The organism is Hymenobacter tenuis (assembly GCF_054780495.1).
Genome location: NZ_BAAGWF010000001.1, coordinates 1,604,739 through 1,660,318 on the forward strand (window position 1 = coordinate 1,604,739; position 55,580 = coordinate 1,660,318).

At 56.8% G+C, this 55,580-nt stretch carries 61 protein-coding genes (2 of these 61 cut by a window edge); 14 read left to right on the forward strand and 47 right to left on the reverse strand.

What is annotated here, in order from left to right; translation table 11 throughout:
* Positions 1-86, forward strand: partial view of a translocation and assembly module lipoprotein TamL gene (gene tamL, locus ACYVGU_RS06910; RefSeq protein WP_460621426.1) — the final stretch only. The gene continues 2,530 nt to the left of window position 1, outside the view; 86 of the gene's 2,616 nt are visible here — the last part of the coding sequence; its start codon lies off the left edge, out of view; the stop codon is at positions 84-86.
* A 99-nt stretch (positions 87-185) separates the two neighbouring features.
* Here the strand turns inward: tamL and ACYVGU_RS06915 are convergent, their stop codons facing one another.
* On the reverse strand, positions 186-2,321 hold the full coding sequence (locus ACYVGU_RS06915; RefSeq protein WP_460621427.1) for an alpha-ketoacid dehydrogenase subunit alpha/beta: 2,136 nt from the start codon (positions 2,319-2,321) through the stop codon (positions 186-188).
* A gap of 116 nt (positions 2,322-2,437) precedes the next feature.
* Between ACYVGU_RS06915 and ACYVGU_RS06920 the strand changes: the two genes are divergently transcribed.
* From ACYVGU_RS06920 to ACYVGU_RS06935, 4 genes are all read left to right on the forward strand, one after another.
* Positions 2,438-2,983 carry a GNAT family N-acetyltransferase gene (locus ACYVGU_RS06920; protein WP_460621429.1) on the forward strand — a complete coding sequence of 182 codons (546 nt, stop codon included), beginning with the start codon at positions 2,438-2,440 and terminating at the stop codon, positions 2,981-2,983.
* Between the two features lie 27 nt (positions 2,984-3,010).
* The gene (locus tag ACYVGU_RS06925; protein ID WP_460621430.1) at positions 3,011-3,532 is read left to right on the forward strand and encodes a hypothetical protein; all 522 of its coding nucleotides are present in this window, start codon (positions 3,011-3,013) and stop codon (positions 3,530-3,532) included.
* A gap of 208 nt (positions 3,533-3,740) precedes the next feature.
* On the forward strand, positions 3,741-4,700 hold the full coding sequence (gene hemF / locus ACYVGU_RS06930; protein WP_460621431.1) for an oxygen-dependent coproporphyrinogen oxidase: 960 nt from the start codon (positions 3,741-3,743) through the stop codon (positions 4,698-4,700).
* Positions 4,697-5,293: a phosphatase PAP2 family protein gene (locus ACYVGU_RS06935; protein ID WP_460621432.1), complete on the forward strand. Its 597-nt coding sequence runs from the start codon at positions 4,697-4,699 to the stop codon at positions 5,291-5,293. The genes hemF and ACYVGU_RS06935 overlap by 4 nt, the downstream gene beginning before the upstream one ends.
* Positions 5,294-5,359: 66 nt before the next feature.
* Here ACYVGU_RS06935 and ACYVGU_RS06940 read toward each other — a convergent pair whose 3' ends face one another.
* The 3 genes from ACYVGU_RS06940 to ACYVGU_RS06950 form a co-directional block, all read right to left on the reverse strand.
* Complete coding sequence (locus tag ACYVGU_RS06940; protein WP_460621433.1) at positions 5,360-5,560, reverse strand: hypothetical protein; 201 nt, start codon at positions 5,558-5,560, stop codon at positions 5,360-5,362.
* Between the two features lie 56 nt (positions 5,561-5,616).
* The gene (locus tag ACYVGU_RS06945; RefSeq protein WP_460621434.1) at positions 5,617-6,207 is read right to left on the reverse strand and encodes a riboflavin synthase; all 591 of its coding nucleotides are present in this window, start codon (positions 6,205-6,207) and stop codon (positions 5,617-5,619) included.
* 125 nt (positions 6,208-6,332) lie between these two features.
* On the reverse strand, positions 6,333-7,748 hold the full coding sequence (locus ACYVGU_RS06950; protein ID WP_460611770.1) for a sugar transferase: 1,416 nt from the start codon (positions 7,746-7,748) through the stop codon (positions 6,333-6,335).
* Positions 7,749-7,956: 208 nt separating this feature from the next.
* Between ACYVGU_RS06950 and ACYVGU_RS06955 the strand changes: the two genes are divergently transcribed.
* From ACYVGU_RS06955 to ACYVGU_RS06965, 3 genes are all read left to right on the forward strand, one after another.
* Positions 7,957-8,610 (forward strand): protein-L-isoaspartate(D-aspartate) O-methyltransferase, encoded by a 654-nt coding sequence (locus ACYVGU_RS06955; RefSeq protein WP_460621435.1) that lies wholly within the window; start codon positions 7,957-7,959, stop codon positions 8,608-8,610.
* A 94-nt stretch (positions 8,611-8,704) separates the two neighbouring features.
* Positions 8,705-9,226: an acyl-CoA thioesterase gene (locus tag ACYVGU_RS06960; protein WP_460611768.1), complete on the forward strand. Its 522-nt coding sequence runs from the start codon at positions 8,705-8,707 to the stop codon at positions 9,224-9,226.
* A gap of 72 nt (positions 9,227-9,298) precedes the next feature.
* Positions 9,299-10,165, forward strand: coding sequence for a hypothetical protein (locus ACYVGU_RS06965; RefSeq protein WP_460621436.1), 867 nt, complete (start codon positions 9,299-9,301; stop codon positions 10,163-10,165).
* A gap of 109 nt (positions 10,166-10,274) precedes the next feature.
* Here ACYVGU_RS06965 and ACYVGU_RS06970 read toward each other — a convergent pair whose 3' ends face one another.
* Positions 10,275-11,417: a redoxin domain-containing protein gene (locus ACYVGU_RS06970; RefSeq protein WP_460621437.1), complete on the reverse strand. Its 1,143-nt coding sequence runs from the start codon at positions 11,415-11,417 to the stop codon at positions 10,275-10,277.
* 358 nt (positions 11,418-11,775) lie between these two features.
* Between ACYVGU_RS06970 and ACYVGU_RS06975 the strand changes: the two genes are divergently transcribed.
* Entirely contained in the window at positions 11,776-12,384 is a 609-nt protein-coding gene (locus tag ACYVGU_RS06975) for a helix-turn-helix domain-containing protein (protein ID WP_460621438.1), read from the forward strand.
* Positions 12,385-12,517: 133 nt separating this feature from the next.
* A complete protein-coding gene (locus ACYVGU_RS06980) occupies positions 12,518-13,495 on the forward strand; it encodes a hypothetical protein (RefSeq protein WP_460621439.1) in 978 nt (325 codons plus the stop codon).
* Between the two features lie 161 nt (positions 13,496-13,656).
* On the opposite strand, the gene gatB is transcribed toward ACYVGU_RS06980, so the two are convergent.
* From gatB to alaS, 8 genes are all read right to left on the reverse strand, one after another.
* Complete coding sequence (gene gatB / locus ACYVGU_RS06985) at positions 13,657-15,114, reverse strand: Asp-tRNA(Asn)/Glu-tRNA(Gln) amidotransferase subunit GatB (protein ID WP_460621440.1); 1,458 nt, start codon at positions 15,112-15,114, stop codon at positions 13,657-13,659.
* A gap of 115 nt (positions 15,115-15,229) precedes the next feature.
* Positions 15,230-15,955, reverse strand: a complete 726-nt coding sequence (locus ACYVGU_RS06990) for a hypothetical protein (RefSeq protein WP_460611762.1) — start codon at positions 15,953-15,955, stop codon at positions 15,230-15,232.
* Between the two features lie 415 nt (positions 15,956-16,370).
* Positions 16,371-16,703 (reverse strand): hypothetical protein, encoded by a 333-nt coding sequence (locus ACYVGU_RS06995; RefSeq protein ID WP_460611761.1) that lies wholly within the window; start codon positions 16,701-16,703, stop codon positions 16,371-16,373.
* Between the two features lie 295 nt (positions 16,704-16,998).
* Complete coding sequence (locus tag ACYVGU_RS07000) at positions 16,999-17,820, reverse strand: universal stress protein (protein WP_460621441.1); 822 nt, start codon at positions 17,818-17,820, stop codon at positions 16,999-17,001.
* Between the two features lie 487 nt (positions 17,821-18,307).
* Positions 18,308-18,559 carry a hypothetical protein gene (locus tag ACYVGU_RS07005; protein ID WP_460611759.1) on the reverse strand — a complete coding sequence of 84 codons (252 nt, stop codon included), beginning with the start codon at positions 18,557-18,559 and terminating at the stop codon, positions 18,308-18,310.
* Between the two features lie 42 nt (positions 18,560-18,601).
* Positions 18,602-19,570: an LIC11966 family surface protein gene (locus ACYVGU_RS07010; protein ID WP_460621442.1), complete on the reverse strand. Its 969-nt coding sequence runs from the start codon at positions 19,568-19,570 to the stop codon at positions 18,602-18,604.
* Positions 19,571-19,597: 27 nt separating this feature from the next.
* The gene (locus tag ACYVGU_RS07015) at positions 19,598-20,347 is read right to left on the reverse strand and encodes an energy transducer TonB (RefSeq protein WP_460621443.1); all 750 of its coding nucleotides are present in this window, start codon (positions 20,345-20,347) and stop codon (positions 19,598-19,600) included.
* A 135-nt stretch (positions 20,348-20,482) separates the two neighbouring features.
* Positions 20,483-23,167 carry an alanine--tRNA ligase gene (gene alaS, locus ACYVGU_RS07020; protein WP_460621444.1) on the reverse strand — a complete coding sequence of 895 codons (2,685 nt, stop codon included), beginning with the start codon at positions 23,165-23,167 and terminating at the stop codon, positions 20,483-20,485.
* A gap of 269 nt (positions 23,168-23,436) precedes the next feature.
* On the opposite strand from alaS, the gene ACYVGU_RS07025 reads away from it, so the two are divergent.
* From ACYVGU_RS07025 to ACYVGU_RS07035, 3 genes are all read left to right on the forward strand, one after another.
* Complete coding sequence (locus ACYVGU_RS07025) at positions 23,437-23,796, forward strand: MerR family transcriptional regulator (RefSeq protein WP_460621445.1); 360 nt, start codon at positions 23,437-23,439, stop codon at positions 23,794-23,796.
* Positions 23,797-24,131: 335 nt separating this feature from the next.
* The gene (locus tag ACYVGU_RS07030) at positions 24,132-24,812 is read left to right on the forward strand and encodes a DNA-processing protein DprA (protein WP_460621446.1); all 681 of its coding nucleotides are present in this window, start codon (positions 24,132-24,134) and stop codon (positions 24,810-24,812) included.
* Positions 24,813-25,042: 230 nt separating this feature from the next.
* Positions 25,043-25,645: an RNA polymerase sigma factor gene (locus ACYVGU_RS07035; protein ID WP_460621447.1), complete on the forward strand. Its 603-nt coding sequence runs from the start codon at positions 25,043-25,045 to the stop codon at positions 25,643-25,645.
* 288 nt (positions 25,646-25,933) lie between these two features.
* Here ACYVGU_RS07035 and ACYVGU_RS07040 read toward each other — a convergent pair whose 3' ends face one another.
* The 12 genes from ACYVGU_RS07040 to ACYVGU_RS07095 all read right to left on the reverse strand — a co-directional run bounded on the left by ACYVGU_RS07040 (position 25,934) and on the right by ACYVGU_RS07095 (position 33,467).
* Positions 25,934-26,179, reverse strand: a complete 246-nt coding sequence (locus ACYVGU_RS07040; protein WP_460621448.1) for a hypothetical protein — start codon at positions 26,177-26,179, stop codon at positions 25,934-25,936.
* Positions 26,180-26,286: 107 nt separating this feature from the next.
* On the reverse strand, positions 26,287-26,808 hold the full coding sequence (locus ACYVGU_RS07045; RefSeq protein ID WP_460621449.1) for a CHAP domain-containing protein: 522 nt from the start codon (positions 26,806-26,808) through the stop codon (positions 26,287-26,289).
* Positions 26,754-27,164, reverse strand: a complete 411-nt coding sequence (locus tag ACYVGU_RS07050) for a hypothetical protein (RefSeq protein WP_460621450.1) — start codon at positions 27,162-27,164, stop codon at positions 26,754-26,756. Before ACYVGU_RS07050 ends, ACYVGU_RS07045 begins: the two co-directional genes overlap by 55 nt.
* 9 nt (positions 27,165-27,173) lie before the next feature.
* Complete coding sequence (locus ACYVGU_RS07055; protein ID WP_460621451.1) at positions 27,174-27,533, reverse strand: hypothetical protein; 360 nt, start codon at positions 27,531-27,533, stop codon at positions 27,174-27,176.
* A gap of 2 nt (positions 27,534-27,535) precedes the next feature.
* Positions 27,536-28,027 (reverse strand): DUF6712 family protein, encoded by a 492-nt coding sequence (locus ACYVGU_RS07060; RefSeq protein ID WP_460621452.1) that lies wholly within the window; start codon positions 28,025-28,027, stop codon positions 27,536-27,538.
* Positions 28,017-28,385, reverse strand: coding sequence for an SH3 beta-barrel fold-containing protein (locus ACYVGU_RS07065; RefSeq protein WP_460621453.1), 369 nt, complete (start codon positions 28,383-28,385; stop codon positions 28,017-28,019). The genes ACYVGU_RS07060 and ACYVGU_RS07065 overlap by 11 nt, the downstream gene beginning before the upstream one ends.
* The gene (locus ACYVGU_RS07070) at positions 28,378-29,685 is read right to left on the reverse strand and encodes a phage portal family protein (protein ID WP_460621454.1); all 1,308 of its coding nucleotides are present in this window, start codon (positions 29,683-29,685) and stop codon (positions 28,378-28,380) included. The genes ACYVGU_RS07065 and ACYVGU_RS07070 overlap by 8 nt, the downstream gene beginning before the upstream one ends.
* A 12-nt stretch (positions 29,686-29,697) precedes the next feature.
* Complete coding sequence (locus tag ACYVGU_RS07075; protein ID WP_460621455.1) at positions 29,698-30,174, reverse strand: hypothetical protein; 477 nt, start codon at positions 30,172-30,174, stop codon at positions 29,698-29,700.
* A 3-nt stretch (positions 30,175-30,177) separates the two neighbouring features.
* Complete coding sequence (locus tag ACYVGU_RS07080) at positions 30,178-30,714, reverse strand: hypothetical protein (protein WP_460621456.1); 537 nt, start codon at positions 30,712-30,714, stop codon at positions 30,178-30,180.
* Positions 30,715-30,717: 3 nt separating this feature from the next.
* Positions 30,718-30,984: a hypothetical protein gene (locus ACYVGU_RS07085; RefSeq protein ID WP_460621457.1), complete on the reverse strand. Its 267-nt coding sequence runs from the start codon at positions 30,982-30,984 to the stop codon at positions 30,718-30,720.
* Between the two features lie 73 nt (positions 30,985-31,057).
* Positions 31,058-32,065 carry a hypothetical protein gene (locus tag ACYVGU_RS07090; protein ID WP_460621458.1) on the reverse strand — a complete coding sequence of 336 codons (1,008 nt, stop codon included), beginning with the start codon at positions 32,063-32,065 and terminating at the stop codon, positions 31,058-31,060.
* Between the two features lie 40 nt (positions 32,066-32,105).
* Entirely contained in the window at positions 32,106-33,467 is a 1,362-nt protein-coding gene (locus ACYVGU_RS07095; protein WP_460621459.1) for an XkdF-like putative serine protease domain-containing protein, read from the reverse strand.
* A gap of 56 nt (positions 33,468-33,523) precedes the next feature.
* On the opposite strand from ACYVGU_RS07095, the gene ACYVGU_RS07100 reads away from it, so the two are divergent.
* Entirely contained in the window at positions 33,524-36,298 is a 2,775-nt protein-coding gene (locus ACYVGU_RS07100; protein ID WP_460621460.1) for a hypothetical protein, read from the forward strand.
* An 80-nt stretch (positions 36,299-36,378) separates the two neighbouring features.
* Here ACYVGU_RS07100 and ACYVGU_RS07105 read toward each other — a convergent pair whose 3' ends face one another.
* From ACYVGU_RS07105 to ACYVGU_RS07210, 22 genes are all read right to left on the reverse strand, one after another.
* Complete coding sequence (locus ACYVGU_RS07105) at positions 36,379-36,912, reverse strand: DUF4468 domain-containing protein (RefSeq protein ID WP_460621461.1); 534 nt, start codon at positions 36,910-36,912, stop codon at positions 36,379-36,381.
* Complete coding sequence (locus tag ACYVGU_RS07110; protein WP_460621462.1) at positions 36,909-38,027, reverse strand: DUF2806 domain-containing protein; 1,119 nt, start codon at positions 38,025-38,027, stop codon at positions 36,909-36,911. Before ACYVGU_RS07110 ends, ACYVGU_RS07105 begins: the two co-directional genes overlap by 4 nt.
* 68 nt (positions 38,028-38,095) lie before the next feature.
* A complete protein-coding gene (locus tag ACYVGU_RS07115; RefSeq protein ID WP_460621463.1) occupies positions 38,096-40,303 on the reverse strand; it encodes a hypothetical protein in 2,208 nt (735 codons plus the stop codon).
* A complete protein-coding gene (locus tag ACYVGU_RS07120) occupies positions 40,303-42,261 on the reverse strand; it encodes a hypothetical protein (RefSeq protein ID WP_460621464.1) in 1,959 nt (652 codons plus the stop codon). Before ACYVGU_RS07120 ends, ACYVGU_RS07115 begins: the two co-directional genes overlap by 1 nt.
* Entirely contained in the window at positions 42,261-42,818 is a 558-nt protein-coding gene (locus ACYVGU_RS07125; protein WP_460621465.1) for a hypothetical protein, read from the reverse strand. Before ACYVGU_RS07125 ends, ACYVGU_RS07120 begins: the two co-directional genes overlap by 1 nt.
* A 183-nt stretch (positions 42,819-43,001) precedes the next feature.
* Entirely contained in the window at positions 43,002-43,469 is a 468-nt protein-coding gene (locus tag ACYVGU_RS07130; RefSeq protein WP_460621466.1) for a hypothetical protein, read from the reverse strand.
* Positions 43,470-43,480: 11 nt separating this feature from the next.
* Positions 43,481-44,206 (reverse strand): hypothetical protein, encoded by a 726-nt coding sequence (locus ACYVGU_RS07135; RefSeq protein ID WP_460621467.1) that lies wholly within the window; start codon positions 44,204-44,206, stop codon positions 43,481-43,483.
* Positions 44,203-45,717 carry a hypothetical protein gene (locus tag ACYVGU_RS07140; RefSeq protein ID WP_460621468.1) on the reverse strand — a complete coding sequence of 505 codons (1,515 nt, stop codon included), beginning with the start codon at positions 45,715-45,717 and terminating at the stop codon, positions 44,203-44,205. The genes ACYVGU_RS07135 and ACYVGU_RS07140 overlap by 4 nt, the downstream gene beginning before the upstream one ends.
* Positions 45,718-45,720: 3 nt before the next feature.
* Positions 45,721-46,737 carry a hypothetical protein gene (locus ACYVGU_RS07145; RefSeq protein WP_460621469.1) on the reverse strand — a complete coding sequence of 339 codons (1,017 nt, stop codon included), beginning with the start codon at positions 46,735-46,737 and terminating at the stop codon, positions 45,721-45,723.
* Entirely contained in the window at positions 46,737-47,225 is a 489-nt protein-coding gene (locus ACYVGU_RS07150; RefSeq protein ID WP_460621470.1) for a hypothetical protein, read from the reverse strand. The genes ACYVGU_RS07145 and ACYVGU_RS07150 overlap by 1 nt, the downstream gene beginning before the upstream one ends.
* A 57-nt stretch (positions 47,226-47,282) precedes the next feature.
* Complete coding sequence (locus ACYVGU_RS07155) at positions 47,283-48,005, reverse strand: hypothetical protein (RefSeq protein ID WP_460621471.1); 723 nt, start codon at positions 48,003-48,005, stop codon at positions 47,283-47,285.
* Positions 48,005-49,456 carry a phage terminase large subunit gene (gene terL, locus ACYVGU_RS07160; RefSeq protein WP_460621472.1) on the reverse strand — a complete coding sequence of 484 codons (1,452 nt, stop codon included), beginning with the start codon at positions 49,454-49,456 and terminating at the stop codon, positions 48,005-48,007. Before terL ends, ACYVGU_RS07155 begins: the two co-directional genes overlap by 1 nt.
* A gap of 3 nt (positions 49,457-49,459) precedes the next feature.
* Positions 49,460-49,759 (reverse strand): hypothetical protein, encoded by a 300-nt coding sequence (locus ACYVGU_RS07165; protein WP_460621473.1) that lies wholly within the window; start codon positions 49,757-49,759, stop codon positions 49,460-49,462.
* Positions 49,752-50,573 carry a terminase small subunit gene (locus tag ACYVGU_RS07170; protein WP_460621474.1) on the reverse strand — a complete coding sequence of 274 codons (822 nt, stop codon included), beginning with the start codon at positions 50,571-50,573 and terminating at the stop codon, positions 49,752-49,754. The genes ACYVGU_RS07165 and ACYVGU_RS07170 overlap by 8 nt, the downstream gene beginning before the upstream one ends.
* A 2-nt stretch (positions 50,574-50,575) precedes the next feature.
* Complete coding sequence (locus ACYVGU_RS07175; RefSeq protein ID WP_460621475.1) at positions 50,576-50,812, reverse strand: hypothetical protein; 237 nt, start codon at positions 50,810-50,812, stop codon at positions 50,576-50,578.
* A gap of 64 nt (positions 50,813-50,876) precedes the next feature.
* Complete coding sequence (locus ACYVGU_RS07180; protein ID WP_460621476.1) at positions 50,877-51,050, reverse strand: hypothetical protein; 174 nt, start codon at positions 51,048-51,050, stop codon at positions 50,877-50,879.
* Positions 51,051-51,387: 337 nt separating this feature from the next.
* On the reverse strand, positions 51,388-52,101 hold the full coding sequence (locus ACYVGU_RS07185) for a hypothetical protein (RefSeq protein ID WP_460621477.1): 714 nt from the start codon (positions 52,099-52,101) through the stop codon (positions 51,388-51,390).
* Positions 52,102-52,111: 10 nt separating this feature from the next.
* A complete protein-coding gene (locus ACYVGU_RS07190) occupies positions 52,112-52,429 on the reverse strand; it encodes a hypothetical protein (RefSeq protein ID WP_460621478.1) in 318 nt (105 codons plus the stop codon).
* Positions 52,430-52,470: 41 nt separating this feature from the next.
* Positions 52,471-53,286 (reverse strand): sulfotransferase family protein, encoded by an 816-nt coding sequence (locus ACYVGU_RS07195; RefSeq protein ID WP_460621479.1) that lies wholly within the window; start codon positions 53,284-53,286, stop codon positions 52,471-52,473.
* A complete protein-coding gene (locus tag ACYVGU_RS07200) occupies positions 53,255-54,208 on the reverse strand; it encodes a hypothetical protein (RefSeq protein WP_460621480.1) in 954 nt (317 codons plus the stop codon). Before ACYVGU_RS07200 ends, ACYVGU_RS07195 begins: the two co-directional genes overlap by 32 nt.
* Positions 54,209-54,307: 99 nt before the next feature.
* Positions 54,308-55,093: a hypothetical protein gene (locus tag ACYVGU_RS07205; protein ID WP_460621481.1), complete on the reverse strand. Its 786-nt coding sequence runs from the start codon at positions 55,091-55,093 to the stop codon at positions 54,308-54,310.
* A gap of 4 nt (positions 55,094-55,097) precedes the next feature.
* Positions 55,098-55,580 carry the 3' portion of a hypothetical protein gene (locus ACYVGU_RS07210; protein WP_460621482.1) on the reverse strand. 351 nt of this gene lie beyond the right edge of the window, so only the last 483 of its 834 coding nucleotides appear in the window; its start codon lies off the right edge, out of view — the gene reads right to left on this strand; its stop codon occupies positions 55,098-55,100.

Genomic DNA, 55,580 nt, shown 5'->3' on the forward strand with positions numbered 1-55,580 from the left:
CCCCAGGCAGCAAGTGGGCCATCCGCAACATCAGTTTCGGCGAAAACCAGACGGCCCTGAACCTGGGTATCGGGTATCCTTTCTAAGCATTACTTCGATACACCAGAAGAGGAGGCCGGTTGGCCGTTCGCTAGGGCCTAGCGAACGGCCAACCGGCCTCCTCTTCTGGTATTGGTTTAGCTGTTTTACCAACCTAGCAACTCACTCAGGGCCGTAGCAACTTTCTCGGGGTTAGGCAGCATTTGCTTTTCCAGCTCCACGTTGAGGGCAATGGCGGGCAGGTTGGCGGCTCCCAGCGTAAACACCGGCGCATCCAGCTGCTGAAAGCAATGCCGCTGAATCCGGCCGGCCAGGCTTTCGGCAAAGGAGTTCAGCAAGGGCTCTTCGGTCAGGATCAGGGCCTTGCCGTGGCGGCGCACCGCCGTTTGCACGGCGTCCCAATCCAGCGGATTGAGCGTGCGCAAATCCAGCACCTCCACCTGACCAGGGAACTGCTTGCTGGCCGTTTTGGCCCAGTGCACGCCCATTCCGTAGGTAATTACTACGCAGGTTTCTCCGTTCCGCAGCTTGGTGGCGTCGGCTTCTTGGGCAATGGCTGCTTTCCCCAGCGGAATAACATAGCCCGCCGCGGGCTCCGTGGTTTTGGCATCTTCGGTGCCGGGCACTTTACTCCAGTACAGGCCTTTGTGCTCCAGTAATACCACAGGGTTGGGATCGAGGAATGCCGCCCGGAGCAAGCCTTTCATATCGGCCGCATTGCTGGGGTACACCACCTTAATGCCCCGGATAGTAAGCAGCGTGCTTTCAATGGAGCCGGAATGATACGGGCCGCCGCCGCCATACGCGCCCACCGGCACCCGAATCAGGCTTTGCACCGGAAACTTGCCATTGGAGAGGTAGCAAGATTTGCTCAGTTCCTCGACCAGTTGGTTGAGGCCGGGCCAGATGTAGTCGGCAAACTGAATTTCAACAATAGCCTTGGCTCCTACGGCACTCATACCGGCGGTGCTGCCCACAATGTACGCTTCCTGAATGGGGGTATTGAAAACGCGGGCATCACCGTACTTTTTGGCCAGCAATGCCGCCTCCCGGAACACACCACCTAGCTCGCCGCCCACATCCTGACCGTAGAACAACGCCTCCGGAAACTCGCGCAGAATGTCATCCACGGTGTGCAGGGCAGCATCCACCATCAGGGCTTTGTCGGCGCCGGCGGGGCTTCGCTCGCCTTGCTCTTCCGTTACCGCTGCTGGCGCGAACTCGTGGTCCTGGAACGTAGTTGGGTCGGGGTTTGGGGCTTGCAGGGCACGCTCGTAGTCCGCTTGCACGGTTGCGCGGGCCTCGGTGCCTAGTGCGGCTAGCTCCTCCTCGGTAACGCCCAGCTCCAAGAGTTGCTGATGGTAGCGGGGCAGCGGGTCGTTGAGGGTGTGCTGCGCGAGGTTGTCGCCGCGGTACCACTCGCGGCGCACGCCGCTGGTGTGGTGGCCTAGCAACGGGCACTTAGCATGCACCAGCACCGGGCCGCGCCGCTGGCGCACGTACTCAGTGGCTTCTTGCATGCCGGCGTAGCTGGCCAGGAAGTCGGCACCATCAAACTGCAGGCGGTGCAGCCCCTTAAAACCAGCGGCAAACTCGTAGGCATCCATGGCGCGCATTTCGCGGCTAGTAGCCGAAATACCCCAATCGTTGTCCTGCACCAAGTAAATAATGGGCAGCTGGTGCAGCACAGCCATTTGTAGGGCCTCGGCCACCTCGCCTTCCGTCATGGCACCATCCCCGATAGAGCAGAGCACTACCGGCGGCAGAGAGCCAGCCGGTTCGGGTGCGGTTGCGGTTGCGGAGCCCCGGGGGGCTAGTCCCTGGCTTTCCAGATACTTGATGCCGTGGGCAATACCAGTGGCTGGAATGGCCTGCATGCCGGTAGCCGAGCTTTGGTGCGGAATGGTAGGCACGCCCGGCCGCCGCAACGACGGATGGCTGTAGTACGTGCGCCCCCCGGAAAACGGGTCGTCGCGCTTGGCCATAAGCTGAAGCATCAGCTCATACGGCGCCAGCCCCATGCCCAGCAGCATGGCATCGTCGCGGTAATACGGGGCGGCATAATCGGCGCCGGTGAGGTGGAAGGCAGCGGCTAGCTGAATGGCCTCGTGGCCGCGGGCGGTGGCGTGTACGTAGCGGGCCGTCACGGCCTTATTTTCTTCGTAGAGGCGGGCCAGCTCATCGGCCGTGCGCATCAGGCGGTAGGCCCGCAGCAGCGTGGCGCGGTCGGGCCGGGTGGTAGTAACTTCGGTTTCCAGGGACGGGGCGGCTTGCGTGAACATGGATGGGTGGTGGGTTCGATGGCGAAATTACAGCATCCGACGCACAATGTTTGGGTTAACCCAGAAGTGCACCCTAGTACGCGTACTGGCCCAATCATTTTTACCTTCGTGTTACTATGTCTGCTGATCTGCATCTTTCCCCGGCCACCGAATCCGACATTCCAGACCTGGTGGCCCTCGTAAACCGCGCCTACCGCGGCGAGGCCTCCCGCCAGGGCTGGACCACCGAAGCTCACCTGCTGGACGGCCAGCGCACCGATACCGACGACCTACTTGAGGCCCTGAACACGCCGGGCGCCACTATTTTACAGGCCCGCACCTCCTCGGGCCAGCTGTTAGCCAGCGTGTTCCTGAAAAATCAACACCCTGATCTGTACCTCGGTATGCTTTCCGTTGACCCCGGCCAGCAGGCCCGCGGGCTGGGCAAACAGCTACTAGGTGCCGCCGAGCAGCAAGCCCGCCAGCTTGGCTGTTCAGCCATCCTGATTTCGGTGATATCTGTGCGCACTGAGCTGCTGGCCTGGTATGAGCGCCTAGGCTTCCGGCGCACCGGCGAAACCATGGCTTTCCCCCGCGATACACGTTTCGGCATTCCGCGGCAGCCGCTGGCACTGGTACTACTTCGTAAGCCGCTAGGCGAAGATCAAAGCAGCAAATTTTAATTACCTGACCGCTACCGCTTTCTGTGCATGAATCCTAACCAATATGATGGCCTGCTGCAGAGGCCTTTTTTGGCTGAGCATTGGCATAAAGGAGTAGCTGCTGCTCTGGCGATTTGGCTGCCTGCATTTATGTGCGCTTACTACTTTCTGCACGACTTTGTGGCCGGTGCAGTTGGATTTGCCACCACAGTTAGCCTAGCCATTATACTCGTTGTAGTAACCCAGTACGAAGGCTTCACACTTAACCTGACATCACTCCGCTACCGCCGCTATACCTGGGTGGCTGGCTTGCGGTTTGGCCGCTGGTTGCCCCTACCCCCCATTGTACAGGTAACGGTTCGTTATGTTCAAAAAAATCATCATCTGCCGCTAGACAATCACCCGGCAGCAGTAGGCTTTACAGCTACTGAAAGAGTGTGGCAGGTTTTGCTGCGGGTAGAGCAGTCCCCGATAGGTATCGTTGTTGCAAATACACAGCAGGAAAAGGCGCTCCACATCGCAAGAACGCTGGCTACATTACTCCATAGAGAAGTGGTTGTGCACTCATAGACCAGTGCCACACATACCAGTAGGTTGAATAGCAATGAACGCAGCGCTCTGGACTGCTTTTTGAAGCAAGCATTAGTTGCATTTTGTACGCGGTATAACCCCTACCTTTGCAGGATTCCTACTAGCGCCGGCCCTACGTTTGGTCAGTTGTTAGCTGATTTCCGGCAGGGCATTGGCTAACAAGCACCCCTCGGCTGTTCTGATTTCCATGCTGTCACCTGCTCTTTCTCCCTTTCCTACGCCCACTAGCTTCCCCCGCTTCCGCGACTCGGTGGAGCACTGGATGCGTCAGTTTCAGGACTGGCTCTGCCAGCAGCTTGAACACGCCGATGGCTCAGGCACTTTCCAGGAAGATGCCTGGCAACACCACAGTGGCGGCGGTGGGCGCTCGCGCGTGCTGCTGGAAGGGAGCATCATTGAGAAAGGCGGCGTCAACTTTTCAGCTGTAGAGGGCACCATGAGCGAGCACGCTGCCCGCGTGCTACTCATGCCCGACCCGAATTACTTTGCCACCGGCGTATCGGTGGTTCAGCACCCACGCAGCCCTAGGGCGCCCATCTCGCACATGAACGTGCGCTACTTTGAGGCCGGCAACGGCGACGCTTGGTTTGGCGGCGGCCTGGATCTGACCCCGATTTACGTGGATCTGGAGCAGGCCCGCTGGTTTCATGCGCAGATTGCCGAAGTATGCGCCCGCCACAACCCAACCTACTACCAGCGTTTTAAGGAGTGGGCCGATGAGTACTTTTTCGTTACGCACCGCCAGGAAACCCGCGGCGTGGGCGGCATTTTCTTTGACCGCCTCACGGTGGGCAAGGATGGCGACCAGGACGCGCTGTTTGCCTTCGTGCGGGAAGTAGGTGAAGTGTATGGGCGCACCTACACGGAGCTGCTGCGCCGAACTGCCGCGCTACCCTTTACGGAGCGTGAAAAGCAGTGGCAGCTGGTGCGCCGCGGCCGTTACGCCGAGTTCAACTTGGCTATCGACCGTGGCACGCGCTTTGGCCTGGAAACTGGCGGTCGCACCGAAAGCATTCTAATGAGCCTGCCGCCCCTGGCCGCCTGGCACTATAATCTGCAACCCGAGCCCGGCTCGCCCGAAGCAACTACCCAACAGTGGCTGCGCAAAGGCGTGAACTGGCTAACCGACCCGCCCACTGCTGCTTGATCGAGCGACTTCAACACCTTGACCGTTGGCTTCTGGTAGCTGCCAACTCCTACCACGCTCCTCGCCTCGATGCCTGGATGGTATTCCTGTCGGAACGCTTTGTGTGGTTTCCGGCCTACTTTGTTATTATAGTGGCGCTCTGCTACCTGTATGGCCGCCGGGCCTTGCTCCTGCTCCCGATGATTGGACTGAGTGTAGCCCTGTCCGATGGCATATCCAGCCGCTTGTTTAAGCCCTACTTCGCCCGCCTGCGTCCCTGCCACGACTCCGACCTTTCCACTACTTTGAACCTAGTAAATGGTTGCGGCGGGCAGTTCGGGTTTCTGTCGTCGCATGCGGCCAATGCCTTTTCGCTGGCCGTGTTTCTGTACCTAGTGCTCCCTAGCCGCTACCGCGTGGCCAAGGTGCTGCTGCTGGTATGGGCGGCGCTGGTGAGCTATAGCCGTATGTATCTGGCCGCGCACTACCCATCTGATGTGCTGGCCGGCGCATTACTAGGGTCGTTGGTGGCCTGGGCCTGCGCCACCGCTTACCACCGGCTGGCAGCACGTTGGTGGCCTCAACCCATGGCCAAAGAATCGACAGTAATCTGATAACCAAGCCAAAAGCCCCTGGCACCACATGGTGCCAGGGGCTTTTGGCTTGTTGATAAGCTAGTATTACTTGGCAGGTTTGCGCTTACCAGTGTGGCCGTCGCCTTGGTCGCCTTGGCCAGGCTTGCTGGTTACTTTGGAGTTATGGCGGTCATCTTGGGAAAGAGAGCGGTTCAGGTCCACAGAGCTCGTGAACTCGCCTTTTTCATTGCGGCGCACGTAGCGCTTATCACCCGGAGTAGGCTCAACTAATTCGCGTTTCGACATGGCGTTGGGTTGGAAGGTGGATAAAAATCATACGCAACCCAATCCTGCTGGTTTGCCTATTTACCCAGCAATTTTGCCACGTACTTACCCACGATATCAAACTCCAGATTCACGCGGTGACCGGGCTGCAGGTCCTGAAACGTGGTGTGTTCATAGGTATACGGGATGATAGCCACGCTAAAGCCGTCGTCGGTGCTATTAAAGCAGGTGAGACTGGTGCCGTTGATGCAGATAGAGCCCTTTTCTACGGTTACGCGCCCGGGGCCGGGCTCATGCCGGAACCGGTACAGCCAGGAGCCGTTCTGGTCCTCTACTGCTTCGCACTCGGCCGTCAGGTCTACGTGGCCCTGCACAATGTGGCCATCAAAGCGGCCGTTGGCGGCCAGGCACCGCTCCAGATTTACGCGCTTGCCGGGCGCCCATTGGCTGAGGTTGGTTTTCTGCAGGGTCTCGTCGATGGCCGTTACCACGTGCGTACCGGCCATACCGTCTACGCCTACTACGGTCAGGCACACGCCATCGTGGGCCACGCTTTGGTCAATCTTGAGCTCTGAGGCAAAGCTGGAAGCTACCGTAAAATGAATGTTGGTGCCTTCGCGCTGCACGTCCCGGATGGTGCCCAGGGTTTCTATGATGCCAGTAAACACGTACTAAATCAACTGAATGTGAAAGATATGCTGAGTACAGAACAAGCAAACAGGCAGGACGAAGAAATTGATTTGAGCGGCGGTCAACAGCAGTTGCTATTGCCCCCATTTCAATGTAAAAGCCGCTATTTTCCTCGCCCTTCGATAATGATTTTGAGCGTATACAGCACCACCCGGAAGTCCATGGCCAGGCTCATGTTCTCGATGTAGAGGATGTCGTACTTCAGCCGATCCACCATTTGCGGAACAGTTTCGGCGTAGCCGTATTTCACCTGGCCCAGGCTTGTGAGGCCAGGGCGGACGCGGTGCAGATGGCGGTAATGCGGCGCTACCTGCATAATCTGGTTGATGAAATACTGCCGCTCGGGTCGGGGGCCCACAATGCTCATATCCCCCTTAATCACGTTCCAGAACTGGGGCAGCTCATCTAGCCTTACCCGGCGCATAAACCGCCCCCAGGGTGTAATGCGGGGGTCGAAGTCAGAAGACAACGCTGGCCCGGCTTTTTCCGCATCCTGATACATGGAGCGGAATTTATAGATGAAAAATGGCTTGCCGAAGCGGCCGATTCGCTCTTGAGAATAAAACACCGGCCCCGGCGACGAAAGCCGGACCATAACGGCCACAAAGGCATACACCGGCCAGGCCAGCAGCAGGAACAGCACGGAAACACTCACATCCAGCCCACGCTTCACGGCCCGTTGCCAGGGCGGCAGCAAATCCTGCTTGATTTCAATCAGAGGCGTGCCGAATACATGGCTGACCTTCACGGAGCCCAGCAACAGCTGGTAGAGGTCGGGCAGGATGCTGACCCGTGCGGGCGTGCCTTCCAGTAACGTCAGAATTTCTTCCGTAATACGATGCTCCGAGGGCTCAATGGCAATGATAACCTGCTCTACCTGCAGCTCCTGAATTAGGCCAGGCAAGTATTGATACGTGCTGCAGGTGGGCAGCTCGGCCGCCAGCTGCTCATCCACCGCATCGCCTAGGGGTGAAAACCCAATCAACCGCAGGCCGAGGTGCTTTCCGGTACTGCGTAGCTCCAGGCAAGTGGTGCGGGCCAAGGACCCGGAGCCCACCAACAGCGTGTTGAACGTGATAATGCCACCCCGCACCAAACGCTGGATACTGCTCACGGCCCACACCCGGACAATTGCCGCAATGCTGAAATGCAGAAAGAAATATGCCGTGATAGTTTTGTAGTAGCTGTGGTAGTTCTGCACGCCCTGGTCATCGAGCAGCAGCACAAAGAAGATGATGATGGCGCCCAGCAACGACACGCGCCCCAGGCGAATAATCTCGCCCAACCGGGATTTACGGAAGATGTCGGTGTACTCCCCAATCAGGGCATACAGCCCCGTCCAGAACACAGCAATCATCAGGGCGGAGCCCGAGAGAAACACGGCATCAGCCGAAAAGCGGTAGTCCGGGTTTATTTCGCTCAGTAGGTACTTGCGCAGCAGAAAAAAACATACCCACGCGAACAAGGCTGCACCGAAGTCGGCGGCTATCAGCTTCAGTTTTTGGAGAGTACGAATCAAGGGAGTTAAAACAAACCAGTAAAGCCGGCGCCGGGAATACTTTTGTGGCCCGGAAGCCGTAATTTTGCAATTCATCGGGGCTTTGGTAGCCCGCGGAGCTGATAGGGGGTAGTGGCGCAAAGGTAGAAATTACCCGCAATCTGTGAAGCTGCCGGTTTCCCTCATTTTCAGCTTGCTCCCCCTAGCAACGCCCTAACTTACCTGAACCATGCACGCTGACACGTACCGCCACAGAGGAATGCGCCGCACCCTGGTGGAGGAACTGCAGCGCAAAGGCATCCGCGACGAACGGGTACTGGCAGCTATTGGTACGGTGCCGCGCCACTTGTTTTTTGAAACCGCCTTTCAGCCCCACGCCTACCAGGACAAAGCCTTCCCGATTGGCGAAGGCCAGACGATTTCACAGCCCTACACGGTAGCCTATCAGACGGAACTGCTGCAGGTACAACCCGGCGAGCGGGTATTAGAAATTGGAACGGGCTCGGGCTACCAATGCTGTGTGCTGCTGGAACTTACCCCGAACGTATTCAGCATTGAGTATAATCCGGTGTTGTTTGAGCGAACCGCCCGCCGGCTAGCGGCCATGCACCGGCCAGCGCACCTGTTTTGCGGCGATGGCTCGTTGGGCCTGCCTGCACATGCGCCTTTTGATAAGATTCTGGTAACGGCCGGCTCGCCGACCCTGCCCCGCCCGCTTTTGCGCCAGTTGCGGATTGGCGGAGCCCTAGTAATTCCGGTGGGCGACGAGCACTCCCAGCGCATGATGCGGGTAGTGCGCGAAAGTGAGGAGGAATTCTCGCGCCAAGTGCTCGAGGAATTCCGGTTTGTGCCGCTACTGGGCCAGGCCGGCTGGGGAAAATAACTGCAAAAGGTTGCCGGTAGCGTAGCCTCGCTTTCGCTCAATCCCGGGCGACTGCCCTACCTTTGCGGCTCTACTCTCTGACTATACCTAGCACATGCTGCGCAAACAAAAGCCCGTTAAAGACTCGTTCGTCCGGATGACTGAGCTAGTCCTGCCCAACGACACGAACACGCTGAACAACCTGATGGGCGGCCGAATGATGCACCTGATGGACGTAGCAGCCGCTATTTCGGCCCAGCGTCACTCCAACCGCATTGTTGTAACGGCTTCCGTTGATAACGTATCGTTTCGGGAGGGAATCAAGCTGGGCAGCGTAGTGACGCTGGAAGCCCAGGTAACCCGCTCCTTCAGCTCTTCCATGGAAGTACACATCAACGTGTGGGCCGAAGACATTCCGAGCGGCACCAAAATCAAGTCCAACGAAGCGTTCTTCACCTTTGTGGCCGTAGACCAGTCGGGCCGGCCGATTGATGTGCCGGAAGCCGTGCCAGAGACGGAAGAAGAAATCAGCCTCTACGACGGCGCCCTGCGGCGGCGGCAGCTGCGCCTGGTGCTGGGCGGCCGCATGCACCCACACGAGGCCACTGAGCTAAAGGCCCTCTTTGAACTGGAATAAGCAAAACCGGTAGAGAAAGCAGCGGATTGTTGTATTTTCAGCAACTGATTTTCTGCTCCTTCGCAACGCACTATGGATACTGCCGCCAACCTCGCCTTCTTCCAGAATTTCTATACCGACACGTCGTTATATGTGGTAGCGGAACCGAGTGCAGCTCCGGTGCCCGTGCCGGCCGTAGCAGCCGCGCCAATTGGCGCAGCTGCTGTACCGCAACCCTTTGTGGCTACTACCCCTGCTCCTGCCGCAAACCCCACGCCGGTTGCCGCGGCTCCGGTAGCTAGTGCCGCGGTGGGCGCACCACTTCCGCCGGAACGCAGGCCTAGTGCGCCCGCCGTGCCGCCCGTGGCCGCCGCGCCTCTTCCGGCGCCGGTCGTGGTACCTGCTGCATCTGTGCCTACGCCGCCTCCTGCTCCTACGCCTCCGGTCGTGACGCCGGAGGCGGCACGGCTGCCTACTACCCTCACGCTGGCCGCATTGCCTGCTGCCGCACAGGCTCCGGCAGGCCGGGTGCAGCCTACGCCCACGCAGTCGCCGGTGGCGCACATTCCGTTCTCCACGCTGGGCAGCAACGCCAACGGCCTTATTATTCTGGTACGTTTGCCGGCCGAGCAGTTCCGCAAGCTGCCGCGCAATGTATTCTTGAACAACCTGCTAAAAGCGCTGCGCCTGATTGTGGAAGACGTGGTGCTGGTAAATGTGGAGCATGCCACCTTCCCCGCAGCGTTGTGTAGCCTACGCCAGCACCTGGCGGCCCGTCAGTTTCTGGCCTTTGGCAAAAACCTGCTCGATGTAGCCGTGTACACCACCCAGCCCTATGAGCCGGTGCTATTGTATGGGGATACGGCTTTTCTGGGGGCTAGCGAAATCAGTATGCTGGAATACGATGCCGGCCGCAAAAAGCAGCTGTGGCAAGCCGTACAGCGCATGTTCATGAGTTAAGCCAGCCTAGCGCCTGGTTGCCACACCGCACCAGGCTCGCAGCCGGTACTAAGTAAAAAGGCCCTCCATCTCTTGATGGCGGGCCTTTATGTTACTAAAACCAAGCAGCTTACTTCAGCACGGAAGCCAGGGTGCTTTGCAGCTCTTCGCCGCGCAGGTTTTTGGCGATAATGCGACCTTGCGGATCAAGCAAATAGGATTGCGGAATGGACTTGATGCCGTAGGTCTGGCCAGCGGCGCTTTCCCAACCTTTCAGATCAGAAACGTGCGTCCAGCTCAGGCCGTCGTTCTGGATGGCTTTCAGCCATTTGCCCCGGTCCTGGTCAAACGATACGCTGTAGATTTCAAAGCCTTTACCTTTAAACTTGTTGTAGGCCTTCACCACATTGGGGTTCTCCTGGCGGCACGGGCCGCACCATGAGGCCCAGAAGTCGATGAGCACGTACTTGCCCCGCAGGCTGCTCAGGGCCACAGCTTTGCCATCGGGGCTGGCCAGGCTAATTTCAGGGGCTTGTACGCCAATGGCCGTGGTCCGAAGTGGCTCGAGGCGGGCTACCAAATTCTTGGTGTAGCGCGACTCGGGACGAGTTTTCTTAACGGCGTTGGCTACGGAATCGGCCAGCGCGAAATGGTCATCGGGGTTTACCACGCTGCTCATCACGAACGCCGATACCACCGAGCCTGGGTTTTGGCGCACTAGGCGGGCAATGGAGGCAGAGCCGGCCTTCTGCATGGACATAGCCTTGGCTTGCAGGATGGCTATTGAGTCGGTGCGGTTTTGCTGGGCGGCTTGGTTAAAGCGCTGCTCCAGGCGCTGCATCTGCTCGCGCGAGGCTTGCAGGTTGAGGCTGAGCTTTTGCAGCATTTCGGAATCAGAGGATCCTTTCACAGTGTAGCTCTGGCCCAGCTTCTGGGCGTCGCCGGACAGTTCTACTTTAGTGCCGTTTTCCAGGGCCAGCAGCACCTGGTTCTGGTCGTTGAGCTTTACCTGATAGATACCCGCCTCGGGCAAGGTGCCCGAAAACCGGAATTGGCCTTTCTCATCTACCGTAGCCGTGTCGCGCGAGACAAACTGCGTTTCACCCAACTCAGCTAAATATACTTTGGTGCCAGCCGTAGCATTCTGCAGTTGGCCGTTCACTTGGTAGGAAGCCGCATCGGCGCCCGAGGCAGCGCTGGTAGTGGGGGTTGTATTCTTGTTGCAGGCGTTGGCCATACCTAGCAGGGCGCCCATGTAGAGAAGGCTCTTCATTTTGTGCATCATTCAGGAAGCAAGCCGGCGAAGGGCCGGCATATGTTGGCAAAGGACGAGGAAACAGACCGCAAGTTGTCAATTTCAACCGGAATTGCGGACGAGGCAGCGACGTATTGTTACAGGTGAGGTGGCGCTTTGGTTCCGGTAAATCTTTTACTACCCCTCGTGCCAGCCCAAACCGATGAACAGGCGACTAGCTGAACGGGTACTCCACCTATCACATGTAAGAAGGTTTCAGGCCGCAGCCACCCTAGCAAAGGTCAGCTACACCAGCAGGAATGCCGCTTTTTACGCATCTTGGCAGCTGAATTGCCGGAATCGGCTTCTTCACTTATACCTATTAGTATAGCTTATTATGGTTTCTGCCGCGCGCATTGTGGCCTTGCGAAAAAACAAAGGAATGTCGCAGGAGGTGCTGGCCGAAGAGTCGGGCGTAAGTTTGCGCACTATTCAGCGGGTAGAGCAAGGCGAAACCGTACCGCGGGGCCACACGGTGCAGGCGCTGGCGGCAGCCTTGGGAGTCCCCATCGAGGCCTTGCTACCCGAACCCGAGCCCAAGCCCATACCTGTTGCGCTTCCAGCCGCTGCTGCGCCAGCTCTTCGCCCCGACCGCTCGTATCTGGAGCTGCTTAACCTGAGCGCGCTCAGCTTTCTGGTTTTCCCGCTGCTTAATTTGGTGGTGCCGTTTCTGCTGTGGCGTAAGCGCCGCCACGATACAGAACTCGTAGCCGAAGTGGGGCGCCGCGTGCTGGGGTTTCAGGTGCTATGGCAGGTAGCGTGCTTCTTTCTGTACCTGCTGGCGGCCGGAGTTCAGGTGGTAGTGTTTCGCTATTTTCAAGTGTCGTTGCGCGGCCTGTTTCTGCTGGTTTTTCTCTTCACGTATACCCTTAATCTGCTTGTGGTGCTCTATAATGCCCGGCAGCTGAAGCAAGGAAACCTTAACCTATATCCTATCCGACTCTAGATGGCCTAAGCATAAAATACTGAATGGCAAATAGTTAAATACAACGGCGGCAAAATGGCGGCAAAATGACGCAGGGCTGGAAGGAGAAAGGCCGGTAGTTTAGCATCGTCATATCACTCTACCTCCCTGCTATATGAAAACCGCATCCAAAGTTATCCTAACCGTACTGGGCCTGCTCCTCGTAAGCGGCGTATTCGGCTACGCGTACATTAAAAAGCGCTTCGAGCCCGCCCCCAACCAACTCGTTTTATCGGGCCAGCCAATCACTAGTTCCTTTGTATGGCTAGCCGACAGCAGCGCCCGGCCCGTTATGCCTCACGCGGCGTTGCTGGTACCAGTTGCCGTGCCCGGCTGCTCCCGTACGTGCTACCTGCAGTTTGACACGGGTGCTCCTTCCTCTCTGCTCTACGCCAAGTCACTGGCTGCTCTTCGCACCAGCTTCCCTGCTACGGGCACCACGCTCCTGCCGCAAGCCGATACGCTGCGCAACTTCCAGTTTGGGCTAGGCAATGGGCAGGTACAAGCCCGCTGGATGCGGGTATTGAACTATGGCACGAGCCAGGTTCCCGCTGATAGCACCACTCCTTTTATCATTGGAACGCTGGGTGCCGACGTGCTGGATGGCCATGTGCTGGTACTCGACTACGCCCGCCAGCAGTTTCGCATTGCCGCGAGCCTCGCGGACAGCCTGCGTAACCAAGCTGTTTTTGTGCCGCTCAAGTTTGAGAGCCGCCGCGTAATGCTGGAGGCCGGGGTTCAAAACCAAACTAAGCCGCTATTATTCGACTCCGGTAGCAGCGCCTTTTCCCTGCTTACCAGTGAAACCAACTGGAAGGAACTGGCCCAACCGGCAGCCAAGGTGCGGATTGCCAGCGTGAACAACCTCGGCAAAAAACTCACGTCCTACACCGTGCCTACTACTGTAGCCTTGCAGTTCGGCGCTACGGCTTTGCCCCTGGGCACGGTCACCTACATCGAAGGCACCAGCCTGATGGAATCTACCCTGATGCGCTTCTCCGGTATGGGCGGCATGCTCGGTAACGAAGTCTTCCGTAACCACACCATTATCCTCGACGCACCGGGCGGGCGGTTCGGCGTAGTGCAACGCTAGGTTCACTTATGCCTCAAACCGGCTAGCATACTACATAGCTTCACTAGTAAAGTGCGCCTAGCAATACCACGCCATAACTCGCTTGTATACAATATCATATAATACAAAACCCATCAGCTGTAAAGCTGATGGGTTTTGTATTAGCGACAGGGTAGTAACCGTTACGCGTCCAGCTTCTGGCGCAGGAGTTGGTTGGCCAGTTTGGGGTCGGCTTTGCCGCCGGTCAGCTTCATGAGTTCTCCCATGAACATGCCAGTCAGGGACTTTTTACCGGCGCGGTACTCCGCTACTTTGGCGGGGTTGGCGTCCAGCACCTGCTGAATTTTGGCTTCCAGTTCCTCGGCATCCGACTGCTGCAACAAGCCCTGCGCTTCGGCCGCAGCGGCCGCTGTTTGCGTGGGATTTTCGAGCAGGTACGGGAACAGCTGCTTGCTGGCAACCGAGTGGCCTACCTTGTTTTCGTCAATCAACTTAATGATGTCGGCCAGATGCTGGGGCGTAAGCGGGAACTGGTCCAGTGTGAGGGCACGCTCATTCAGGTAGGCCTTTACGGGGCCGGTTACCCAGTTGGCGGCCGCTTTGGCGTTGGCAGTCAGGCGCGTAAGCTCATCAAAGTACAGCGCTACCTCCTTTTCCGCCGTCAGCACATTGGCATCATAATCGGACAGGCCTAGCTCGCCGGTAAAGCGGGCGTACAACTGCTGGGGCAGCGCTGGTAGCTCGGCCTGCACGCGGTGCAGCCACTCATCATCGATGATAACCGGGGGCAGATCTGGCTCCGGGAAGTACCGGTAGTCGTTCATGGTCTCCTTGGAGCGCTGCCCGTTGGTAGTACCGGTCGTAGCGTCAAATCCGCGGGTTTCGCTGTCGATAACCTCGCCCGCTTCGGCCATCTGAATCTGCCGCTCAATTTCGTACTCAATGGCCCGCTGCACATTGCGGAAGGAGTTCATGTTCTTGACCTCCACCTTGGTACCGAACTGATCAGCACCCTTCAGCATCACCGAAATGTTGGCGTCGCAGCGTAAGGAGCCTTCCTCCATGTTGCCGTCGCAGATGCCCAGGTACTCTACCAGCTTCTTGATTTCGGCCAGGTAGGCGTAGGCCTCTTCCGCCGTCCGGATGTCCGGCTCCGACACAATTTCAATCAGGGGCACGCCGGCGCGGTTCAGGTCTACCAGAGTTTCTACCTCACCCGCCAAGTGCATGCTCTTACCCGCATCCTCTTCCATGTGGATGCGGGTAATGCCGATTTTCTTCGTTGAGCCATCTGACAGACGAATATCAACGTGGCCACCCGTGCAAATAGGAGTTTTGTCCTGGGTAATCTGGTAACCTTTGGGAAGGTCGGGATAGAAGTAGTTTTTACGCGCAAATAGGTTGTCGCGCCGGATCTGGCAGTTGGTAGCTAGGCCCATTTTCATGGCAAACTCCACCGCCGAGTAGTTCACGCGCGGCAGCGTGCCAGGGTGGCCTAGCGTGATAACGCTCAGATTATTATTGGGAAGCGCGCCATATTCATTCTCATCGGAAGAATACATCTTACTGCGCGTGAGCAGCTGGGCGTGTACTTCAAGGCCAATGACGGGCTGGTATTTTGATTTGATGCTTTCGTCCATAGAAAAATTAGGCGGGTATGCCGCCGGGGCTGCAAGATAAACACTATCCGGCCGCCGCTACCAGACATCGAATATCCGAATGGTAAAAAGGCTTTATAACAGCGCTGGCCGCATGTTAGTGCTGCCCTAAACGCTCGTCAATCTGCCGGATGAGCCCCCGGCTATGCTGCATTACGCCGTGGTACTTCTTAATGATGAATGGGATATAATTACCGCGCAACAGGTAGTTCTGCATAGGCACCGTACTGAGCACGGCCACCAGATTGTGCTGATCCGGTGCTAAATGCTCATCGAGGTAGGCCCCTACATGTTGCTCCTTATAGGAGGCGTAGCTGCCAGATTCCAGTAACAAACCAGGAATCAGCTCCTGATAATGGTCCAGAATACCAGCCTGCAGCTCTTCATTTTCTACTATATCTATTCCGCCAACCGATTTCAACCCTTCAAAGCGTGAGTTATTGGGAATCAGCACGGTAGTATTGCGAAGCGTCCAGTTATAGTAGCCTACGCTATCGGCCTGTTGCTTGCCGGCCGCGAAAGCCAGGTAATAACGCATGCCCCGCATCTGGGTCACATACGATGTCGAGTCTTCGCTCATCTCTTTCAAATCCTGCCGCAAATCCTGCCGCAGGCCTAGCAGAAACTTGCGCTCCTTTTCGCGCTCCAACGAATGCTCGTGCCAGCTGTGAAGCTGGATGGAGAGTGTAATGGCAAATACGATGATGCCGATTTCCAGCAAAATATCGGGTAAGCGCTGCCGCCACGTTTGCGTTGAGTGGCCGTGCTCCTCCATCCCCATGGCTTTTTTACCGTGCTTTTTAATCAGGTCGACTTCAATCATAACAAGATTTTGCCCACAAGGTAAGGTGTCGCCCAGATATGAAACAACTGGCTGCACGATGCCTAAGCCGCGTGTGGATTGCTGGTCTGATTACATGTGCGCCTGCTCAAGCAGTTCGATTGCATTATTGAGTAGTAATAGCGGGATGCACGGGGCCTAAAAGTCAGGCTTCGGCCATTTCCTGGAGCTTAAAGTACTGCTCCATGTTCTCGACCGTAGCCGTGCGGGTGGCCGCCAGCAGGTCCACGGCTTTGTAATCCTCGGAGTACACCTTCAGCAACTGATACAGCGCCTCCGTGGTCTGCTCCTTGAAGCCTTTGTCATCCTGGAAAGCAGGCAGCTTGGCGACTTTCTGCAGCGAGGCTTCTCTAGCATTTCGCCGGTTCAGGCACTGAGGCTACCCTGCCTTTTCTGGTTACGCGGGCGCTACCAACTTACTAAGTAATAGCTCAGCTACTACGTCGCCTTCGGGCAGGCCGCGCTGGCGCCAGAGCTCCACCCCGCGCTGCACCAGTACAAAACTAGGCAGCTCCACGGCCTGAAAGCTTTGAACTACGGTTGGATGGCTGGCTTCATCAATTCGTAGCACCCGCACAGCCGTACCCAGCCGTTGTTGCAGCGATGCCAGCAATAAGGCAATACCAGCCGGCGAATGGCCTTCCGCCCGGACCGCGGGAGGCAGCAGCACCAGCAACACAGCGGTTTCCGGCGACAGCGAGGTAGGAAGGGAAGACTGGATGGCAGGCATGACAGCAGGATAAGCAAGTAGCTGTAAAATTACTCCTCAGTGGCAGCGGCAGGTATGAGCATCGTCAGCAGGCCCAATGATAAAAGTCATCTACCCGTTTATCTTGCTAAAACTCAATGCTTACCCCTTCGGCACACCCCCACGGAGCATGCTGGCAGAAGCAACCACAACCGTTGCCGTCGGCCCGCATCAGCTGGCCACTAGGTTCACTGGTACATGCAAGGCACCCAACTACTCAAACGTTTTCCCTGACAAGGTGCAGCACCCTGGCGGGTACTGTGTTACTAGGTCTCCTTTACTCCTGAGCCGGCAACACCATAATGGGTATTTCGCTGTGCAACAGCACTTTTGCCGTAACACTACGATGAAACAATTGCCCTAGGAAACTGCGACGCCTGGCTATCATTACTACTAAGTCAAACGCCTCGGCCCGGGCTTCCTGCAAAATACCCGTGGTGGGGTCCACAGCCTCCAGGGTGCGCACCCGAATTGGCTCCAGATCAATACCCAGGCCGGTTTGCACCACGGAGTCCAGCGCCTGATCTGCCTGCTGCTGGGTAGCCGGTCCTGGCGTTACGCGCAGCACCGTTACCTGGGCATGCAAAGCCGTGAGCAGCTGCCGGATGGCTCCCGCATGCTGCCCCAGCGTAAATTCATCCCCATCTACGGCCATCAGAATGCGGCGCGGCAGCGCGGGGTTGTGCACCATGTGCGGCACCACCAGCATGGGGTACGGCGCCACCCGCAAAATATCCAACGAGGTTGTCGATATGAGCTCATCTGGAGTGCCCTCCGTGTCGGGCCGGCCTAGCACAACTAGGGTTGGCGTATGCCGGCTTACGGCATCGGCTACGGCAAACGCCACGCGCCCGTGCCCCACTTCTGCTACCACCGGCACCGATACGTCGCGGCTGATGCTGCTCAGCGCCATGTCAACGGCCTGTTTGCTCAGGCGGGAAAGCAGCCCCGTAAACATTTCCGCATCCAGCAGCGAGTCGCGGCGCACATGCAGCAGCACCAGCCGGGCGCCAAGCGGAGTGGCCAGGTTGGTGGCGTAGTCGAGGGCCCGGTTAGCAGCCTGAAAAAAGTCGGTGAGAATGAGTAATGAAGGGACCATGAGAGCAAGAGCGACGGTAAAACCACAACAAAGAACTGCATCCCACCGGCTACTGCCCATGGGCAAGGTCAGGTAAAGTAACTGATCAATATCATATTCCGGCACGCAGCCTCTCCCAGCATTCTAGTTCGGCAGATGTATACGCAACGCCGTAGCCTTCCAAAGCACCCAGGCACAGCAACAGGCCGGATATCTACCAAAAGGTAAACATCCGGCCTGTTGCTGTGCCTGGTATTTCTGTTTGCTGTTTGCGGCTTCAGGCAGGCTAGGGCAATACACTAGCTCAGGGTACGGCACGAACTTGCTACGCCCGAACCGGCCTGCTCTCCGGCTTTGCCGCTTGCCGGCACCTAGTACGGCCCCATATAGGCAGGCCCGTACTAGGTGCTGGCAAGCGGCAAACCGGTTTTAGTTAGGTAGTAACACCCAGATTGCCAGTAGGCTGGAAGGCAGCGCCCGCCTGCTAGTAGGCTAGCACAAACTTTAGCTACCCAAGGCGGGTTCCATGTGGCTGCGTCCACTGCCGATGGTAGACCCACATAAGCTTGGCCAGTCCTATAAAGGCTACCCAACGCATCAACATGCCCAGGGTGTGCCCCAGGTTATAGGCCGTAAAATGCCCCTTGAAGAGGGAGGTTGGACCCGTCAGGGCCTCCAGAACAGTTGGTGTGTAAGCCAAGAATTTCAGCAGAACAGTAGCAGCCAAAAACGGCAACAAGTATCGAGTCAGCTTTTTCATAGATATTCCGGTAAGGATCCGTTGGATGTAGAAATATAGAGGTTAGTCGTTAAATACCGGAATGTATGTAGACTGGAAGTTATTGCCGGCTTGGTTATAAGCCACTACTAACTTCTGGTTTTGTGAGTTGTACATGGTGATAAACCCGTTGAATTTGTCGGCTTCAACTTTAGTGAGGCGGTCCTTGCGCTCCATCAGGTCCTTCATCTGGGCCGCTTGGTTGGCGGAAAAGGCGGCGTAGAACTTCACCAGATTGCGGGCCGCGTCGCGGTACTGGGCATCTTTACCTCGAAAGGGTTTTATAGCTGTCAGCTCCGTCGTGGCGGTTTGGGCATCCTGCACCAGTTGCAGACGCGCTACCTCAAAGGCTGCCGCATCTTGTGCGTTGAGGGCATCGGTGAGGCGGGCGTTGGCTTTCTCGATGCGGAACTGCGCCAAATAAACCTTGTGCTGGTACGTATTCACCTCCGATACCTGCCGCATATAAACGGCCAGGCGTTTGCCCTCCGGGTCTTCTGAAATGGTCATCTTGTGGCGCTGAGCAAACCGCTTTTGCGCTGCATCCACAGAGTCATTCACGACCTGCATCTTGGCTTCGGCCATTTCCTGGAGCTTAAAGTACTGCTCCATGTTCTCGACCGTAGCCGTGCGAGTGGCCGCCAGCAGGTCCACCGCTTTGTAATCCTCGGAGTACACCTTCAGCAACTGATACAGCGCCTCCGTGGTCTGCTCTTTGAAGCCTTTGTCATCCTGGAAAGCAGGCAGCTTGGCGACTTTCTGCAGCGAGGCTTCTGTCTGCTTAATTAGGTCCTGGCGCTTGGCATCAATCTTCTTCGCGTTATCCGAGTGAGCCGATTTGCTGATGTAGCGCAGGTTTTTCTTGAGCATGGCCCGCTGCTCACTCACGATAAAGTTGTTGTAGGCGCTGGGGTCCGTGAAGGTTTGGGCCGAAGCCGAAGTGGCTACGCCAGTCAGCAAGCCGACGGTAATCAGGAAAGTAGAAATGCGCATAGAATATGGGTAAGGGTGAAGAAAATACTAGCGTAAAGCAAACGTGACAGGAACTGAGTAGAAAACGGGCACGGCTTCCCCGTTCTGGCGGCCGGGCTCAAACCGGGGCAGGCTCTCAATGGCCCGCACGGCTTCCGCATCCAGCTCGGGCGAAACACCCTGTTGCACCCGCACGTAGCGCGCCTTACCCGTTTCGTCTACTACAAAAGTGGTAAATACTCGCCCCTGACGATTGTGCTTACGGGCTTCACGAGGGTAGCGAATGGTAGTGGCAATGTGCCGAAACAGAGCCGGCGCTCCACCGGGAAACTCAGGCATCTGCTCGGTATATTGGTACTGCGGACAGGCCGCCAACTCGCCGCTTTCGGCATAGCACTCGGCGCTGATTTCCTTGCCTTGTTCTCGCACCGATTTCTGCCGCATTCGGCCCTCGGCATCGAAGGTCAGATGCTCTTGGTGCTTTTTGGCTCCGGTACTGGTATTCAGTGCCGACATTTTGCCGTTGGCACGCCAATAGGTTGTCGTACTTAACGTATCGTTTGCGGTTGGCCAGGTAGTGGTGCAGGTGCGCACCAAACGCTTGGTAGTTACATAAAACACGCTATCCAGCCGGGACTGCCCTGGTAGTTCAGTTCGCCTCACCTGATATACTGCCTCCTCCTGTACAATGGCAGAATCAGGAAAGACGGTGTAGAACGTGGTTTTAATGGGCAACACTTGCGCGTAACCAGAGGCTGCGCCTAGGCAAAGGCCTAGTGCAATAAGGGAGTACTTCACGAAAAATTAGGCGAACGAATAGTAACTGACAAATAAACGGGCGTTGTGCAGTAGTGGAGTCACTACCGCACAACGCCCGTTGGTCATTGGTCGGATGAACGGTCAAAAATACCGTCTTCCGCTTAAAATACAACTCTAGGCTAGGGCCTTGCTGATCAATTCTTCGGCTTTACCAATAGCGGCACCTAGCCCGGCTACGTTTTTGCCGCCAGCCGTGGCAAAGAACGGCTGCCCGCCGCCACCACCCTGGATTTCCTTAGCCAGTTCACGCACCAAAGTGCTGGCATTGAGCTTGCCGCCTTTGGCTAGTTCATCGTCCAACATCACGGCCAACTGTGGCTTGCCATCTATTTCGGCACCTAGTACCGCTACCAGGTTGGGCACGGTTTGGCGCAGGTTGAAGGCTAGCGTTTTAAGGCCATCAGCCGACGAGGCTTGTACCTGAGCCGCCAGGAAGTTCACACCGTTCAGCGCTTTTACCTGGCCGGCCAGCTGGTCTTTCTGCTGGTTGATGCTTTGCTGCGCGAACTGCTCGATCTGCTTCCGCAGGCCAGCAATTTCCTCGGTTTGCTTCTCAATGCTCGGGATGAGGTGCTGGGGGTTGCCCAACGCCTCCCGCACCTGACCCAGCAAATCCAGCTGCTGGTTCACGAAGGCTTCGGCTGTCTCGGCGGTTACGGCCTCAATGCGGCGTACGCCGGCACCTACGGCACTTTCCGAGGTGATTTTGAAGAAGCCAATGTCGCCGGTGGTGCGCACGTGAGTACCGCCGCAGAGCTCCACCGAGAACTCCCGGTCGAAGGTGATGACGCGCACGAACTCGCCGTACTTCTCACCGAACAGGGCCGTAGCCCCCAGGTTTTTGGCCTCATCAATGGGTACGTTGCGGCGCTCATCCAGCGGAATCTGCTGGCGGATGCGGGCATTTACTAGGGTCTCCACCTGGCGCAACTGGTCGTCGGTCACCTTGGTGAAGTGGCTGAAGTCGAAGCGCAAGAGCTTCTCGTTCACTAACGAGCCTTTTTGGGCCACGTGCGAGCCGACTACCTCGCGCAGGGCGGCCTGCAGCAAGTGAGTAGCGGTGTGGTTGCGCTGAATCTGGGCACGGCGGGCGTGGTCGTAGCGGGCCAGGAACTCGCCATTCACATCCTCGGGCAGTTCCAGCACGGTGTGCACGATGAGGTCGTTTTCCTTTTTGGTATCCAGCACACGCACCTTGCTCAGCGGCGACTCCAGGTAGCCGGTGTCGCCGATCTGTCCGCCCGATTCGGCGTAGAACGGCGTCTGGTCGAGTACTACTTGGTATTCCGTTTTGCCTTTGCGGTCGGTGCGGCGGTAGCGCAGAATGCGGGCCGGGGCCTCCTCCTGGTCGTAGCCCACAAACGCCGGCTGCTCTTCTGATTCTCGCACAATGGTCCAGTCGCTCTGCTCAGCCTCCTGGGCGTTGCGCGAGCGGTTTTTCTGGGCGTCCAGCTCTTTCTTGAAGCCTTCTTCATCTACCGTCAAACCCTTTTCGCGGGCAATGAGGGCGGTCAGGTCAAGCGGAAAACCGAAGGTATCCGACAGCTCAAAAGCGGTTTTACCATCGATGCGGTTGCTGTTCTGGCGGAAGCCTTCTTCTAGGGTCTCCAGGCGGCGCAGGCCGTTTTCCAGGGTTTTCAGGAAGGCAATTTCTTCCTCCTCAATCACGCGCTGCACAAACTGCTGCTGGGCCTTGAGCTCGGGGAAGATGTTGCGCATCTGGTCGGCCAGCACGGGCACCAACTTGTACAGGAAAGGCTGCTTCTGGTTCAGCGATGAGAAGGCGTAGCGCACCGCGCGGCGCAGAATCCGGCGAATCACGTAGCCAGCCTTCACGTTGCTAGGCAGCTGGCCATCGGCAATGGTGAAGGAAATCGTCCGGATGTGGTCGGCAATAACGCGGATGGCAATATCCGTTTTCTCGTTTTCCGTGGCCGGCTGGTCGTTCACGGTGGCTGGGGCGGTGCCGTGGTACTCTAGGCCTACCTCCTTGGCAATAAACTGGATAAGCGGCTGGAATACGTCGGTATCGTAGTTCGACTTCACGCCCGACACGGCCATCATCAGGCGCTCGAAGCCCATGCCGGTATCTACGTGCTGAGCGGGCAGCTTTACCAGGCTCTTATCGGCCAGGCGCTGGAACTCCATAAATACGTTGTTCCACACTTCCACCACCTGCGGATGGTCGGCGTTTACCAGCTCGCGGCCCGATTTCTGGGCTACCTCGGCCTCATCGCGCAAGTCTATGTGGATTTCGGTGCAGGGGCCGCAGGGACCGGTGTCACCCATTTCCCAGAAGTTATCCTTTTTGTTGCCGGGCAGAATCCGGTCGTCGGTGGTGTACTGGCGCCACAGGTCCTGGGTCTCGGTATCAGCCGCCAGCTTGTCACCGGCATCCCCCTCGAAGTACGTAACATAGAGGCGGTCTTTGGGCAGCTTGTATACTTCGGTGAGCAGCTCCCAGGCCCAGGCAATGGCGTCCTTCTTAAAATAATCACCAAACGACCAGTTGCCGAGCATTTCGAACATGGTGTGGTGATAGGTGTCGTAGCCTACCTCTTCCAGGTCGTTGTGCTTGCCCGATACGCGCAGGCATTTCTGGGTGTCGGCAATGCGCTTGAAGGGCGCGGGCTTGTTGCCGAGAAAGTAATCCTTGAACGGGGCCATGCCCGAGTTAATGAACAGCAGCGTGGGGTCGTCCTTCACCACAATGGGCGCCGAGGGCACGATGTGGTGGCCTTTGGAGGCGAAGAAATCCAGGAACTGCTGGCGGACGTGGCTGGCGGTGGGGAGTGACATGGGCTGTAACGGAAAGCGGGCTTCCCGATTCGTGAGGTTCGATAATACATAGCCGGCGAAACCATTGGAATTGGCCGCGGCCGGGATTTTGGCTATTTTTCGCAATTAACCAGTAATTGCGCTTCCGGCAAAGGTAGCCGACCTGACTTGGAAAGCGAAACGCCGGCTAGGACGCTAGTCCTACTGTCAGTACTCTGCAAGCCGGCGCCCTATCACGAGCACCCTTCATCCCCTCCTCAGACTACAAAGTCCGCGCTACAGCTCATACCATGCCTTACAAAGACCGCGACATCGAGAAGCAGTACTTCACCATTGGCGAGGTAGCGGCCCAGTTTAATGTGGCTCCTTCCTTGATTCGCTTCTGGGAAACGGAGTTTGAGGAGCTGCGGCCCCGAAAAAGCAAAAAGGGCAACCGCCTCTACACGCCCCAAGACATCGACATCTTTCGCACGATTTACCACCTAGTAAAGGAGCGCGGCTACACCATTCCGGGTGCCCGCGACATGCTTAAGCAGAAAGGCCCGCAGCTGAAAGAGAAGATTGACGTGATTCAGAGCCTGGAGAAAATCCGCAAGTTCATGGTGACCATGAAGAAGGAGCTGGACGCTATTGGCAAGGCGCAGGGGTAGATGGAAACACCGAGCAGCTTACATAAAACGCCTATACCTAGTGAAACACTAGGAGCTGGGCTGACGATGTTTCTATTTACAATCCTGGCAGACCTAGCAGCTTTCATCTTCTCGTGTTTTCTGGGCAGCATCCATATCAGCCCTACTAACTTCGAGGAGGATGCTATTTACGCTAGATGGGTGGTCGTTTACTTGGCTGTATTCGTGCTGATTGGGCTGTGGATGTGTGTTAAACTAAAACGCCGTTGCTCGCCGCAACGTTTCTTAGGGTTAGTGGCTGGCTTTCTCCCATTACTTGCCCTAGAAAGCTATTTCATTTACTCGATTTATAGGTAATGGCTGACGACACTCTCCTGCACGAAGTCGCACTCACTCTATTTCCTACTATTGGGCCGCAGATGACGCGGCAGCTGATGAGCTACGGCGGCTCGGCCAAAAACGTGCTGCACCTGCCGCCGGGTAAGTTGCGCAAGATTCCGGGGGTAGGGCCTGCAACCGTAGCGATACTCACCGGTTCGGAACGTACAGCCGCGCTGAACCAGGCGGAGGCGGCCGTCAGGAAAGCCGAGAAAGACGGCGTGCAGCTGCTCTTTTACACCAGCAAGAAGTTTCCGACGCGCCTCAAGCAATTGCCCGACGCGCCTACCCTACTTTACTACCAAGGCACCGCCGACCTGAACCACCCCAAAACCGTGGCCATCGTAGGCACGCGCCAAGCCACCGACTACGGCCGCGAGCAAACCGAACGTCTCATCAAAGGTGTTGTGGCGCACCAGCCGCTCATTGTTAGTGGTCTAGCGTATGGCATTGACATTGCGGCGCACCGCGCGGCCTTGCAGGAGGGCCTGGAAACCGTGGGCGTGATGGCCACCGGCCTTGATGTGCTGTACCCGGCAGCCCACCGCAAAACAGCTGAGAAAATGCTTACGCAGGGTGGTTTGCTTACTGAGTTTCCGTTTGGTACCCAGCCCGACAAGTACAACTTTCCTTCCCGCAACCGCATCGTTTCGAGATAAGGCCTTTTTAATATCATTAGAGGCTATTTATTTCACTTGCCAACGCTTTTGCCAACGTCACACTTTAAAAACAGTAAAGGCCGGCTTTATTTAGCCGGCCTTTTGCGTTACGGTTAGATAAATACAGTTATAAATACGTTACACACAACATTAAATAACATTACAACTTTTAAGTACAATTCTACGGGAAGGCATAAAACACGGCACTAGATTCGTCCCTACTGTCCTCTATGTATCCCGACAAAGCCGCCGAATTTTTAACTTCTATTGCCCCTCACCTTTTACGCTTACTGAGCTATGCCCGGCTCCTGGCCGGCCCTACTGGAGCAGCAGCGGAGGAGCTCCTACACGACACCATTTTGGTGTGCCACGACCGCATACAACGCAAAGGATTTAATGGAGAGCCGGACGCATACGCCGGCTACTTGTGCGTGGTAATGAAGTTTGAGCACCAGGAGCAGCAACGCCAGAGCACCGGCCGCCGGACTCGTGCCGGCAAAGAGGAACGGGTGGGCTCAGCCCGGATGGTGCGGCTCGACGAGAGCCAGCTGGCCAAGGCCTCCGAACGTCCCGACGAGCAGGCAGCCTCTGAAATTGACCCGGTGGCACTGGCCGTCGCTGTGCACACCTACTTACTTCGGCACTACTCTCCGGAGCAGGTGGCTATCTGGGAATACCACACCCAAGGGGTAAGCTTCGAGGAAATCAGATTTCTAACAGGCACGAGTCGCTCTGCTGCTCACCGGCTGGTTACGAAAATGCGAATCGACCTACGGCGGGAGTTCAGCGACTTCAGCGAGGATTGCAACGAGACGCTACCAGCTGGCTTATAAAAAGAGCCCCGGCCTTACGGTCGGGGCTCTTTTTATTTTGGTTCATAAATAGGAGTCCAATACGCCACTTCATTAAAACGGACATATTGTGGGCCTCCGTCCCTAGTGAAACGACCAGGGCCAACCACAATCATATCGAGCTTTTCGAATCTGCCCGCTACATAAATAGGAGGATCAACCGTGCGTATAAGTATCTGCTGATTATCCTCAGGCATCTTCGTTCGGGGAGTTTCCCAATTCCAATTTTGTGTATCCATGCACAACGATACCCAAATGTTTTTTTCTAAGCTAACCAGGACGAGCCTTTAGCTTCTGCCAGCCCCACGCACCTATCCCGGCTCCTAATAAGGCCACCAGAATAATAGCCCAAAGGGGAATTTTGTTGGTAGTAGTTGGTTGCGAGCTTCCACCGTTTGCTCCAGCACTGGCAGCCCGGCCGGCATTATTGACTTTGGTAGCGCTGGCTGTGTTGTTAGTACCGCCAATCTGAAACACCACTTGGCTTTTCTTGCCGATAGTTACGGTCGTTTCCATACCGGTCGTATCCTGACCAACCACAAGTTGGCGGGTTTCCTGTTTCACTGTTGCTGTCTCCGCTGCCTTACAGCCGAGTAGCAGACACAATCCGAGTAAGTAGTATTTCATTCAATCCAGTTAGCAGCTGAGTAAATAGAATTGCGGGAGCGCCGGAGCCGGTGAACGCCTTCCCCCTCCCGTGAGCCACTACCGCCGGTGTTGCCCTCAATTGTGATAAAGCCAGTAGGCGTTACTTTCTCTATGACAGCAATATGGCCGATGCGGCCGAGCGGTTGGTAGTAGAAGCCTACCACGTCGCCGGGCTTGGCCAGCGCTGGAGCACCGCGAACCCCCCGCTTATAAAACGTGCGTTTTGCGTCGGCAAACCAGTTGCGGGCGCCGCCGGCACCGGCGGGAAACTTTAGCCCGCAACTCTTCCACACCCACGCCAAGAAGGCACCACACCAGGGGTTGCCCTTGCCGAGCCCTACCACTTTCAGGCAGCGCTCAACAAAAGGACCATCGTTGCGGCCGGTCGCCTCGTGCTGGCCAACGTTGGCCGCGGCCACCTGCAGCACCGAATCCCGGCGACTTAGCCGGCCAGCATAGCCGCTAGAAACAAAAGTGAGAAGCAGAGCAAGTCCCAAGAGGAAGCCCGTAACGCGATATCTTGGCGTTGGCATGGAGTGAGGCTATTAAAGTCGGTTTTAGATTGCTCCTCGTGGTAGCGGTTCAGGTATGGGGTATTAATCCACTGGCCGATATAGAGGAAGGCTTTGCCCACGGCGAACACCAGGCAGGCTAGATAGAGCTTGTGCAGCACGTCGAATTGAATGGGAGCCGCACTACCCGGATTTAGAGCAATCAGAATCCGTTGGCTGGCTGGAAACCAAAGGATAAGCGACAGGCCCAAATAGAGCTCGTTCCACCGGCGGAAGTGACGCACAAACCAGCCGCAAACGGAGGCCGCAGCAGTGCGGCAAAGGGAGAAAAAAGGGTGCATGCAGAAAGATTAAAGGGTGTCGTTTTCGTCTTGTTTGGGCGTAAATTCTGGTGGCGACTGATTGAAGCGACCTTGCACCGCCTCTATTCCCAGCCACTTATCGAGAGCATTAAAAGCTCGAAGGAGAGCCCGGTACGAGCGCTTTAGCACTACTATTTCTTCCCGGAGGTGCTTCACTAAGTCAGCATAGCCCTTCAGCTGCTCTTTCAGGACACTGACCTCTTCCCGGAGGGCTAAGTTTTGGGCCCGGTTCTCCTCCAGTGCCGCGTCGGTCTGTCGCACCATCCGAGCCCCGAAGTAGCCAATTACTCCTAGTAGCACCAGAATAAGCCCGCCTACAGCGGAGAGTATAAGTTCTAGTGTTACCACGGCTAGTCTGTGATAATGCCAGCCGTGTACCGGCGACGGCGGGTGGGCGTGCACGGCACTTCGGGGTAAATGTCTTTACGGGCCTCTAGCCACTTCCTCAGGTCGGTTGAGCGGTCGTCGGCTTCCGTGCGAACGGCCTTGCTGAGCGTGTTATAAGAGGCCGTGTCCACGGCGACCTCGCTCCGATCGAGGCCCCTGCGACTCACATCGACATTTAGAAAGGGTAAGCTCAGGTAGTACACCCACTGGCTGAGCATAGGCACGAGCTCCGTGTGCAGCTCGTCGAAGCGTTCCGGCATCGGAGCGGCCGCGTTGGCCGCTTCCGCTTCGAAGGCATCACAGAGCAGCTCGTAGAGCACTTGGCCAAGTATAGGCACCAGATGTTTCTCCTGTGCCCGAATAATGCGCGAATCGAATTTGTCCGGTGTAGAGGCGTTTTGCTGTACATCGGTGTGGCGCCAGATTTCGGTCGCCAGAATAAGCTTAGTTGCCATCGAGAGGGGCGGCGTAGCTGAGCACCTTGCCGGTCTTAGGGTCTAAATAGTTGAGGATGCTTACCACCTCGATAGTGCGGAAGGAGCGCCAGGCCTTCTTACTGTAGTCGTAGTAAGTTTTAGTTGTGCGGGAGTAGGGCCTGAAGGATTTTGGCTGTTTGGAATTCGGCACGAGCTGCAGGTTTCGGGTGCCCTCGGCCAGCCGTAGCCGGCCTTTCGGGCTCCCTCCTTTGGCGCTGCCATCCGTGACCGTGCGAAAGACAAAGCGCACAGCTGTCTTATTAAGCAGGTCGAGCAGGTACTCCTTATTGCCCCACTTTTTGCGCTGGTGAAGCTGAACCCGGAGCGTTTTAGCCACGAGCGAGCGCCTCCAGCACTGTGCGCCCTAGGTTCTCACCACCGTCGTTTTGGTCCGGCTCCCCCTCTCCCATCTCAGCCTTTTCCTCGTCGGTGAGCTCTGGCTCGTCTATCCACTTCCGGAGGCGTGACGCTGGCAGAATCTGCTCCAGTAAGTTTTCGGAGAACGTCATGCGCACGGGAAGCGAAGTCGTGATATCGAGCGTCTCCAGCGCTTCTTCCTCCACGTCGCAATACTCCAGTAGCATGCGGAAGTCCTCACAGATTTCCTCCTGCTCTGGCCGGCACTCCGTGTTATAAAACAGCTCGTAGGCGTTTCGCAGCTCGTTGCCGTTGCCGCCTAGGCTACCCGTACCAGGTATGCCGGCAATCACGGGCGACGTAAAGCCGTTGGCCGTAAGAATCTTTTGCTGGCAGAGTTCGGCGTATGTATCGTAAAGCGTGTCGCCACTGGCCGTCTGATAGCTCAATAGCTTCGTAGCATCTGGATTCGATACCCCGGTCATAACCATCAGGTTTTTGCCGTTGGCGCCCGTAAACTTCTTCTCGATGCTGCGCTCAAATTTCTGCGCGGCTTCTACTTCCGTTTCCCCCTCTCCTGGCTCCGGCTCTTCCGACGTAACCAGGATAGTGCCCACTGTAAAGCGGTTTTGCACGTTGCTCACGTGGAACTCCGACAGGTCGCGCTCCAGCTGCGCGTAATTGATAGCCGCCCAATATTCCGGCTCCGGATAGTACTCGATGTCGTCAGACTCCGTGATGCTCACGAAGAGTTGGCGCTTCTGCTCACTGGCTAGGTCCGGATTAAATGCCGGAATCATAACCGGCTTATTCTTGCCGGTGGGCTTGCTCCAGTCCCGGGAAATGTAGTACTCCTCAATCTCGCCCTCGTCGTTCCACTTGCCGAAACGAACCTGCTTAAACCGTTGGTAGTGGAACTCCACCGGTACGCTACCCTCCTCATTCCAAATAACCTGAACCGCCCACCCGCGGAAAGTGCGCTTATCGAGAGCTATCTGCTTCAGGAGCTTGCGGTGGCTGTTGCGGCCGTCGATCTTCTGGAGCAGGGCGAATAGCTTCGGGGCCTTCGCCTTATCCACCGTGAAGCCGGAGCCAGCAATAAGGCGGGATGCCGTGTTAATGCAGCGGGCAAGTGTCGTCGAGCCTTTCTTAATGGCCAGCAACTCGTCGAAAAACGTGTTTTTCTCCCCAATGCTAACCCACTCGCCACCGGTGCCCTTGGTTTTAACCGTGGGTGGAGCGGGAACGACGAGCGCGAGGGCAACGGTATGAACTTGCATGGAAGCGGGTACTTAGGGAATAAGGGAAAGAAAGCCAGGCACGAGGGCGGCGGCAATTTGCGGGGCCTTTTGCGTGGCCATGGCCGAGAGAGAAAGGCTGAGCTCGACGCCGGGCACGCGTTGTACCTCCAGCTGGAGGCCAAGCTCTTGTCCTGGCCACCACCAGCGGCCGTTGAGGTCCTGAGCTAGTGCGTGCACTGGTTGGCCGAGCAGGCTGAGCACGGCGCTGGCCTGGCTATCGGACTGCTCCGCACCGGAGAGGCTGAGCTTTTGTGTGTAGACGGTGCCGAGCTGGCCGAGCTGGCCTTGCTCGCCAAAGGTGCCGGCGGTTGGGGTGCGGCCTAACACGAGCACCCCGCCGGCAACAGAAAGGCCCAGCGTACTTACCTCGTTCAGCTCCGGCGTGGAGTAGAAGCACTCCACGCCGGGCTGAAATGGGATAAGCAGCAGGGCCCGCACACCTATAACGGAGTAGGACGTGCTGGCCATTGCTTAGGCGTCAGCAGCTACTAAGCCGGCTAGGGTATTGTAGCACTCCAGCGTTAGCTCCAGTGGCCGGTCGTTCTCCGCACCTTCCACAGAAATATCGTAGCCGTTAAGGTCGCCGGCGGCAGCACCTAGGCCACCGTCGTTCTTGGCAGCCCGAAGGCCGTTGGCCTTACCAAACAGCCAAAACTTTTCACGGCGGTCGGCCACTACGTAGCAATGGTCGGTAAGGTCCATAGCCTTTGCAGCCTCGTTTTTCTTCGAGTCAGCACCGGCCAGCACCAGGCCGAGGGCCTGCTTAACGTAGGTCGAGGCGCCGAACTGCGTTGGGAAGGTGCCGGCTACTTTGTCCTTCTCACACTCCAACACGACCGGCTTAGCATCACCAGCGAAGGCAATGGCCGAAACCTTACCATCAGTCAGGGTTACCGTAGCCGTAGCCAGTACGCCGTTTGCTGCGAATGTTGGCCAGGCCAGCACGTTTACCCGGGCGCCACCTTGGCTATAACCGTCTGTTTTACGAACGTTTCCAGTCAGTTTCATCGACTACTTTTTAGAGGGTTGAACCTTCGTTACCAGCTCCTCGTCGCCGTCAACCGACAATAGAGCAGACTCCTCGTCGAAATACACGCCACGGGGCGTTACGAAGCCTTCCTTCAGGGTAGGGAAAGATTTCAGAGCTGCTTTTACCTCCTTAATCCGCTCTTCTTTGAGCAGTTGAGCAGGCGTTTTTTCCTTGGAGGCCTTAGCCGTCGAGGCTTCACCAGTGCCGGGGGTTGTTTGCTCCTGGGTGTTTTCGGTATTCTCTGCCACGTTATAAAATGATGTACCCTAAACCGGCCCTACTGCATTAGTAGGGCCGGTTTGGAGTGATGAATGAGTAGGTTTAGGCGATGCGAATTACCTTCTGCTGAGGCACGAGCACTTGGCTATCGAGGGTGGCCACAGCTTTGAGGAACTTCTCGTCGCCCGTGTTATTCACCTTGTCGATTTTCACCTCGTTTGAGTCGCTCAGCACGTCGGTAGCCAGCAAGAAGTCACCATCCTCGTAGCCACGGCCACCCATCAGCACGTTCTCCGGAACAGGCACAAATTCAATTGGCGTGTTCAGGTAGTAGTACTTGCCGTTTTCAATCACGAAAACGTCCCGGTACTGCTTGTTTTTGTTGGCCATGGCAATCAGCATCTTGTGCGAGTGCGGGGCGTAGATAACGGGCTTACCATCGGCACCGCCTGAATTCCACAGGCCAGAAGCCACGCCGTGCAGGCTGAGCAATACCTTGTCGTACTCGGCATCCATGTTTGACAGCGTAATAGCCGTGCCGTCCACGAACTGCACTTTGTCAAAATCCTGAATGAAGCGGGTAATAATGCCAGAAACCTTCTTTTTCGCCGTGGTGGGCGTGGCCGCAGCCAGCGCTTTCATTTTGGCATTGGCACCACCGGCGGCAATAGCAGTTTTGTCGGCTGCAGTGATGCCATTCCAGAAGGTGTTTTCGAAGCCAAGGCCGAGGCGGGGCTGGTAGGTTTCCAACACCAGGTCGTTGTACGACTTGCTGTCGGTGTTATCAGCACCAGCACCCATATCCTTGTTGAAACGGGACTGGCGAAGCTTGTCGGTGGTAAATACCTCCATTACCATGATTTTCGCCGGAGCCACGTCGCGCTCCGAGTACTGCATGGAATCGGCGTACCCATCGAGGTCAGTTTCGCGGATTTTCTCCACGTAGCCGTCCCATTGGGGGTTAGCCGTAGCACGACCAATCGACGTTTTGTTTTTGATGTTGGGTAGAACCCGGACTAAATTCTGAGACACGGTATTGCTGGCCGCCAGCACTTCGCTGATAATCGGACCGGCTTCGATGCCTTCGTAGGTTTTCGAGGTAAATTCCACGAGTTGTTAAGGAGTAAGAAAGTGAAGGAAAAAACCGGCCTTAGTCTTTCAGGCCGCTAAGTGCTAGGGTTCGGGCGAAAAGCTGTTGGCCAGCCGTCTGAGGCTTCTCTTCCTCGGCAGCCTGCTTCTCGGCGTTCTTGTCGCCGGCCAGCTTTACAGGTGAAGCGGCGGGCTTGGCTTTTAGCTTCAGCTCCAGCGCCGAAACCTGCTTTTGGGAGGCGGCCAGTTGGGTTTCGACGGAGGAAAGCTTTTGCGCTTTGTCGTATGTGGCCTTATCAATCTGATAAGTGTACTGGCTGGTGCTCACCTCGAAATAGGAGCCATCGGCACAGGCGTAATTGCCACTCTCCAGCATCTTGCCTTCAGCCGTCGTTAGGCGACGAGTGATAGGGTTGTACTGGAGCTCCGTGCCGTCTGCCATGGCAATGCTTTCGAGCGCTACGTTAACTTCCGAGAGGCTTTCGGCACCATCTGCTTTCGCAATGGAGTAAGCGTCGGCAGTAATCGTGAGCTCGTCGCCACCAGGTAGCGCATAAGTGCCAGCATCGAGGGCGGTGGCTTCTAGCTTCTCATCTTCATCGGATTTCTCCGATGTAGCCTCCTGCTTCTTGCCATCCTTTACTATCAGCTCGCCGCCCTCTTTCAGCTTGTAGGTGCCGTCTGCCAGCTTCTCGCCACGGTTATTGTCGGCATCGAGGGTAAACACCTCGCCCGTTTCCTCGTCAATCTCAATCGATGAATCGTCGTCGAGCACAAGGGTTGCCAGCTCTACGCTCGTCATGAGCTTTTTGAGACCGGCAAAGAATGCGGCCATTTTATTAGCCGGCTTTGGGTTCTTCTGCATGGAAAATTTAGAAAGTGTGGTATAGCCTAGTAGCCCCTCCATCGAGAAGCCTTTCACTTTGCCGGTCTCTACCTCGTCAGCCCACAATTGCGCGTCGGGCACCTTATAGCTGGCCATCCACGTGCCCACTGGCACCTCTTCAGCTGAGAAGCCGAGAGCGTAGGCCTTGTCCTTGGTGGCATCCGTGACAATCCAGGACTCTACCACGTGATTGCCCTCCAGTGGCGTTTCGTGCTGTAGGTTTGTGGCCTGCGTGTTGTTCTGCTCGTGGAACCGATCGCGTAACTGCTCGATAACTTCGGCTGAAAACGTGATGTAGTACACGCTCTTCTTATCCTCAGCCAGCCGGGCAATTTTCAGATCAGGAATTAGGACCGGGCCGGTTAGAATCTGCTTCTTAGAATCAGCCTTTAGGCACACGCGTACTGGCTGCTCAGCCGAGAGAGCAACGAAATTCACGCCGATAGCTGGCGTCTCCACAAACGACACGAGAGACACCCCCTGCTCCGGGGCATTGTCGCTTATTTGGACTGCGTAAATGGGTGCTTTCTTGGCCATGTGACCGTATCACGGGCGCGGCCGGGATTTATCCCACCGCCGCCCGTGATAGGTGTATGGCAATCACGAAGCAGTATAAAATCGAAATCGACGGCCAGGAGGCAAACGCCACGGTCGGGCAAGTAAAGAAGCGAGTCGAGGAGCTGGAGCTGGAGCTCGAAGGCCTGACCCTCGGCACCATCGAGGCCGACCGGGTGCTACTGGAGCTAGGCAAAGCAAAGGCAGCCATTAACGACTTAGACGAGGCCACCGACGCGGCGTTTGCCAAGAACAAGGCCGGTGCTTTTGTCGATGCAGCTAGCGGCATTGCGGGCGCCTTCGAAGTGGGCACAGTGGCCGCGACCAACTTCGGGTTACTCTCCAGCGAGTCGGCCGAGAAGTACACGCAGAAGCTCACGGAAATGATAGCCGTCGTAGGCGGACTGGAGCAGGTGCACAAGCTCACCACGTCGGAGGTGCGCTCGGCTCTCTCCAGTGTGCTCGGCAACATTAAGAGCACTATTGCCGGCTACTTCGGCATGGGTACCGCGGCCACCACGTCTGCCGGCATCACGAGGGCCGCGCTGCTGAGCACCGGCATCGGTGCCTTTCTCATTCTGCTCGGCTTAATCATTGTGAATTGGGACAAAATCACGGGCGCTGTAACGCGTAACCGGGAGGCTATCCTAGCCGTGGTGAAAACCTTCCCCCTTATCGGCCCACTCGTTAGCTTACTCGACGACATCGAGAAGAAGTTTGGTGGCATTCGCCAGGCGGTTTCTGGCTTGGGCGCGGCCCTGAGGGAATCCTTCAGCGTTGCCGGCGACGTGTTAAGCAAACTAATGCAGGGCGACGTAACCGGCGCGTTAGCCGAGGCCCGCAAGATTGGCCAGCGTACGTCTGAAGCCTTCGACGCCGGCGTGAAGGAGAAAAACGCGGAGCTGGCAGAAGAGCGAGAGCGAGAGGCCGCTAAACAGCGCCAGGATAGCCTAAAACGGCAGATATCCGAGTTAGAAGCTGCGGGCAAGGACTCTTATGAGCTAAAAAGACAATTACTGCAGGATGAACTCCTCTTGCTCAATAAGTCTGCTGACGACTACGAGAAGCTCCTGGCCGATAAGCAGTCTGAGCTCCGGGCCCTGACCCTCGCCCACAACAAAAAGGTAGCTGACGACGCCGAAAAAGCCCGTAAAGAGGAGGAAGCTAAGCAGAAAGCGGCTTCGGATAAGGCCCAAAAGGAGGCAGAGGAACGGTATGCCAAGCTCCGGGAAACGCAAAAAGTGGCCTCTGAGAAGGAAATAGCTGACAATGAGGAGAACCGTAAGCGCATGGTGGCCACAGCCCGGGCTTATGGTGCTACTCAGCAGGATATTTTACGGGCTGAAATAGCGGCGGCCATCGATGCTCAGACAGAGCTTACGCTGAATGGCAAGCGCTACGGCTCCGATTACCTGGCTTTAAAGGAGGAAATCCGGGTGAAAGAGCAGGCTATAATTACTGCTAACCTGGCCGACCAAAAGAAAGCCCTCGACGACCGGCAAGCACTTGGCGACCGTGAGCTTACGCGCCTCGATAACGAACAATTTGAAAGATTGAGCCGACTTCAACGTGCTGGCGCCGGCGAACGGCAGCTCGATGCTCAACGGCTAGAAGATCTAAAAGCGCAAAAGAAGCTCCTCGAGGAGTTCGGACGGACAGCTAGCCGTGCCTACGTAGAAATACTTAACTCTATCGACGAGGTGGAGAATAGATTGAAGCCAAGAGCGCTTACCCTCGGCCAAACCATTCTAAAGGCGCTTTTCAAGCTTACCGACGAGCAGGCCCGCACCATGGCCACGGCTCTAACTCAACTCTTCGGGCAAGTCATGGAAGCCGCCTCGATGTTGAACGAGGTATTTTTTTCTCAGGCAGACGAGCGACTGGCTGCTCAGATAGAGAAGTACGACGAGCAGCTGTCAGCACTGCAAGAGCGTGGCAAAACGCTGGAGCAGGAAATGGCCGATGCCACCCGTACTCGCGAGGCACTGGAGAACGATGTGGAGGCACAAAAGGGCTCACGGCGGGAGGCTACTATAAACCGTATTGCCCGGGAGCGGCAGGAAGAAACGCGCCTAGCCAGAGAGAAAGCGAAGAACGATGCTGAGCAGTTAAAGGCTGTAAAGCTGAAGGAGGAAGCAGAGAAACGCCGGCAAGAGCTCCAGAAGCAAAGCCAGGCTTTGTCCGATGCTGCGCAAGTGGCGGCCACCGGTGCTACGGCCGCGGAAGCTATACTAGCGGGTGTGCGGGCTGTCTCCGGAGCCAACAAGGTTCCTTTCCCGGGCAACCTGGTGGCGGTGGTGGCTGCTCTGGCGGCTACGGCTGCAGCGATTGGCAGTGCTAAGAAGCTAGGAGCTACGCTGAAGGGTGCAAATGGGGGCCTACTCGTGGGACCATCACACGCCCTAGGTGGTATTCAAGGCACTGGCCGTTTTGCAAACATCGAGGTCGAGGGAGGTGAGAAGCTTATCAACGCCCGGGCGACGGCCAACAATCTCAGCCCCCTAGCCACCATAAACAAGTACGGAGCCCGAGTGCAATTCGTAGCGGTGCCCCGTGCTCTAGTGCGCGGCGCGACCGGTGGCCAGCTCTCAACAGACGGTGCCCTTGACGTGGCCACTGCTAACGGTGCTGGCATGGTGCCGTTGCCGGCTGGGCAACTGGAGCGCACGAACGCCCTACTGGAGCAGCTCGTGAGCCATGCGGCTGTTACTGCAGAAAAGGAGCCATTTGTGTTTGACGGCCCAAACAGCAGACGCATAAGTGACCGTGCCAACCAGGAACGCGCCGACGCTGGCGGAGGTAAGTTATTCTAGTTAAGCCTCTTTTCTTGAGCCAAAAAGGCCCTCTACATGATTGTAGAGGGCCTTTTTGGTATGATTTTGCCTATTAGCTATTAAAATGATGCCTCTTTCTTGGTAACTGAGGCTCTAAGTTCATTGGCTATAGACTGAAATTCGCCATTCAGCCGCTCCCACCACATATCGTAGGTTTTTTTGGAGGGCGGATTTGCCGGCACGACCTGCTCTAAAGGGGTTTCTCCCTCCCTAATCTGGCTGATTTCATACCTCATTTTGCCCTCTCTAATCGTAAATGTGAGCATGTGAGGGTAGGTAGCTGGAGCACCAGTGGCCACGTCGCGGAATGCTAGGCGGCCTTGGCCAATTAGTTGACCGCTACTAGGGTCATCGACCTGAATTACGGCTTTTGCGCTGTTGTAATGAGAGGCCAGCCAAGCTTTTGTGCGGTTATAAAGCTGTGCTTGTGTAGCACCAGGCACCTCGATAACACCAACGTAGGCCACTTTTTTGGTAGCACTGTCAAGCGGGAAGTTCTGAAGGCCTTTATACTGGTGTTTTTGCGCTAGTGCAGATACACTGACAGCTGTTAACAATACAATCGTGAAAAAGACGGGACACCTTAGTTTCATGCTTGTTCTTTTAAATAATCCAAACTATAGGAGTTTAACCATCTAACTTGATATTCATCCCTAGTGAGGCTAATAGCACGTTTCACACCGGTTCCTCCTGCATCATGTATACCCTTAGCTATAGCTTCGATTACAGAAAGAGGGGGCGATAGCTCGTTCTTAATTAATTGATATAGTTGGAACCCAGCTAACGTTAGAAGATACCCGTCGTAATTGTAATTTAACTCGGGAGTATTCTCATATATAACACCTGTGCTACCAAGGGTCAGAACAAAGATGCCTGAACCAGTTGGAGGTGTATTCGTTGATTCATGAGACATAAGCAAGCCTGCTTCAACTAGCGACATAATCTCAGAGTAAGTAACACCATGAGCTTCTAGTATATTTTCACCTCTGTTATTAACCCTTGTGACTAACACGCCTTTTTTGTTACCATCTATCACATAGTCAGCCACACGCTTAAACGATGCCGCCTCGCTTTTATTTAAGTTCCGTAATGCTTCTAGAGTCCGCAAAGAGAACGAACCAGGGCGCTTGATTTCTCCTGCGAGTATCTTGCCAAAAAGAGCCTGCATCTCTTCGGTAGTTGCGTCCTCTGCGATGCTGTAAAGACGCTGCGTCCAGTCAATATCTACAGGTTCGCTAGATACAGATTCTTCATTCTTGAGTTCTTGTTCTGCAAAGTCTTTAACAGCATCCAGGTTTAATTGATGCAAGATGTTTTGATAGGTAACTCTATCATTGATCTTCTCTTGCAGTTGTTTTACCTCAATTGGAACACCAACCAAAGTTGCATTAGTATTTTGTCCATCTAGACTCATAGTTTGCAATTGTGCTTGCCCCCCATTGAGCAATTCCATATATGCTCGGGCTCTTTCAATATTTGTGTGCGTTTGGGCCGTACCAACCGTTGTTACACGATAGGCCTCATTCTGTGCACGCTTTTTATCTAGTAGATAAACATCTAGAAAATCTTTAACACTGGAACCTAAACCAGTTCCCCAACCCCCTACAACGTCAAAAAACTTGGTGAGTGGAGTGGAAAGACCAGCGGCGTCTTTCATATTTACTAGTGAAAATGACTTTGATCCTTCGGCTTTTTCTTCGTCGGCCATAAAAAATAGGTTAAAGATGAGCCACTAAACTACGAAAAAGCCCCGGCCAAATGGTCGGGGCTTTTGCTTTAGTACCACTCTCCAGAGAAGAATTCTACCGGCACGAAGAACTCGTGCACGCCGCTGGTCTCGGCCGGTGGTGCCGTGGCCAGGTTGACCTCGGCCGGGAGTACCACCCGCAGCAGCTCCACGTCGGTTAGTGCCTTTCCCTCCAGCACGAAAGACGGAATATTGACCAGACGATGGAGCCGGCCGTGAATCAGAATCGGCCGTTGGGGCCGAATCTTCTTAAACAGCGCGGCCGTGAGAGCTAGTGGCAGCTTCACCTTATGCCCTCTGGCCAGCTGCTCAAACAGCCCGGCGTAATGCCGCTGGTACAGCCCACCGGCGCCGGCAAACGTGAGGCCCACCGTATCGGCGGTACCGAACAGCGCCCGGGCATTCAGAAAGTAGAAAGGGAGCTTTTCCTCACTCAGCCCCCGGTACCGGAGCAGGCGCGGCGCAAAGCTGTAGCTCCAGCTCACTTCGTTTAGGGGCGTCTCCAGCGCTTCTTTCGTTGCCAGGCAGGGCAGCGTAAACCGAATCATAGGTGCGTTAATCCCTAACTCCGGGTCGTACATCTGATACGTTCGGAATTCGGTCGGTGCCCACGGCACGAGCAGCCGCTGCTCTGCCAGCTCTACCCCTAGTACCACCCCTTTCGGCCGGAAAGTATAGTCGCAATAGCCGAGGCCTTTGGCTTGCACCAGCGCGTCGCTCTCGTCCGTCTGCCAACCTAGGACAATGCGACGAGCTGGCAACGCTGGCGTGTACTCCCCTTCATCCGGACTGCAGTAAGCGGATAGATCTAACGCCAACGCCGGCGGCAGCTCGTAGCGGTCGTGATAGTGAAAGGTGAGGATGCGTGCATCGGCATCGGTCGTGTAGCGTAGGTTTTTCAGCAGAAAAAAGCCCTTCACAAAGTCCCGCTGGCTGAGCTGCGGAAGCAGCGCGGCCACATTCAGCAGCTTCGGGCCTATCTCTTCCTCTACGGGCTCCACGTCGACGCTCCACTCGGCCACGTCGAGCGAGAAACCATCGTCACGGCTCAGGCCGAGCGTCCGCCGTACCACTGGCAGCACTCTCCAACCTGTTTCCAGGTAAACACCGACCGGGAGCAGCTCCCGGCTGTCCAGCACGTATTCGCCGGCACCTGTAACCGGCATCTGGAGCAGCACCTGCGCCTCCTCGATAGCCTGGCCAGGCGCTAGCCATACAAACGCCAGGTAGGTAGGCTCGGCTAGGTCAGCACCCATTGTCGTAACAGTCAAGGTTGCCCGCAAGTGGTACCCACCATCTAGCCTCACCTCGTAATTATGGTAGGGTGTGGGCACTTGGTTGGCCACGCCGTAGTACTCCTCGCGCCAGCGCCGGGCCGGATTGAGGGTTACGGCCGGCTGCAGCGGCCAGTATAAGCTCCTTGTTTGCCCGGTTTCGGCGGTGGGAACGAAATTATCCGCTGTAAACACGTTAAAACCATCGTTTGGCAGCCCTCCGGAGGCCTGCAAACGCAACAACCCGCCCCAATTCCACGGCATTTCAGCCCCGGTAAAGGGCATACACCACTCCCGTACGTCGGCATCGTCGAGCACTTCCCCCCGAATTTGCCACCCTACGTCGGCAAAAATCTGGCGTAGGGTGGGCAAAAACGATACAGAAGGCAGGTAGTCGTCGATTTCCAGGGCCCTAGTGCCGAAATCATTGCTGGCCGGCAACGGCTGCTCCGTTCCATCGGCGTTCACGATGGTATCGTACCAATTTCCATAGGCCACGAGCGGGAACTGTATCGGCGTATCGGCACAGCTAAGCGCCAGGCGCTCAGCAAAGCCGTGCTGGCCTTGGTAATCGAGTGGCGCAAACTGCAGCTCACTGAGCATCTTACTTCCTATCTGCGCAAATACGTCTACCTCCGGAGCCACGAGCTTGCCCGGGTAACCATCCGAGCGAACCGACGTGAGCTGCCACACACCCCGGAAAAACAGGTCGCCGCCCACGTAGAGCACGGCCGTAATTGGGCGCGGCGCCAGGAATTTGTCGACCATCTGACCATTCCGGCGGGCTTGGAAAAACCGGTCGTTGCGGCGGGTGGGTGGCAGCACGAAGGTGTAGGAGGCATCGCCGCCCCGGCTATCGAGCTGGTTGATATCAACCCCGCTACGGCTCAGGCGAAGCAGGCTCCCCACGCCGGCCGGTAAGTCTACCAGGTAGTCGTCGAGTAACAGGCGAATATCTTCCACTATTCGGGTAGGGTTACGAAAATGCTATTAGGCGCTATATCCAGAGCAACGGAATAGCTGTTTTCAGGCTCGTTATAGACGGGGCTAAAGCCGTTCACGATGACCTCCTGGTAAGTGGCTGTCTCCGGCGTGAAAATCAGCACCCTCGGAGCACTGGCCAGCTCATCGCATAGCCAGTCGAGCGTCGCCATGTCAAGTAAACCACTTGACAACTTGCGGGCTTTGGTAAGCTGCACTTGCCGCATGGCCAGCTCCCGGCCCCGGCTGTACAGTTCTACTTGACGTTTTGGCTCCGACTCCCGGAGGCCGCGAAGCCAAACTGTCTCGTAGGCCCCTCGTCGAGAGAGAAAGCACAGGCACTCTTTCGCTGGAGCATGCTGCAGCGAGTAGCTCAGCACCTGCTCCCCTCCGACCTTCACCACCACCGTCGAGCGCAGAGCGTCCGCCGGCATCATGGCCAGGGCAAAGTTCAACGGCATCCGAACGACGCCTCCAGCGGCGGCCTGGCTTTGCTCCCGAACGATGCTCCCACCGGTGGCCGTGCGCGTCGTGACCGTGCAGCTCACGGCCTGGCCATCCTGAGCCAACACGTAGGCTGCTTCCGCGTAGGCTGGCCGGCCCGCCGGCACGATGCCACGAGGGGCCGGCAACGACAGGCCTAGTTTGGTGGCGGCCGGTGGTACCGGCAACGCGCTCTCCAGCGCAAAGCACACAGGAGAGTCGGCAATGGTATAGCGCCGGCGGGACGATTGCCCTTCGGCCGTGTAGGTTTCCCCTACCCGCACGAAATAGCCTGCTAAGCGGTCGGAGGTACTACCCGGCTCATGGCCTAACTCCGCTAGTAGCAGGCTGGCCACGTCGAACGTGTAGGTATTGCTCTGTTGGTAGAGCTGCTCCATCCGGCCGAGCTGGCGTGGTACGCGGGCCCGGTTGTCGGCTCCAAACACGGCGCCCGGCAAGTGGTACACTTCCACAAAGCAGCCCCAATCCGATTTGCCTTGGCTCCGGAACTCGTCTACGCCAGTCGTGGCCACGAGTGCCACGGCCAGCTCGTCGGAGCTAGTAGCCTCAAAGGAGAACAGCGAGCCGGGCACCAGCGCCACCAGCTCTATCTCGTCCGGAGCCGATTGATAGACGGTATAGCGGGCGCTCAGGGCTTCCGACGAGGCCAGTGCGGCGGCCAGTGTGGTAGCTGTATCGAACGTACCCTCTCCTCCAGCCTGTCGGCTCACGAACTTTTCTCCATTCACCACTACCTCCACTTCGTCGGGTAGGTTCAGGTTGTTCACCGTGAACAGCAACCGGGCAGCCCGGGCAACTTGGCCAGTGGCCGCCGAGCGAAGCGTAACCGAAATGGGAAGGCCGGCCGCTGCCAGCAATGCCGGCAACGTGATATCGAGGCGAGGCACGTACGCGCACAAGCCGTCGTCTTCAGTGGCCTCCTCATTGTAGTTACTGGCTTCGGGGTCTGTACAACCCCGTACGGGCTCACTCGGCACCACATAGCCGCAACTCGTGGCGTTCTTCTGCTCCAGTATGGCAACCTCGCCACCGGAGCCGTTGGCCTCAATCCGGTACCGGTCTACGCCCTGGCATTCGCGGCGAAGTACGGTGCCGGCCACTGGAGGCGCCGTGTAGCCACACTCGGAGCTGTTGGCTGTATCGATGAAGGTAAAGCCCCCGTTACCATCGTGAAAGTAGCCCCGCCGGGTGGTAGTACCTGGTAGGCAGTGATGGTGAAACTCCTCCTCAACAGGTCGGATATAGTCCTCCTCCTTATCGGAGGGGCTGCCCTGGTCGTAGGTATAGGTCTGCGTTGGGCCTTCCGCTGCGAGCAGCGTTTGCGTGTTGAAATCCCACTGGTGCCGGGTGTAGTAATCGGTTATGATGCGGTCGTCGGCCGGGTCATAGTACCGATACAGAAACTTGTAGTAGACTTTAAGCTTAATCAGAGCCATTAGGCAGCCTTTTTAAATACCCGGTCGAGCTCTATCGTGGCGTCGTCGAGTAGTTGATTGTTTAGGTAGATGTCGAGCAGCTCCTGGCCTTTGTCGAATGCCGGCGTCAGGAAGTGCCGGCCGCGGATACCATTGCGGTAAATCGAGGTCTGGATAGCGAAGGCCAGCTGGTTAGCCGACATGCGCCGGCCGGTGCTCTGACTCCGGCGGGATTGAAACTTACCGGTGCTGCTGCGAGCAGGCAGGCCTAGTTTCTTCTTCCGAATCCACACCAGGAGCGCATCGATAGGCACCCGCTTAGTGAACTTGGCTCGGCCCCGGTCGAGGTACTCCAGGTAGTCGAGGGCGTAGAGCTCCAGTGAGGCGTTAGCAGTGAACCCTTCGAAGCGGCCGGCGGCATTGCGGCCTTGCACTGCTTTGGCCTGCATGCTCTTGAGCAGTGCGGAGCTACGTCGGTCTAATGGGTAGCGGCCACTCTCCAGCACGAAATAGATATGCTGGATTATGGCCTCTCCCACGGCCTGTAGCGTGTCACGAATAGAGGAAGAGGTTGGCATGCTCCTATCACGGGCGGCGGCTTGATAAATCCCGGCCACACAAAAAAGCCCCTCCTCAGGTGAGAAGGGGCTAGGGCTACTTACGAAAGGAACGGTAGCTAAGCCAGGCTACACCGATACCCATTAAGAGCAGGGCGCTACAGAAGCCAATGAAAGGCCAGGGCCCACCGGGTAGGTAGGGCATTACTCGTAGTGCTTCATGGCAATGGCCGCCTCGACGTGCTGCAGCATCATATCCGCGAACACGATCGGCACCGTGTTGCGTGCCCACTCAAACCAATCGCCCTGGTAGCGGGAATCGATATCCGGATCATTACACAGGTCATTCCACGCCTGCGGGGTCATCTTCGCCCTTTCCCCCAGAATGCGCCCGCTGGGGAATTCTACCAGGGTGCCATTATCAGCCAGGAACTCCACCTTGTAAGGGTTTTCGATGCCTTTCCCTTGAAAGAGCTGGCCATACTTCTCGGGGCTGGTTTCGGTCATGTACACCCACACCTCCATGCGAAGGCCCACTTCGCCCTCCGGAGGCAGCTGCTGCTGGTAGTAAAACTTATGCACGTAGGCCTCCTGCTCAAAGCGAGCCCCGCCGATGTAGCGGTCATTGACCTTCATTTTCACGTACTCGTGGTATCCTAGTTGAACTGGCATAATTGGAAAGGTTAGAGGGTAAGACCAGTGTCGGCTTGCATTAAATTGACGTGGGCAATGATTTCCGTGGCGTTCATAGAGCGCGTGTAATGTTGAAACATCCACAGATTGAGTGAACCGCCGCCGAAATTCCAGCCCGTATGGTTGTAGAGACCACTGAGCACGCGGCTGGTCACCGTACCACGGGTGCCGTTGGCGTTGGTTTTGTACACTAGGACTGTCCCGTCTGTATTGGCGGATATAATCCAGGCCTCAGCATTCGTACCCCAATCTCCATAACTTTGATAGCCGGAGTTCAAGTGAGAAGCAAAGAAAGTGCTGCCGTATATGAAGGGGTTAGCCCCACCGGATGCGTTGAAGAACGTCCGCTGGGTAGTCCCAAAATCCGCTTTTCGTTTCACCAAAAACACCCAGGTATAGGGCGTGGCTCTGTTTATCTGCGTGGAGCCAGGACCGAGGTTGCAAACCAATGAGCCCGTTACCGTGGCCAGCGCAATGGTCTCGCGGGTGCCCACTAGCTCAATACTGGATTCCTTGCCGGAGGCCGTGCTCATATGGAACCCATTGCCGCTGCGGTCAATCCAGTTCAGCACCTTGCCCGCCGAGTTTTTGATGACGCGGAAGGGGTTGTTGGTGTCGTAGTACACCAGGATATCGGCGGCGGGGTAGTTGCCCATATCCTGATCGTACTCCAGGGGCTCGGCCACATAGTATCTTACAGAAGGGTCGCCAATCATATCTTCCGAACGATTATGGAACCCGTGGATCCGGCCCCAGCTGTAGCCCCAATAATGAGCGAATCACCTACTTGGAAGACTTCCGATGCCAGGTTGGCCGGCACGTAGGAGCCGCCCGATGCCGGGGCTCTCCGGTACACGACGTTGCTTACATTCGAGCTGAGCTCTACATCGTAGCTACCTATCTGGTCGGCAAAGCGAATGACATATTCCCTCTCGCCTGTGGTGCCGGCTGTCCAGTAGAACATACCACGCACGTAGTTCAGGCCAAAGCTGCGCCAGTTCGCCGCGTTGAAGCTGGAGCCCGCCGTAAAGGCTGCCGGTGCGAAATAGGTTACGCCGAGATACCACACCACATCATTCTTGGCGTAGGTGGTGGAGCCCACGAAGTCGCCTCGGTAGTTGAAGCGGTTGAACAGAGCGGTGTACAGCTCGTTGATAGCGGCTACCAAACTGGTTTTAGCGCTGGTGAGCAGGCTGGTTAGAAACCCAGTGGTCTTACTTACCGCATCCTGCGACATGACCGCCGTGGTGCTCGTGCCAGTAGCCTGCACTACCGTAGTGCCTCCTCCCGTTTGCCCACTGGCCACGTCAGGGCTTTGCTCAACCCAGTAGGTGCCGCCGGGGGCCGTAGCGTCACTTTCTACGGGCAACACATTGTTGGGTCCGGCTTGCGCAACCTTGGCTCGGAAGAGGCGTTCACTGGCACCCAGCACATACCGCCCGACAGTATTCACCGCGTGGCTGCTAGTGGCTGTTATAGGCGGGAACGTGGCCACAATTTCAGCAGTGGTAGCGGTATCCTTAATCCAGGCCGTACCGTTACTGTTGCGCGTATAGGAGCCGGTGTTGGTGCCATCGTCGAACACGCGGGCGCTGCTCGGATAGATAGCTAGGGTGGCATCTACGGCATTTAGTTCGGCCAGCGTTTTAAACCGGAACGGCCCGCCTTTCATTTGGTTGGTGGTGAGGTTGGCCGCGAACAGCCGCACCTCATTGATTGCCGCAACTAGGCTGCCTTTGGCCGTAGTGCCGAGGCTGGCGAGCGTACCAACGTCAGAGCGAAGGTTCGTAATTAGCCCGTTCAGCTCGTTTGCCGCCGCTACCAAAGTGCTTTTGGCCGTAGTGGTCAGGCTGCTCAGCGTACCGATACCAGTCAGCAGATTTTGCACAGCCGTGCTGAGCATGGATTGCAGCACCTTACCCGCGCCGATGGTAGCTACGTTGCCCGGAAAGGTCACATCTCCTGTAACATTGCTTAGGTCAGCGCCACCACCGCCGGTCACTTTCTTCACCAAGCCTGCATCAGTGGTATTAGTGATTTTCCACCACCATTCCTCGCCGGCAATGTTGACCGTACGCTCCTTGCGAGCCCCCTCCGGAACGGCTAAACACGCTTCAGCCGCATTGGAATATGGCGTACCATCTTGCCGGGAATAGAATTTATCGGCTGGTCCCCCTTGCTTGTTCTCAAAGCCCCCTCCAGCCCACTGATATGAGGTATCTTCCATGACTTAAATTGGCTGAATGGTAAACTCGTGTTGGTGATTGCTTGGATAGGTGGTAGCCGTCTGCAGGGTATAGCAGGTGCTGTCGGTGGCCACCCCGTTGCTGTTGGTGTAGTCCTGCGGGCCGCCGTTGGCTTCCGGCCGAGCATCCTGCACTCGCACCCCTGAGGCGACATAGGCCCCCGTGATGTTGCCGCGGCTGCTCTCGATGTCGATAACCTGCGTGAGCTTGTAGCCTGGTGGCACGACGATAGCAAAGGTTTTCTCGACGGTACCGGTGTTAAGCGTAAGCGTTAGAGCACCCTTTACCAGCTGCTTACTAGGCAGGGCCCTCACGGCCGCCGACGTGGTAGGCTTGGCCGCAACCGGTCCGAAGAACACGTACTGCCAGCCCTTGAGCTGCACTTGGTTGGAGGCCAGCCCGGACTCGGCCGCCTGTGGCGCATTGACTGAGCGCACAGCAGCGGGCCGGGTATCGGGCGTATTGGCCGGGCGCACCAGCTTGGGCTCGCCGGCAGCATAGTCGACGAAGGCTTGGTAGTTAATGCTGCCCAAAATCCGCACTACGTTGCTGTTGCGCGTGAACGGAGAGCTATTGCCACTTGAGCTAATCTGAGCCCCATCCTTCTTGACCAGGATAGTGCTGAGCGCGCCGGCGTCGCCCTGGTTGAAGGTGGCTGTAAGAGCGTTGGCCACCGCTTGCCCTACCTCGTCGTCGACGGCAGCACTTTGCACTAGGCTCAGGCTGGCCACTGAGTAGGTTGGCAGAATGCTCCCGCTGTAGGCCTCGACTATTAAGCCCGGGCCTGTTTTGCCAGTTGCCGGCACCATGGTACCCTTACCAAACTTGCCGAACGGCTCGACGGCCAGGAAGTCGGCATCGAACATCTGGCCAGCCACCATAGCCTCCAGTACAGTAACGGTTTCTTGGGCCCGGGTGGGGCCGAACTGCGTATGCTCCGCCGAACCCTTAATGCGGAATGTCCGGCGTATAAGCGCGATTATCGGATTTAAGTCTGGCATTACAGAGAGGGTGGCGTGTAGCGAGTCCGAAGGCTGGCGCGGTTGACTGCCATGGGATAGGTGAAGGAAATTTCAGCATGCCAGCCGGCGGCGCGGTCCTGGCCATAGTCGGTAAGCGACACGGTGCTGGTGAGCGACACGTCGGTAAGCGTCTCCTCCAGTCGTAGAATTTCCAGGAGCTCCTCCACGTAGCCGCCGGTCCTGGCCAGTATCTCTTTCTCCATGCGGGTGCCGGGGTGTCGGCCACGTGCCGGCGGGATGTCGAGCACGAGGAGGCTCACCTGAAACGAGCATAGGCCCCGGGTGCTCTCCCCTACCTGCATATCGGTTTCGAAGAATACCTGAGGGTAAGGCGTGTCGCCGGCGCCGGCTTGCTCGTCGGGATAGCCGATCTGAAAGTGCTTAATAGGCGCATAGCGGCCGACGACATCCTCCAAGTAGGCGAAGATGCGTGCTGCTGCGCTATCGGGTTGTGGCGTGTCTTGCATGCCCGTATCACGGGCGCACGGCTACCCTATCCCGCTTGCGCTCAAACTCCATATCTTCTAGGAGCTCCTCAATTGGCCAAGTACGGAGCGAACGTACCGCTTCCCCAATGCGGCGACTATGCCAGAGCAGAGCCTCCGTAAACGACCCGCTGGCCGAGGAGCTGAACTCAGGGCCTCCACTATCTGGAGCAGTGCTGTCTCCGTCTGGATTTTTACCAGGGAAGAGGCTTGGAGTCGCACTGCGCTGGAGCTCCAAGCCGTCAAAAAATTTGCAACGTACGGCCAGGCCTGCTCCATGGAGAGCGAGGCAAAGGCCGCGGTGGCTTCACGCACGGCCCGGGCATCCTGCTTCACGCCCTTGCGCACGAGTAGCACGGCCAACAGCTCCGGAGCAGCTACGCCTGGGTTATTGCCGGCGGCATCGAGGAACGCCAATAGTGCTTCGAACTGGCCAGCACTCAGCCGGCCGAAGTCTTGGCAGTGCAGATAGGTTACTCCGTGATGCGTAAGCGTTGACGCCGGCTCTCCAGTAGGCAGGGCAAAGAACCAGGGCAGCATACTGCCTAGGTTGGCCGCCAAGCTCACGTCGGCCTCCAGCGTATCAGCTGGTAAATCGGTAAGGGCTTGCACGGCGCTAAGCAGCTCCAGCTCTGGCCGGCGCTCAGCCTGCAGGCGGGCGTATTGTTGAAATGCGGAGAGGGGCACCTCGTGCCACCCTTCCGGCATACGGCCGGAGTACTCCTGGCCAGTTTCGGTATCTGTGATTTTGAGCGTACGCATTAGGAGTAGTTGAACTTCTTTTTAGTCTGATTGCGGGCTATAGCTTGGGTAAGCGTATCCAGCATGTCGTCGTGAGCAGCTGTCGGGAATGCGGCCGCCTGGCTTATGAATGCGTCGTTCCAACTGCCATCTATGATTACCACTCGTTGGGCCTCGATGAAAGGCGAGGCTGCTTGCACTCGTTCGGTTTTGCCGCTGGTGGGCGTAGGAGCCTCGACGATGTTGAGTTGGCTATTCTTCCGAAGCCAGCTCACGATATCCTTACCGTTGGCCTTTGGCTCGATGTGGAGCTTACTCTGGCGGCCGCATCCGTGCGCTTCCGCAAGCTGAGGCAACAGCTTCACCATATCAGTGAAGTCCAGCCAGTGCTCACCAGCATACCGCACGTAGAGCGTCTGGCCGACGTATGCCGATATGAGGATAGCCGAGGGGTCGTTTTTCTGGCTGTCGGTGTAAGCACCATCGTAGTCGAGGTGCCACACAGCCGAGCCGGCCTCCGGAAGCTTCAGGAAGTCAGCGTAGGTAATAGTCTTAAACCAGGCCTTTTTCAGAATGCCGCCCTCGTCGGGTGCCGGCATCTGGAGTATCTGGCCAGCATAGCCGTAGCTACCTAAGTCCTCTTTCATCGTGGCCAGTGCTCCACGGTCGAGTCGGTTGGCATCGAGCAGGCCATTGGTATATCGTTGCACCAGCTCCACCGGCTTCACATTCTTACCAAGCTCCCCACTCTTACTGTCAGGTGTTACCTCACCAGGTAAGCAGATGTGCCGAAGGTTTTTCTTTTTCTTAAGCCAGGCGCCGGCGGGGTCGAGCTCGTGCACCCGCTGCATAACCATGATAGATACCGTGCGCTTCTTATCAGTCTTTCGGCTGGAGACGGTTTGCACGTGCTTAAGTGCTGTTTTGCGGGCTTTCTCGTTATCCGACTTCTCCGGGTTAATCGGGTCGTCGATAACGATAATGTCGGCGTGCACACCTGTAACACGGGCACCGCTGGAGGTAATGAAGCGCTGGCCGCCGGCGGTGTTACGGTAGTTGGTCTTACCGTTCTGGTCGGCCTTAAACTCAATACGACCGGGAAACAGGCGCTGAAACTTGGGTGAGCTCAGACAGTCGCGCGACTTCAGGCCGTGGCCTATGCTCACGTCGGATGCAAACGAGGTGCTGATAATGCGCATGCTCGGCTCGACTAGCCACAGCCAGGCCGGGAAGAGCTGTGTAATAGTCGTGCTCTTACTCGTACCCGGCGGGATATTTACCAGCACGTCGCCTTGCGCCTCCCCTCGCTTCCACCGCTCGTACACGGCCTGCATTTCGTCGCACAGGTATTCGATATGCCAGTTAGGCACAAGCTCCACCGCTTCTATTGTCTCCCACATTTCGAGGAAGAAGTAGTAGAAGCGCTGGTAGCACTGAGCGGCTATAATGGCATCGAGGGGAAGCAGCTCCACGGGTTACTCAGTCTTCAGAAAGTCTGCGTAAGGCTGCAAGTGCTTCACCAGGGCGGGGCGGCCGCCGGCACGGTACACCTTCCGGAGCTCCCGTAGGTGCCGGCGCTTGGTGTACTTGGTCACAATGAGGTACAGCTTATGGCCGGCGAGGGGCTTCTGGTCTGTGGTGAGTAGGTCCGGGTACTCACTGGCCAGCACAGCACCAAGTGTAGGCTTGACGTTGGAAAACGCCGGCTCCGGCATGCGGGCGGCAAACTGACGAAGGGCGTGGTCGAGGTCGGGAGTAATTGTGTGCTTATCCATTCTGGAGGGCTTCATGTGCCGACCGCATCACGGCCAGCTGTTCGGGAGAAAGTTTCTTGGCCAGCTCGGCCGGGTCGTATTGCGGGGTAATGGATTCGCCCTTGCTCGTGAGGTCTACTTTGTTGGTGAGCATGCCGCGCCACACAGCCAGTTTGCCGAGGGCGCCGTCCTGGTCACGTAGGCTGAAGGAGGTGCCGTTCTTGCCATCGTTGTGCGTCTTCACCAAGTCGAGCATGCCCAAGGCCTCCGCTTTGGCGAGGTCGAGCTGCATTTCGTATTTCCACTCTGTCGGACCGTCGACAATGCGCACACCGTTCGGGTCTTTCTCCAGCTCCAGCTCCAGACGGAGTAGCTGCATTTCCCTGCGCTGGTGCTTGCGGGCCTCCTCCTTCCGGAACTTCACCCGGTCCTTTTCCTTGGTAATGAACTCCTCCGACCGGATAGCCAGCTCTTGCTCAAACTCGATGTCGGCACGAGCCTTGGCTACGATATCGGCCAGGCGCTTCTCGATGCGGGGTGTATGCTCTACACGCACCTTTGAATAGAAGTCGTCGAGACTGGCCGTGGCAATGCGCTGCCACCGGGCGGCTATCTCTTCCGGGCTAATGCACTCTTTAAGCAAGTGCTTAATTGCCGCTTGTATGTCAACAGATGTTAACAGGCGGCTCGCTTGCTGACGTGCGGTTTTCTCGCTGTATCCTGCTGCCTGAGCGGCTTTTGTGCCGTTGAATGACAACACGTACGCTTCAGCAAACTTGCGGCGCTGTGGGGTCAAATTATCGACGGGGCTTACCTCTGTACTCTTCTTGGCCATGACTACTTGGCCTCCCTCTCCAGCTTCACCAGGGCATAGCCGCATAGCACGTAGCCCACTAAGCCTACAAGGCCGCCCACCAGGCCACCCACGAGCAGGCACCAGCTAAACGAGACGTGGTGAGCACTGCACAGTCGGGATTGACTGACAGCACCCACCACGAAATGATAGAGCCCCGCGTACGGATAGCGCACAGGAGCGAAACAGATAAACGTTAGGAAGCGGAGGAGTTTACGCACGATACAGACTCGTTAGAATTCGTCTGTATCACGGGCGGGATGCGGCTTTATCCCACGTCCCACCTCATAGCCGGGGCCGCTTCTGGAGCTCCGGGTGGCGCTTCACGTATTGGTAAATGGAGCCTACTGGCCGACACAAGTGCGCTGCCACATCGGCGGCTGAGCAGGTGAGGTAGAACTGAGCGATGTACCGGCGGTCGGCGGTACCGAATCCACGGCGGGTAGAGGTTGTTTGCATGGGCAATATGCAGGAGTGGTGACAATGGAAATGGCTTGTTCTGGCGTCTCGACAACGTGGTAGGGCGTCCCGTTCCACTCTTCCTGAAACTTCTGCTCACCTGGTGTAAGCTTTCGTTTGGATGGTGGCTGAGCCGGGTCTTTCACTTCCATGAGGAAAGTCCGGCCGCGATACCCGACGAGCAGATCGAAACAGTTCTTGAGTTGGTGTAGGTGAAGCACGTGGCAGCCGATGCGACGGAGGGCGGCTACGATTTGAGGCTGGTTGGCATCGATGCGGGAGGCGGTTCTTATCATGGCCGTATCACGGGCGCACTAGCTCCGCCTCCCGCTCTCAACTATGAGGCAAACCCGTTATCAGCTGCAGCATCATTTTGTCCGAAGGCGTTGGCCTGGCCATAGGGCACCTCCGGCTCCTGGCTTGCTGTTTCTGCCTGAAGGGAGCCTTTCGAAATAGCCTCTGCAATTATCTTCGCCACCTCCGATTGACGCCTGGCCAACCAATTCTCATCGGTGGCATGGTCGTAATACACTTCGGCATTATACCCCTCTCCTGAAGCTTTCCACCCGCGGTCGTACGCTTCCTGCAGGAGCTGATAAGCATCGTACTTCTGGAGCGGCGGGGTAATGCTCCAGCCATGCCACCACGCAAAAGCAGAATAAACGCCCACGTCGCGGGGGTCTCCTTTATGCACGTGCGACAGCAAACCATTCACCAGCTCGTCTTTCCACTCCGGGTCTTTCCAACCATCAACGGGGAAGCCGTACTTCTCACGAGCTCGCAGCGCCTTTTCGAGTAAGGCCTGGCCATAAGCTAAAAACAACTGCTCCAACGTTTGCGGCATGCCCACCGGTATACGCCGGCTAAGCTCAGCCACCAGCCAGGCTATATCCTTATCCGCGTCGCCGTCATAGGTGTATTCGATGCGGCCAACGCCGTAGCATTCGCTGCAGTCGGTATTCATACCCAAGCACTCGGGGCATTCTTGCGGCGCTGGTGCCTGGTTTGATGCAATAAGGCTGAGACGCTGGAGGGTTTCAAAATTGTTCATAGGTCCGTGCTTACTCGTTGATATTGAATACAACTGTGCCTTTTGGCAAGCGAGGCCACTCCTTCATATCCGCCAACTCCTCTTCGGTGGCAACCTGCAGGTAATCACTCTCCGGACCGTAGTTGCTGTCGTCACTGATATAATCTTCCTCCAGCACATTCAGCCTCAGGGTGTCGTAGCACTTATCTTCATCCCAGCCCCACACCTGCTGTTGCAGTTGCTCCGAGCTCAGAGCTTGCAGCCCTGCTAGCAAGTCAGCATAGGTGTACGACTCACGGGGTTGTACTTTACCCTCGGGAATCATTTGGTTTACTTGGTCCTGTGTCATAGTTGGAAAGAGTGAATTCGTGGTTTTTGTAATAGCCTGGCCTAAGCCGCCGGCTTCTGTTTGAGTGCGGGGAAACGTTGGTAGACAGGCTCCGGGCCCTGAGCAGGACGAGGCGCTGTTCGCGCTGCCATCCTCTCCGCTACAAAAGAGCTTTTGAACTTCTGATATTCTTCCTCGGATGCCTCACGGGCGTAGGTGCCGGCGTCACTGGCCTTGCCGAGCACGGCTTTGAGCAGCTCCAGCTTTTTCCGGTCGAGGAGTACCTGAGCCGCCAACTCCGCTTTTATCTCGGCAAACGGTTCCTCCGGGTGCTGGTCGTAGTAGGCAATACCCTTCCGGAGCTGGTCGTCGGTAAGCGTTTCCAAATGCTGACGCACCTCGTGCTCGTTGTCGTACCGACGAGGAGTGGCTGGCAGCTCAGCCAGCTTTCGCTCCCGGGCCTCCTTCTGCGCCTGGCGCTCCAGCTCGATACCTCGCACCTGGTCGTCGTAGTGCCGGCACCACTCGTGTATCGTTGCCGGGTCTAACCGGTCGTAGACTTTGCCCCACCGGCCGGCGACACCCTCCCGGAGCACATACAGGAACTCGTCGAAACGCCAGTGCCAGTAGCGCTCCAGCAAGTCCGGCACGAGGAGGCCGATTTGTACGTCGGTAAGGTTTCGTACCACATTGAAGTACTGCGCAAAGAAGGTCAGCACGTTGCCCAAGGCTTCAGCTAGGGCGCCGGGGGCCTCCCGGTTTAGCACCGACACTTGCAACGACTGCAAGGCCTGGCCAACGGTTAACCCACTTTGCCGGTCAGCAATGGCCAGCGCTAACTCAGGGTCATTTAACGGGCCCCCTTCTTCGCTCAGCAAGGGCTCTAGCCATTTTGCCAGCGTTTCCGGTTGGCTTCTGGCCTGCAGCTGGCCTCCCGTTGGGTTGACCGGCCTGTGGAGTTGAACTTGATTGCTCACGGAATCCAAAAGATTTAACAGCTATTCGCCAGTTACGCATCGGTTTAGTGCCCACTAACCATCCCACGAGTTTGTAGTAGTCGTAGAACAGCTCCCCTCGTCCGGCCTTGGGGTGGTTGATGCTGGCCAGGTACTCGTCGACCATAGCAGCATCCCGGGGTATCTCTTCCCACTTGCGCGGGTCGGAGTCTAGCAGCCGGGTATCGACGTACCCACCGCGGCAGTGCTCTCCCTCAGGCAGAGCAGCCGGCCCGCCCCCCTGGTGTGCGAAGCCCGGAGCCGGGTTGTCAGAGGGTAAATTGATTTGCACCACTGCCCCCTCCTCATTTTTTTTCGACAGCTCACTCGCGGTGTCACTGTCTTCCTCTTCTTCTACTCCAGAACTATTCTTCTTCTTATTCCATATAGGACCGGAATTTTTCCGGTCAGCTTGGCTGCAATCCGAAGTATTACCGTCAACCGAACCGGAATTTTTCCGGCCAGTTTCTCTGTAGTCGGCGCGAAGCTGACCGGAATTTTTCCGGTCAGCTTCAGAAGAATTATTCCGAGAGTAGGACAAACCCCAGATTGCAGAGCGACCCGATACGCCGGGGGTAAAGGCAATCAGACCACGAGCAACCAGGACGTTTTTAGCGGCCTCACAGGTCTTCTCGTCCATCGAAATAGTCGAGGCGACCTGCTTAAGATTGCGGGGTATAGAGGCTGGCCAGCGGGCTATATTGAACTGATTTAGCCACCAGAAGTAAAGCTTCACCTGAGCAGGCGACCACTTCTGTTCAGCCTCCATTTGCCAGAATTGCTCCTGTAGTTCGTAAAAAGTCATTTTGTGGAGCGAGGGGTGGGAGCCGCCGACGTGGACAGCCATCATTGGCGTACTCACGGGCGGGGGTGGGACTCGTCCCATAAGCGGTTAGGCATCGAGCTATTCATCCTCCAGCGCCCTTCCTTTAAATGTGCGAGGAGCCTTACCCTTCTCCAGCTTCACGCCTTGCCCGCTGGAGTCAGTAATGGTTACCGAAGTGAAGCTGGCAGCACTCTCGACGATATCCTGCAGGAAATGCTCTTTGGGCTCCTCGTCGGGCTGCTTACCAAAGAGGCTGAGCTGGTCGCCACCGGCGCCATACTTGCCATCGAGGTAGGCCCGGGCCTCCATGTGTAGGGAGCCGAGCGTGTTGTTAAACTGCTCAAAGAAGGGGTAGGCTCCCTCCTCCTCATCTTCCAACGACACGCCCACAATTGGCGGTGTCTTCAGCTCCATGCGCTTGCCGAAGCACTTATACTTGCTCCGACGTTCGCCCACGAGCACCGTGCCTTTGTTGGAAAACTTAACCGACGTGCACCGGAAGTTTTCGAGCGCGGGGTGCTCGTATACTTCTCCCGACTCGACAGCCTGCAGCAAGGCCCGCTCTATGAACAGAGCATTTGGAGCATACACTGCCACAGCCGCGGCCTCCGGATAAAGGGCTTTGGCGTCGAGCTGCTCCGTGAGCATGACCAGGTGAAAGGTGAGCTTACGCAGCACCAGTAGGAGCTCCGGGTGCGGATACTGGTTTACGACTAATTGGAACTCCTCAATCACGGGCCCTTTCCAGCGGGATCCGGTGAGCTTGAGGGTATAGTTTTCTGTGAGGGTTACCGACTCGAAGTGGTATATAACCACCGGCTCCTCATTGGGGCCGGTGGCGTTGGTGGTGAGGTGCTTACTCATAAGGCTATGCTGCATTGCGCCACACCGTTGCCGGCCGGCCATTCTCGTCGATGGTGGAAACTGCTTTCTTGCGACCGCCGCCGGCAGTGGCCAGAGCTAGCCCCTCTTTGTATTCTGCAGAGTTCATCGGGTAGTGAAACCACCGCTTTGCTTTTACTGGAGCAGCTTTCTTCTTTTCAACTATTGCCTTGGCTTTCTTTTTAGCCAGACGCTTTACTTCCAACTGCAGCTCACGAGCAGCCAGGTACTCAGGAGTTTTCACCAGGCCGAGCGACTTAGCAAAGTGTCGAAGGGCGTCGGCTGACTTGCCGAGCTGCTCGGCCAGCACCTCCGTATCCACGTGCGGGAAGCGGTCGAGCACGAGCTGCTTTTGCTCTGGCGTGTAATTGTAGCGCGACACCGGGGCCGGCGCGGGCTTAGGCTTGGGAGCTGGCCGGGCAACCTTGGGCGCTGCTTTCGCGGGTTTAGCGACAGTGGCAGCTTTCAC

Bases quoted from the DNA above. Each gene is read 5' to 3' on its own strand.
- ACYVGU_RS07165 (WP_460621473.1), bottom strand. From the start codon at position 49,759: ATGGATAAGCACACAATTACTCCCGACCTCGACCACGCCCTTCGTCAG.
- ACYVGU_RS07105 (WP_460621461.1), bottom strand. From the start codon at position 36,912: ATGAAACTAAGGTGTCCCGTCTTTTTCACGATTGTATTGTTAACAGCT.
- ACYVGU_RS06980 (WP_460621439.1), top strand. From the start codon at position 12,518: ATGAAAACCGCATCCAAAGTTATCCTAACCGTACTGGGCCTGCTCCTC.
- ACYVGU_RS06960 (WP_460611768.1), top strand. From the start codon at position 8,705: ATGCTGCGCAAACAAAAGCCCGTTAAAGACTCGTTCGTCCGGATGACT.
- alaS (WP_460621444.1), bottom strand. From the start codon at position 23,167: ATGTCACTCCCCACCGCCAGCCACGTCCGCCAGCAGTTCCTGGATTTC.
- ACYVGU_RS06940 (WP_460621433.1), bottom strand. From the start codon at position 5,560: ATGTCGAAACGCGAATTAGTTGAGCCTACTCCGGGTGATAAGCGCTAC.
- ACYVGU_RS07135 (WP_460621467.1), bottom strand. From the start codon at position 44,206: ATGATTGGCGACCCTTCTGTAAGATACTATGTGGCCGAGCCCCTGGAG.
- ACYVGU_RS07100 (WP_460621460.1), top strand. From the start codon at position 33,524: ATGGCAATCACGAAGCAGTATAAAATCGAAATCGACGGCCAGGAGGCA.
- ACYVGU_RS07035 (WP_460621447.1), top strand. From the start codon at position 25,043: ATGTATCCCGACAAAGCCGCCGAATTTTTAACTTCTATTGCCCCTCAC.
- ACYVGU_RS07170 (WP_460621474.1), bottom strand. From the start codon at position 50,573: ATGGCCAAGAAGAGTACAGAGGTAAGCCCCGTCGATAATTTGACCCCA.
- ACYVGU_RS06990 (WP_460611762.1), bottom strand. From the start codon at position 15,955: ATGATTGAAGTCGACCTGATTAAAAAGCACGGTAAAAAAGCCATGGGG.
- ACYVGU_RS07185 (WP_460621477.1), bottom strand. From the start codon at position 52,101: ATGAACAATTTTGAAACCCTCCAGCGTCTCAGCCTTATTGCATCAAAC.
- ACYVGU_RS06965 (WP_460621436.1), top strand. From the start codon at position 9,299: ATGGATACTGCCGCCAACCTCGCCTTCTTCCAGAATTTCTATACCGAC.
- ACYVGU_RS07060 (WP_460621452.1), bottom strand. From the start codon at position 28,027: ATGGCAACTAAGCTTATTCTGGCGACCGAAATCTGGCGCCACACCGAT.
- ACYVGU_RS07025 (WP_460621445.1), top strand. From the start codon at position 23,437: ATGCCTTACAAAGACCGCGACATCGAGAAGCAGTACTTCACCATTGGC.
- ACYVGU_RS07110 (WP_460621462.1), bottom strand. From the start codon at position 38,027: ATGGCCGACGAAGAAAAAGCCGAAGGATCAAAGTCATTTTCACTAGTA.
- ACYVGU_RS07040 (WP_460621448.1), bottom strand. From the start codon at position 26,179: ATGGAAACGACCGTAACTATCGGCAAGAAAAGCCAAGTGGTGTTTCAG.
- ACYVGU_RS07140 (WP_460621468.1), bottom strand. From the start codon at position 45,717: ATGGAAGATACCTCATATCAGTGGGCTGGAGGGGGCTTTGAGAACAAG.
- ACYVGU_RS06975 (WP_460621438.1), top strand. From the start codon at position 11,776: ATGGTTTCTGCCGCGCGCATTGTGGCCTTGCGAAAAAACAAAGGAATG.
- ACYVGU_RS07000 (WP_460621441.1), bottom strand. From the start codon at position 17,820: ATGGTCCCTTCATTACTCATTCTCACCGACTTTTTTCAGGCTGCTAAC.
- ACYVGU_RS07010 (WP_460621442.1), bottom strand. From the start codon at position 19,570: ATGCGCATTTCTACTTTCCTGATTACCGTCGGCTTGCTGACTGGCGTA.
- ACYVGU_RS06995 (WP_460611761.1), bottom strand. From the start codon at position 16,703: ATGCCTGCCATCCAGTCTTCCCTTCCTACCTCGCTGTCGCCGGAAACC.
- ACYVGU_RS07095 (WP_460621459.1), bottom strand. From the start codon at position 33,467: ATGGCCAAGAAAGCACCCATTTACGCAGTCCAAATAAGCGACAATGCC.
- ACYVGU_RS07145 (WP_460621469.1), bottom strand. From the start codon at position 46,737: ATGCCAGACTTAAATCCGATAATCGCGCTTATACGCCGGACATTCCGC.
- ACYVGU_RS06920 (WP_460621429.1), top strand. From the start codon at position 2,438: ATGTCTGCTGATCTGCATCTTTCCCCGGCCACCGAATCCGACATTCCA.
- ACYVGU_RS07150 (WP_460621470.1), bottom strand. From the start codon at position 47,225: ATGCAAGACACGCCACAACCCGATAGCGCAGCAGCACGCATCTTCGCC.
- ACYVGU_RS06955 (WP_460621435.1), top strand. From the start codon at position 7,957: ATGCACGCTGACACGTACCGCCACAGAGGAATGCGCCGCACCCTGGTG.
- ACYVGU_RS07125 (WP_460621465.1), bottom strand. From the start codon at position 42,818: ATGCCAACCTCTTCCTCTATTCGTGACACGCTACAGGCCGTGGGAGAG.
- ACYVGU_RS07155 (WP_460621471.1), bottom strand. From the start codon at position 48,005: ATGCGTACGCTCAAAATCACAGATACCGAAACTGGCCAGGAGTACTCC.
- ACYVGU_RS07075 (WP_460621455.1), bottom strand. From the start codon at position 30,174: ATGGCCAGCACGTCCTACTCCGTTATAGGTGTGCGGGCCCTGCTGCTT.
- ACYVGU_RS07080 (WP_460621456.1), bottom strand. From the start codon at position 30,714: ATGAAACTGACTGGAAACGTTCGTAAAACAGACGGTTATAGCCAAGGT.
- ACYVGU_RS07130 (WP_460621466.1), bottom strand. From the start codon at position 43,469: ATGCCAGTTCAACTAGGATACCACGAGTACGTGAAAATGAAGGTCAAT.
- ACYVGU_RS07200 (WP_460621480.1), bottom strand. From the start codon at position 54,208: ATGACTTTTTACGAACTACAGGAGCAATTCTGGCAAATGGAGGCTGAA.
- hemF (WP_460621431.1), top strand. From the start codon at position 3,741: ATGCTGTCACCTGCTCTTTCTCCCTTTCCTACGCCCACTAGCTTCCCC.
- ACYVGU_RS06925 (WP_460621430.1), top strand. From the start codon at position 3,011: ATGAATCCTAACCAATATGATGGCCTGCTGCAGAGGCCTTTTTTGGCT.
- ACYVGU_RS07120 (WP_460621464.1), bottom strand. From the start codon at position 42,261: ATGGCTCTGATTAAGCTTAAAGTCTACTACAAGTTTCTGTATCGGTAC.
- ACYVGU_RS07190 (WP_460621478.1), bottom strand. From the start codon at position 52,429: ATGACACAGGACCAAGTAAACCAAATGATTCCCGAGGGTAAAGTACAA.
- gatB (WP_460621440.1), bottom strand. From the start codon at position 15,114: ATGGACGAAAGCATCAAATCAAAATACCAGCCCGTCATTGGCCTTGAA.
- ACYVGU_RS07005 (WP_460611759.1), bottom strand. From the start codon at position 18,559: ATGAAAAAGCTGACTCGATACTTGTTGCCGTTTTTGGCTGCTACTGTT.
- ACYVGU_RS07070 (WP_460621454.1), bottom strand. From the start codon at position 29,685: ATGCAAGTTCATACCGTTGCCCTCGCGCTCGTCGTTCCCGCTCCACCC.
- ACYVGU_RS07050 (WP_460621450.1), bottom strand. From the start codon at position 27,164: ATGCACCCTTTTTTCTCCCTTTGCCGCACTGCTGCGGCCTCCGTTTGC.
- ACYVGU_RS06915 (WP_460621427.1), bottom strand. From the start codon at position 2,321: ATGTTCACGCAAGCCGCCCCGTCCCTGGAAACCGAAGTTACTACCACC.
- ACYVGU_RS07030 (WP_460621446.1), top strand. From the start codon at position 24,132: ATGGCTGACGACACTCTCCTGCACGAAGTCGCACTCACTCTATTTCCT.
- ACYVGU_RS06970 (WP_460621437.1), bottom strand. From the start codon at position 11,417: ATGAAGAGCCTTCTCTACATGGGCGCCCTGCTAGGTATGGCCAACGCC.
- ACYVGU_RS07180 (WP_460621476.1), bottom strand. From the start codon at position 51,050: ATGCAAACAACCTCTACCCGCCGTGGATTCGGTACCGCCGACCGCCGG.
- ACYVGU_RS07205 (WP_460621481.1), bottom strand. From the start codon at position 55,093: ATGAGTAAGCACCTCACCACCAACGCCACCGGCCCCAATGAGGAGCCG.